Genomic DNA, 57,671 nt, shown 5'->3' with positions numbered 1-57,671 from the left:
CCGACATCGAGGTGGCCTCCGAGCCCTCGGGCCGCCCCGTCTTCGCGCTGTCGGGTGAGACGGCGGCGACCGTCGCGGGCCGCGGCATCCAGACCGTCCACCTGTCGCTCTCGCACGATGCGGGACTCGCGACGGCGTACGTCATCGCGGAGTCCGCGTCATGAGCCGGATGCCGCAGGGCGTGGCCCGTGAAGCGGTGATCGACGTCGGCGCCATCGAGCACAACGTCCGCCACCTCGCTCGGCTCACCGAGTCCGAGGTCATCGCCGTGGTCAAGGCCGACGGCTACGGTCACGGTGCGGAGCGCTCGGGTCGCGCGGCCCTCGCCGGGGGAGCGGCGCGCCTCGCGGTCGCCGACATCCCCGAGGCGCTGCAGCTGCGGGATGCCGGGATCGACGCGCCCGTGCTCGCCTGGCTCCACGCGCCGGGCGCCGATTTCGCCGCTGCCGCCGCTGCCCGCATCGAGCTCGGCGTTTCGAGCCTCGAGCAGCTCCGCGCCGCCGCACGGGCCGGATCGCCGGGTCGCCCCGTGACCGTCCAGCTCAAGGTCGAGACCGGCCTCGGCCGCAACGGCATCGCCCCCGCCGACTACGGGGTCGTGTTCGCTGAGGCCGCCCGGTTCGAGCGCGAGGGTCGCATCCGCGTGCTCGGCATCTTCAGTCACCTCTCCAACACCTCGGACGCCGATGACCGCACCGCGCTCTCGCGGTTCACGGTCGCGCAGGCGGCCGCGGAGGGAGCGGGCCTCCGCCCGCGGCTGCGTCACATCGCGGCCTCGCACGCCGCCATCGGCCTCCCCGAGGCTCGGCTCGGCTGCGTCCGCCTGGGCGTCGCGATCTACGGCCTGTCGCCGTTCGAGGATCGCTCCTCGGCCGACCTCGGCCTGCGTCCCGCCATGACGCTCCGCGCCTCGGTCGCCGCCGTCCGCCGCGTCCCCGCTGGTCAGGGCGTCTCGTACGGCTACCTGCACCGCACAGCGCACGAGTCGACCCTCGCGCTCATCTCGGTCGGATACGCCGACGGAGTGCCGCGCGCGGCATCCGGAGCGGGTCCCGTCTCGATCGGCGGGCGGACGTTCCCCGTCGCCGGCCGCATCGCGATGGACCAGTTCGTCGTCGACGCGGGCGACGAGCCCGTCGAGGTCGGCGACGAGGCCGTGCTCTTCGGCGACCCGGCGACCGGCGTCCCGTCCGCGACCGACTGGGCCGATGCGGCGCACACCATCAACTACGAGATCGTCACACGCATCGGACCGCGCGTGCCGCGGCGGGAGGTGCGGTCATGACCGGCATCGAGCAGTTCGAGGGGCGCCGCGAGATCGCCTCACCGGACGGCATGGAGGCGCTCGGCCGCGAGCTCGGCGCCGTCCTCACCGCCGGTGACCTCATCGTGCTGACCGGTCCGCTCGGGGCGGGCAAGACGACCCTGACCCGCGGGATCGGCGCGGGTCTCGGCATCCGCGGTCCCGTGCAGAGCCCCACGTTCGTCATCGCGCGCACGCACCCGTCCGAGGTGGGCGGCCCGCCCCTCGTGCACGTCGACGCCTACCGGCTCGGCTCGCCCGCCGAGCTCGACGACCTCGGCCTCGACCCCGACAACTCCGTCACGATCGTCGAATGGGGCCGCGGCATGGTCGATGGTCTCGTGGACTCCTGGTGGGAGCTCGAGATCGAGCGCGGCTGGAGCGGCACCGGCATCGACAACGCCTGCGGCACGACCGGCCACTACGCCGCGGAGCTCGAGGACGCCGCTCCCCGCATCGTCACCGTCACGCGACGCTCCTGACGCGGCGCGGCATCCGCTCGCCCGGATACCCTTGACCCTGTGATTCTCGGCATCGACACCTCCCTCGGCACGGCCGTCGCCGTCACCGACGCCGACGGTGCCGTTCGGGCCGATGCCGCCAGCGCCGACGCCCTCGGCCACGCCGAGATCATCGGCACGCTGCTCGAGACGGTGATGACGGATGCCGCGCACGGCCCCATCGGCGCGACCGGAGCTCCCGAGCCTGTAGCCCTGACCCACGTCGCCGCGGGCATGGGCCCCGGCCCGTTCACGGGGCTGCGAGTCGGGATCGCGGCGGCGCGCGCGTTCGCCCTGGGCCGCGGCATCCCGGTCGTCCCGGTGCGCAGCCACGACGCGGCCGCCCTCGCGGTGCTGCTCGCCGACCCGTTCGCCGACGTGCCCCGCTTCGCGGTCGTGACCGACGCGCGCCGCAAGGAGTTCGCGTTCACGGTCTACGGCGGGATCGACGACGACGGCCTGCCGGTGCGCATCACCGAGGCGACGCTCGTCAAGCGCGACGACATCGACGCGGCGCTCGCAGAGCACGGAGCCGAGCGGCGCGACACGACGGTCATCCCGGGCACGATGGTCGCCCTCGTCGCGGCGCGCGCCGTGGCCGCCGGCCGCGTCGAGGACCTCGGCGAGCCGCTGTACCTGCGCGCCCCCGACGTCACGATGCCCGGCCCGCGGAAGAAGGTCGGCCAGTGACCCTCCGCACCGCCACCGGCGACGACCTCGACGACATCATGCGCCTCGAGCGCGCCTCATTCCCGACCGACGCGTGGAGCGACGCGCTCATGGCCGGCGAGCTCGCCTCTCCCCACGGCCGCTACGTCGTCGACGTCGAGGCGGGTCGCCTCGTCGGCTACGGCGGTGTGCGGGCCGTGCAGGGCGCAGCGGATGCCGACATCCAGACCATCGCGATCGCCGCCGACGCGCGGGGTCACGGTCGAGGCCGCGCGCTCCTGCGCGAACTGCTGACGACCGCCCGCAGTCGCGGCGCCCGCGAGATGTTCCTCGAGGTCCGAGCCGACAACCCCGGCGCCACCGCGCTGTACCTGTCGGAGGGATTCGTCGAGGTCGGCCGCCGCCCCCGCTACTACCAGCCCGACGACGTCGACGCGGTCGTCATGCAGCTGAACCTCGTCGCCTGGGAGGCGCGCACGACGGCCGCCCCGACGGCCGAGAAGGGCTGGTGCTGACATGACGCGCGAACCCCTCGTGCTGGGTATCGAGACGAGCTGCGACGAGACCGGCATCGGCATCGTCCGCGGCCGCACCCTGCTGTCGAACACGATCGCGAGCTCGATGGACGAGCACGCCCGCTACGGCGGCGTCGTGCCCGAGGTCGCCGCCCGCGCGCACCTCGAGGCGCTGCAGCCTGCGATCGAGGCGGCGCTCGCCGAGGCGCAGGTCACCCTCGCCGACATCGACGCGGTCGCCGTCACGAGCGGCCCCGGCCTCGCCGGCGCCCTCATGGTCGGCGTCGGCGCCGCGAAGGCGCTCGCCGTCAGCATCGACAAGCCGCTCTACGCCGTGAACCACCTCGTCGGCCACATCGCCGCCGACATCCTCACCGGCGACGAGGTCGAGTACCCCACCGTCGCCCTGCTCGTCAGCGGCGGACACACCTCGCTCCTGCTCGTCCGCGACCTCGTCTCGGACGTCGAGCTCCTCGGCGAGACGATGGACGACGCCGCCGGCGAGGCCTTCGACAAGATCGCCCGCATCCTCGGCCTGCCGTATCCCGGCGGACCCGAGATCGACCGCGCCGCAGCATCCGGAGATCCGAACGCCATCCGGTTCCCGCGCGGCATGTCCCGCGCGTCCGACATGGCCGAGCATCGGTACGACTTCTCGTTCTCGGGTCTCAAGACCGCCGTCGCGCGGTGGGTCGAGCAGCACGAGGCGACGGGGGAACCCGTGTCGGTGCCGGACGTCGCGGCATCCTTCCGCGAAGCGGTCGTCGACGTCCTCGTCACCAAGGCCCTCGACGCCTGCGCCCGCCACGGAGTGCCGCGCCTGCTGCTGGGTGGCGGCGTCATCGCGAACAAGCGCCTGCGCGACGTCGCCCTCGAGCGCGCCGAGGCCGCTGGGGTCTCCGTCCGCATCCCGCCGCTCTCGCTCTGCACCGACAACGGCGCCATGATCGCCGCGCTCGCCTCGGAGCTCATCATGAGCGGCCGCCCCGCCTCGACCCTCGCCTTCGGTGCCGACTCCACCCTGCCGGTCACCACGATCCAGGTGGCGGCGTCGTCATGACCGACGAGCGGATGCCGCGCCCCACCGCTTCGACGCAGGGTCCCGCCTCCCCGTCTCAGGGGCCTGTGGTCGAGCCGGCGTCGGAGGACGTCGCGCCCGCACCGACCGACTCCGCCCTCCCCGGTGCCCACCGCGGCGGCTTCCGGCGCGAGCTGACGCAACCGCTCCCCGTCGCCCCGCCCCTGGCGGTGCACCCGGACCCGGCCGAGGACGCCTCGCCCGACGTGCGGTGGATCCCGCCGACGCCGGTGCTGCCGCGAAGTGCCGGATGGTCGGTGCTGTTCGGCGGGCTCGGCCTGATCCTCGCGTGCTTCGTCGGCTGGGGCTTCCCGGTCGGGGTGATCGGCGTCGTCCTCGCCGTCCTCGCGCTCCGCCGCCCGTGGGAGAAGCGCGAGACAGCTCTCTGGGGCCTGGGACTCAGCGTCGGGTCGCTCCTGTACAGCGCCGGCTGGCTGTGGTGGGCAGGGACCCAGGGCGCGCTCTTCGGCTGAGTCAGACCCGGTCGGCCAGAACCGCGACTCGCTTCGCCTTCGGACCCTCGCCGAGTCGCGTGAGGATGAGCGTCGCCGACGCGTCTCCGCGCAGCGTGAGCTTGCGGCGGAACTGCGCCGGATCGACATCCACGCCGCGCTTCTTGATCTCGACGGTGCCGATCCCGTTCGCCTGCAGGGCGGCGTTGATCGCCGGCACCTTCACCGGCAGGACCTCGCGCACGCGGAACGACTGCACGAACGGATTCGTCAGCGCGGCATCCGACGTCAGGTAGGCGATGCCGTCGGCGACCATGCCTGCGTGCAGGTCTCGCGCCACCTCGCCGATCAGGCGAGCGCGGATGACCGCGCCCTCCGGTTCGTGGAGGAACGCGCCGAGCTCGCGGACCGGCTCATCGGGGGAGTCGGCCGGGGCGGCGAGCTCCGCTGCCGAACCGCCGCGGATGACGAGAGCCGACCGCCGCACACCCTCGCGCCGCAGCGACCCCGACCAGAGCACGAGCTCGACGGTCGAGCCGTCGACGCTGATCCACTGCGCCTCCACCCCTTCGGGGATGAGGTCGCGGTCGAGTCCCGGTCCGAGCTTGATGCCCACCGGCATCCGCTCCGCCAGTGCGAAAGCCCACTCCAGCGACGGCGACCAGTCCTCCGGCCGGGTGCGCGAGGTCTCGGAGTGACCCGCGGTGCGGCGGGCCGGGTCGAGCCAGACGGCGTCCCAGCCGTCGAGGTCGGTCTCCTCGGCGAGGCCGCTCCGGATGGTGACCGCCTCGCCGAACGGTGCGAGGTTGTAAGCCGCCAGGGCTGCGGTGGTCTCATCCGCGTCGACGGCCAGGACGTCGAGCCCCAGGCCCGCCAGGCCGAGGGCATCGCCCCCGATGCCGCAGCCGAGGTCCGCGACGCGCTGCACCCCGGCATCCCGGAATCGCCCCGCGTGACGCGCGGCGACCTCGAGGCGTGTGGCCTGCTCGAGTCCCGCGCGGGTGAAGAGCATACGGTCCGCGAACGGGCCGAACTTCGCGGCGGCCCGCACCCGCAGGTGGGCCTGTCCGACGACGGCGGACACCAGGTCGGGGGAGTGGCCCGCGGCGCGCAGACGCGAGACGGCGGCGGCGACCTCGGTGGTGGATGCCAGGGGTCCGACCTCGTCGACCATGCGCAATCCCTGCGGTGTCAGGAGGGCGGTCAGCTCGGCCTGTTCCATCCGGCCAGCCTAGGCGCACCGGCATCCCGATCACTGTTGGCACTCGCGTTGCATGAGTGCCAGCCGCGCCCTAGACTTTCGTTAGCACTCTCGGTAAGCGAGTGCTGATGAGTCTTGAAGCAGGACCCCACCAGCAAGAAAGAGGTAGAACGTGTCGGTTTCCATCAAGCCGCTCGAAGACCGCATCGTCATCAAGCAGGTCGAGGCCGAGCAGACCACCGCAAGTGGCCTGGTCATCCCTGACACCGCCAAGGAGAAGCCCCAGGAGGGCGAGGTCGTGGCCGTGGGCCCCGGCCGCATCGACGACAACGGCAACCGCGTTCCGCTCGACGTCGCCGTCGGCGACCGCGTTCTGTACAGCAAGTACGGCGGCACCGAGGTCAAGTTCGGCGCCGACGAGTTCCTCGTGCTCTCGGCTCGCGACGTCCTCGCGGTCGTCGTCCGCTGACACGCAGCACCTTTCACAGGGCCCGGATGCTTCGGCATCCGGGCCCTGCGTCTTCCCCTGGCAGGATCCGCGCGAACGTCGGCAGTCACGGTGCTGACGGCGGTGTCATGACCGTCGTAGGCTCGTACTCATGACACCTGAGGATGCCGCCCGCGAGAAGTCCCTCGGCGGTGTCTTCGTCTTCTCGGCCTACGTTCTCTGGGGCTTCCTCCCGCTCTACTTCGTCAGCCTCGCCCCCACGACGCCGTGGGAGGTCGTCGGCTGGCGCATCGTGCTGAGCCTCGTCTTCTGCGTCGCGCTGATCGCCGTCACCCGCGGCTGGGGGCGGATGCGCGCCATCCTCCGGGACCGACGGCTCATGCTCTGGACGCTCGTCGCCGGCCTGCTCATCTACGTCAACTGGCAGGTGTTCCTCATCGGCACCCTGACCGGTCATGTCGTGGAGACGAGCCTCGGCTACTTCATCAACCCGATCGCCACCGTCCTCCTCGGCGTGCTCGTTCTGAAGGAGCGCCTGCGCCCCGCGCAGTGGGTCGCCGTCGGCATCGCCGTCGCGGCCGTCGTCGTCATCATCGTCGCGGTCGGAGACGTGCCGTGGATCGCCCTCGCCCTCGCGGCGAGTTTCGCGACGTACGGTCTCGTCAAGAAGCGGATCGGACCCTCGGTGGATGCCGTCAGCGGCCTCACACTCGAATCGTTCTGGCTCGTTCCCATCGCCGTCATCCAGCTCGTCGCGGTCGGAGTGACGTCGGGGCTCACGATGGGGCGCGAAGGCTCCGGCCACATGGTCCTCCTCCTGCTCGCCGGCGCCGTCACCGCCATCCCGCTGCTCTTCTTCTCCGCCGGTGCCAGGCGCACGTCGCTGACCGTGGTCGGCATCCTGCAGTTCATCGCGCCGGTCATGCAGTTCCTTACGGGCGTGCTCATCCTGCAGGAGCCCATGCCGTTCGAGCGGTGGATCGGATTCGGTCTCGTCTGGGTCGCCATCGCGGTGTTCGCGGTGGACTCGCTCCTGGCCTCCCGCCGCGAACGTGCCCGCGCGGTGACAGCCGTACCCGACCCGGTCTGACGCCGCCGGATGCCGCTTTCCCCGCCGTTATGGGAGCGTGCCCACCTCGTTGCACATCGTTAACGAACGGCAACATTGCGGAGACGGGCTCACCGCTAGGTTGATCACACCGGGCCGGGCCCGATTCGACCCGTGTCACCACAGCAAGGAGCACAATGTCCGTCTTCACCCGATCGCGCGTTGCGAAGGCCATGGGCGGCATCGCCCTCGCCAGCGCGACCGCCCTCGTCCTCGCCGGCTGTGCCGGCTCCCCGACCGCACCGGCATCCTCGGCCTCCAGCGGCCCCGCCGTCGAGCGCGACGAGCTCACGCTCAAGCTCGGGACGGTTCTGCCCCAGACGGGAAGCCTCGCCTTCCTCGGCCCGCCCGAAGAGGCCGGTGTGCTCCTCGCCGTCAACGAGATCAACGAGGCGAAGAAGGGCATCACGGTCGACCTCAGCGCCGGTGACTCGGGTGACACCGACAACAAGGCGTACGAGACCACCGTGCCCCGCCTCCAGAACGAGGGCGTCTCGGCGATGATCGGTGCCGCGGCATCCGGCGTCAGCAAGCTCTTCCTGGACAGCAACGTGTCCGAGGGCATCATCACCTTCTCGCCCGCCAACACGTCGCCCGACTTCACCGACTGGGACGACGACAACCTCTACTGGCGCACCGCGCCGAGCGACCTGCTCCAGGGCGAGGTCCTCGCGAACAAGATCGCCGAAGACGGCAAGAGCACGATCGGCATCATCTACATCAACGACGCGTACGGCACGGGCCTGCGCAACGTGGTCAAGGAGGTGTTCGAGGGCACCGGAGGCGAGGTGGTCGCGGAGGCCTCGTTCAACACCGGCGACACCTCGTTCGACGCCCAGGTCGCCACGGTGGCCGCGGAGAACCCCGACGCCATCGTCGCGATCACGTTCGACGAGTTCGCCACGATCGCGCCGCTGCTGGTCAACGCCGGTCAGGACGCGAAGAACTTCTACCTGGTCGACGGAAACCTCAAGCAGTGGGGCGACGACGTCAGCGTCTCGCTCGAGGGTGCTCAGGGCACGACCCCTGGACCCGTGCTCGAGGACGACTTCGTCGAGCGGCTGAACACCGCCTGGACCGCTGCGGGTAACAGCGAGCTCGAGGACCAGTCCTACGCGGCTGAGTCGTACGACGCCGCCGTCCTGCTGGCCCTCGGCGCGCTGGCGGCCAACGACGCCACCGGCCCGGCGATCGCCGGCAAGCTGCAGGAGGTCTCCGGCGGCAGCGGTGACGGCACCAAGTGCACGACGTTCGCGGAGTGCGCCGACATCATCCTCGGCGGCGGCGTTGCGGACTACGACGGCTACTCCGGTCCGATCACCTTCGACGAGAAGGGCGACCCGACCGAGGCCACCATCGGCATCTTCCAGTACGGCGCCGACAACACCCACACGCGCATCAACTGACACGCGTCACTGAAGGCGACCCCCGGGGATCACTCCCCGGGGGTCGCCTTCTTTCTGCGCGCGTAGCGGATGCCGCACAGGACGAAGCCCCCGTCAGCCGAAGCTGCGGGGGCGTCGTCGTGAGGTGATCAGTCAGTCGGTGCCGAGGGTGCCGAGGTAGAGGCCGATCACCTTCGGGTCGTTCAGGAGCTCGCGGCCCGTGCCCTCGTAGGCGTCACGACCCTGGTCGAGCACGTACCCGCGGTCGCAGATCTGCAGGCAGCGACGAGCGTTCTGCTCGACCATGATCGTGGTCACCCCGGCCTTGTTGATGTCCGAGACGCGGATGAAGGCGTCGTCCTGGCGGACGGGGGAGAGGCCGGCGCTCGGCTCGTCGAGGAGGAGGACCGACGGGTTCATCATGAGGGCCCGCGACATGGCGACCATCTGCCGTTCACCGCCCGAGAGAGAGCCGGCGCGCTGCTTCAGGCGCTTGCCCAGCTCGGCGAAGATCGACGTGACGAATTCGAGCCGCTCCTTGTAGGCGCTGGGGCGCTGGTACAGCCCCATCTGCAGGTTCTCCTCGATCGAGAGCGACGGGAAGACGTTGTTGGTCTGCGGGACGAACGCCACGCCTCGACGCACGAGGCTGTCGGACTTCAGCCCGATGATGCTCTCGCCGTCGACGTTGATCTCGCCGCCGCGCACCTTGACCATGCCGAAGATGGATTTGAGGAGTGTCGACTTGCCGGCGCCGTTCGGGCCGATGATGCCGATCAGCTCACCCTTGCGGGCGACCAGGTTCGCGTTGTTGATGATGTTGATGCCCGGCAGGTAGCCGGCCAGCAGATCGCGGACCTCGACGACGATCTCGCGATCGTCGACCGCGCCGACCTGAGGGGAGGTCGCTCCGGATGCCTCGGTCATTTGTCCTCTTTCTCGGCGTCCGCGATCGAGGACGCCTCCTCTTCTTCGATCTCCGCGAGCATCTCGCGAGCGGACTCGTCCAGCTCGCCCGGGACGCGGCCGGTCACGACGCCGAGATCGACATCCTGGTGACTGCCGAGGTAGGCGTCGATGACCGCCTTGTCCTGCATCACGGTGTCGGGCGGTCCTTCGGCCACGACCTTGCCCTCGGCCATCACGACGACCCAGTCGGCGATGTGACGGACCATGTGCATGTCGTGCTCGACGAAGAGCACGGTCATGCCGAGCTCCTTCAGGTCGAGGATGTGGTCGAGGAGCGACTGCGTCAGAGCCGGGTTCACACCGGCCATGGGCTCATCGAGCATGACCAGGTTCGGGTCGCTCATGAGCGCGCGCGCCATCTCGAGGAGCTTCCGCTGTCCGCCAGAGAGGCTCGCGGCGAAGTCCTTCTCCTTGGCGTCGAGCTTGAACCGCGCGAGGAGGCCGCGGGCCTTCTCCTCGATCTGCTTCTCCTGCGTGCGCCACAGCTTCGGCACGAAGCTCTGCCAGAACTTCTCGCCGCGCTGTCCGGGTGCGCCGAGTTTCATGTTCTCGAGCACGGTGAGCAGCGCGAGCGCCTTGGTGAGCTGGAAGGTGCGGACCTGGCCCATCCGGGCGACCTTGAAGGCCGGGATTCCGGCGAGGTTCTTGCCGTCGTACGACCAGCGCCCGCTGTTGGGCTTGTCGAAGCCGCAGAGGAGGTTGAACAGCGTGGTCTTGCCGGCGCCATTAGGCCCGATGAGTGCGGTGATCGCGTTGCGAGGGATCTCGAGGTGCTCGACATCCACTGCCGTCAGTCCGCCGAAGCGACGCTGGACGTCATCGATCACGAGGATCGGGTCGTTCTTCGCGACGCCGGGGACGTTGTCGCCTTTGGCGAGACCGGTGGTCTTCGGGCGACGGACCGACCCGGTCGGCGCTGCCGTCGCGGCCGGGTTGTCGGGGGTCAGATCACTTGACAAAGGTCATCTCCTTCTTGTTGCCGAGAAGGCCCTGCGGTCGGAAGATGACCAGCAGCATCAGCGCGACTCCGACGAGGATGAAGCGGAGCGTACCGGCCTGGATGCTCGTCATCGGCAGGAATCCCTGCGACGCGAGCTCGGGGAGCATGTTGCCGAGCAGCGCCATGACCATCCAGAAGAGGACGGCGCCGATCGACGGGCCGAAGATGGTCGCTGCGCCGCCGAGCAGCAGGATCGTCCAGAGGAAGAACGTGAGCGACGTCGTGTAGCTGGAGGGGACGACCGCCGAGGGCAGCACGAACACGATGCCGCCGAGGGCGCCGATCATGCCACCCACCACGAGCGCCTGCATCTTGTAGGCGAAGACGTTCTTGCCGAGAGCGCGGATCGCGTCCTCGTCCTCGCGGATGCCCTTGAGGACGCGACCCCAGGGGCTGCGCACCAGGGACCAGACCACGAACAGCGCGATCGCCAGCATCAGGAGTCCGAACACGCGCACCCACAGGCCGTCCGCGTTGAACGTCCACGGTCCGAAGCCGTACGTGCCGTCGGGGAACGGGTTCGCATCCCGGAATCCGCCGTGGTAGTTGCCGAGACCGTCGGCCGAGTTCGTGTACTCGTCGAACACCTGCGTGGTGAAGAGGAGTCGGACGATCTCCGCCGCCGCGATCGTCACGATCGCGAGGTAGTCGGCACGAAGACGCAGGGTCGGGATGCCGAGCACGAGAGCGAAGACGGCCGCGAGCAGGAGCCCGATGATCATCCCCAGCCACCACGGCAGACCGAAGCTGAGGACGGAGATCGCGTAGCCGTAGCCGCCGAGGGCCATGAAGCCCGCCATGCCGAAGTTCAGCAGGCCGGCGTAGCCGAAGTGCACGGCCAAGCCGGTCGCCGCGAGGGCGTACGCGATGGTGATGGGACTCAGCAGATAGCTGAGCGTGTTTCCGACGATGGCACCCCAGTCCACGGGCTACCCCAATCTCTCTTTACGGCCCAGCAGACCCTGTGGTCGCACGAGCAGGATGAGGATGAGTACGACGAGAGCGCCCGCGTACTTCAGGTCTGAGGGGATCCACAGCGTCGAGGTCTCGACGACGATGCCGACGATGAGGGATCCGAGGAGGGCGCCGAACGCGGTGCCGAGTCCGCCGAGCGTGATCGCCGCGAAGATCAGCAGCAGCATCTGCGTGCCCATGTCCCATTTGACGCCCGGGCGGAAGTAGGCCCAGAGCACACCCGAGAGGGCGGCGAGGACGCCGGCGAGGATCCAGACGATCCGCACGACGCGGTCGACATTGATGCCGGATGCGGCGGCGAGCTGCGGGTTGTCGGAGATCGCTCGCGTCGCCTTGCCGATGCGCGTTCCGAGGAGGAAGTACGCGACCGCGAGGATGACGAGGATGCTGACGCCCATGCTGATCAGGTCGATGTACGACACCGAGATCGGCCCGAGCTGGATCGGCGCCGGGCTGGCACCGGGCAGCTGGTACGTCGACCCGCCGATGGCGAACTGGTACGTGTACCGCAGGGCCAGTGAGAAGCCGATGCTGACGATCATCAGCTGGACCACCCCGAGCCCTCTTCGGCGGAGCGGGCGCCAGATGGCGGCATCCGAGGCGAGCCCCAGCGCCGCACCTCCCAGGAGCGCCGCGATGATGCCGAGCCAGAGCGGCAGCTGCCACATCGTGCTGAAGATCATCGCGATGAGCGCGCCCCAGGTGACGAGCTCACCGTGGGCGAAGTTCGAGAGCCCCGTCGTCCCGTAGATGAGCGCGGCGCCCATGGCTGCGAGGGCGAGGAGCAGGCCGAAGTTCAGGCCGTTGAAGAGGCGCGACGCGAGTTGATCGACGAACGACACCGTCTGCCGCTGGCCCTCCCCGAGGAAGAGGTTGACGATCTTCGAGCCGGTGAGCCCGAACTCGACCTCCTGCGACGCGGAGTCGCCCTCGACGATGACGCCCTCGGGGAGGGTCGACTCGTCGACGGTGAGGGTGTAGGTCGCCTTCTCGGGGACGTACAGCCGCCAACGGCCGTCGGTGGTCGTGATGGTGGATGCCTCGAATCCGTCGCCTTCGACGGAGAGGCCCACATCGGGAACGGGCTTGTCATCGAAGGTGATGACTCCCGCGAAGTAGAACGAAGTCTTCTCCTGGTCGTCTCCCGGGTTGTCGGGAGCCGCTGCGAAGGCCGCTGAGGGCATCGCGCAGAGGAGCACGATCGCCGCGAAGAGTAACGCGGCGAGGGCGGACACCCGATGTGTCATCCGCCCCGGGCGACGGACAGTGCGCGTCGTCGGGGTGATCGCCACTGGCACCTCCTGAGTTGAGTGGTCGAACGCGCCGAGGGGTACCAGTGTTCGGTGGCTTCGGCGACACCTGAACGTATTCGTTGATTGTTGCCTGCGTGTTTCGGTGGCGCAACTCGGACGCGCGGGCGAGGAATACAGGGCGCCCCCCGACGCTTAGAATCGTCGAGACCGAGAAGGAGCGCGCATGAGCGACCACAACGACCCGTTCGGATTCGTGGGACTGACGTACGACGACGTCCTGCTGCTGCCCGGCCACACGGACGTCATCCCGTCCGAGGCCGACACCTCATCCCGGGTCACGAGGCGCATCACCGTCGCGACTCCCCTTCTGTCCGCAGCGATGGACACCGTGACCGAGGCCCGCCTCGCCATCGCGATCGCACGCGAGGGCGGCATCGGCATCATCCACCGCAACCTCTCGATCGCCGATCAGGCGAAGATGGTCGACCAGGTCAAGCGCAGCGAGTCCGGGATGATCACGGACCCGATCACGACGACCCCGGACGCCACCATCGAAGAGGTCGACACCCTCTGCGGCCAGTACCGCATCTCGGGACTTCCCGTCATCGACGACGACGGAAAGCTCGTCGGCATCGTCACGAACCGAGACATGCGCTTCGTCTCCGGCTTCGAGCGTCAGACCACGAAGGTCCGCGACGTCATGACCGTGGACGGCCTCGTGACCGGTCGGGTCGGCATCGGCGCCAACGAGGTGATCGCGCTCTTCGCGCACCACCGGGTCGAGAAGCTGCCCCTCATCGACGACGACGGCAAGCTCGCGGGTCTCATCACCATCAAGGACTTCGACAAGAGCGAGAAGTATCCCCTCGCGACCAAGGACGACCAGGGTCGACTGCGCGTGGGAGCGGCGATCGGCTTCTTCGGGGACGCGTGGGAACGCGCGGAGGCGTTGCGGGATGCCGGTGTCGACGTCATCGTGGTCGACACGGCCAACGGCCAGTCCGCCGGTGTCATCGACATGGTGAAGCGGGTCAAGGCAGACGAGTCGTTCGCGCACATCGACGTGATCGGCGGCAACGTCGCCACTCGTGAAGGCGCGCAGGCTCTCATCGACGCCGGAGTGGATGCCGTCAAGGTCGGCGTCGGTCCGGGTTCCATCTGCACCACCCGAGTCGTCGCGGGCGTCGGCGTCCCCCAGGTCACCGCGATCTACGAGGCATCCCTCGCCGCGCGTGACGCGGGCGTCCCGATCATCGCGGACGGGGGACTCCAGTACTCCGGCGACATCGCGAAGGCCCTCGTCGCCGGTGCCGACACCGTGATGCTCGGCTCTCTCCTCGCGGGGACCGACGAGTCGCCGGGTGAAGTGGTCTTCCAGGGCGGCAAGCAGTTCAAGCTCTACCGGGGGATGGGATCGCTCGGGGCGCTCCAGACCCGCGGCAAGAAGACGTCGTACTCGAAGGACCGATATTTCCAGGCGGACGTCCCGAGCGACGACAAGCTGATCCCCGAAGGCATCGAGGGGCAGGTCGCGTACCGCGGACCCGTGTCCGCCGTCGCCTACCAGTTGGTCGGTGGGCTGCGGCAGTCGATGTTCTACGTCGGCGCTCGCACGGTGGAGGAGCTGAAGGCCCGGGGCAAGTTCGTCCGGATCACCTCGGCGGGCCTCAAGGAGTCCCACCCCCACGACGTCCAGATCGTCGTCGAAGCGCCGAATTACAAGCGCTGACAGGGATCCGGGGGCTCGACACGCCCGGGATGCGAGGCAGATTTGCCGAGTCCCCGATCCCCGCGTAACTTATTACTTGTTCGCCCCACAGGGAAGAGCGAGAGGCTGAAAAGCCCGCCGCCCCCTCAAGCTGGCGGACCACCCCCTCCAAGAAGAAACAGTTGCTCAGCGATTGGGTCTGACCTCAGGTCTAGGACGGGTCATCGGGACGTGCTCTCCGCCGTCATCCGAGCTCCATGATCTCTCGAGATCACCGGCGTGTCGGGTTTGACGGTTTCAGAGCGTCGTCCTAAGGTAGAGAAGTTGCCTCACTACGAAGCCCTGCGGGGTGGTGTGGGAGCATCCGATCCTTGAGAACTCAACAGCGTGCACTTGTCAAATGCCAAATAACCTCGATCTCAGCTTTGGCTGAGGTGAGATTCCTTTGGATCAAAGTCCGGCACTTCGGTGTCGGCAACGGATAGTCAGCAATGATTTATCTCTTTGGTCAGTTCAAACTCGCTGCTTCGGCCTATTCCGGTCGTTGTCAGTATTTTTCTTTTACGGAGAGTTTGATCCTGGCTCAGGATGAACGCTGGCGGCGTGCTTAACACATGCAAGTCGAACGGTGAAGCAGAGCTTGCTCTGTGGATCAGTGGCGAACGGGTGAGTAACACGTGAGCAACCTGCCCCTGACTCTGGGATAAGCGCTGGAAACGGCGTCTAATACTGGATATGAGCTGCGATCGCATGGTCAGCAGTTGGAAAGATTTTTCGGTCTGGGATGGGCTCACGGCCTATCAGCTTGTTGGTGAGGTAATGGCTCACCAAGGCGTCGACGGGTAGCCGGCCTGAGAGGGTGACCGGCCACACTGGGACTGAGACACGGCCCAGACTCCTACGGGAGGCAGCAGTGGGGAATATTGCACAATGGGCGAAAGCCTGATGCAGCAACGCCGCGTGAGGGATGACGGCCTTCGGGTTGTAAACCTCTTTTAGCAGGGAAGAAGCGAAAGTGACGGTACCTGCAGAAAAAGCGCCGGCTAACTACGTGCCAGCAGCCGCGGTAATACGTAGGGCGCAAGCGTTATCCGGAATTATTGGGCGTAAAGAGCTCGTAGGCGGTTTGTCGCGTCTGCTGTGAAATCCCGAGGCTCAACCTCGGGTCTGCAGTGGGTACGGGCAGACTAGAGTGCGGTAGGGGAGATTGGAATTCCTGGTGTAGCGGTGGAATGCGCAGATATCAGGAGGAACACCGATGGCGAAGGCAGATCTCTGGGCCGTTACTGACGCTGAGGAGCGAAAGGGTGGGGAGCAAACAGGCTTAGATACCCTGGTAGTCCACCCCGTAAACGTTGGGAACTAGTTGTGGGGTCCATTCCACGGATTCCGTGACGCAGCTAACGCATTAAGTTCCCCGCCTGGGGAGTACGGCCGCAAGGCTAAAACTCAAAGGAATTGACGGGGACCCGCACAAGCGGCGGAGCATGCGGATTAATTCGATGCAACGCGAAGAACCTTACCAAGGCTTGACATATACGAGAACGGGCCAGAAATGGTCAACTCTTTGGACACTCGTAAACAGGTGGTGCATGGTTGTCGTCAGCTCGTGTCGTGAGATGTTGGGTTAAGTCCCGCAACGAGCGCAACCCTCGTTCTATGTTGCCAGCACGTAATGGTGGGAACTCATGGGATACTGCCGGGGTCAACTCGGAGGAAGGTGGGGATGACGTCAAATCATCATGCCCCTTATGTCTTGGGCTTCACGCATGCTACAATGGCCGGTACAAAGGGCTGCAATACCGCGAGGTGGAGCGAATCCCAAAAAGCCGGTCCCAGTTCGGATTGAGGTCTGCAACTCGACCTCATGAAGTCGGAGTCGCTAGTAATCGCAGATCAGCAACGCTGCGGTGAATACGTTCCCGGGTCTTGTACACACCGCCCGTCAAGTCATGAAAGTCGGTAACACCTGAAGCCGGTGGCCCAACCCTTGTGGAGGGAGCCGTCGAAGGTGGGATCGGTAATTAGGACTAAGTCGTAACAAGGTAGCCGTACCGGAAGGTGCGGCTGGATCACCTCCTTTCTAAGGAGCACTGCACTCTTCGGAGTGACAGAGCCGGTTTCGAGACGAATGTTCTCGACCGGAGCTCATGGGTGGAACATTTGACGAGGCATCAGAGCTTGAGGGTTCTTCCTAGTACTTCACTTCGGTGGATGGAACGGGAGGGTCGGAGGGGTCTGGTGCATGCACGCTGTTGGGTCCTGAGGGACCGGATGGAAGTCCGAACCTCTGGGCCTTTTCTTGTGCCGGCGATTGCTGGTGCGGGGAAGGTACCGCCCGTACTTTGAGAACTACACAGTGGACGCGAGCATCTTGCGAGCTGATCTTTTGATCGGTTCGTGAAAGATGATCTTAAAGATCATTAGTCAATTTCGATTGACGATTCAACTCATGTGATTTCAAGTCTTTAAGAGCAAACGGTGGATGCCTTGGCATCTGGAGCCGAAGAAGGACGTAGCAATCTGCGATAAGCCTCGGGGAACTGATAAGCAAGTTTTGATCCGAGGATGTCCGAATGGGGAAACCCCGCTGGGCGGCGTGCCGACCTAGTGACTCCCGCCTGAATATATAGGGCGGGTAGAGGGAACGTGGGGAAGTGAAACATCTCAGTACCCACAGGAAGAGAAAGCAACCGCGATTCCGTTAGTAGTGGCGAGCGAAACCGGAACAGGCTAAACCGAGTACGTGTGATATCCGGCAGGAGTTGCGTATTCGGGGTTGTGGGACTTTTCAGATAGTTCTGCCGAACTGTCGGCGTTACAAGAAGGTATAGACGAACCGCATTGAAAGGCGGGTCATAGAGGGTGCCAACCCCGTAGTCGAAATGCTTCTCTTGACGCGAAGAGTATCCCAAGTAGCACGGGGCCCGAGAAATCCCGTGTGAATCTGTCAGGACCACCTGATAAGCCTAAATACTCCCAGATGACCGATAGCGGACAAGTACCGTGAGGGAAAGGTGAAAAGTACCCCGGGAGGGGAGTGAAATAGTACCTGAAACCGTTTGCTTACAAACCGTTGGAGCCTCCTTAGTAGGGGTGACAGCGTGCCTTTTGAAGAATGAGCCTGCGAGTTAGCGATATGTGGCGAGGTTAACCCGTGTGGGGTAGCCGTAGCGAAAGCGAGTCTGAATAGGGCGATTCAGTCGCATGTCCTAGACCCGAAGCGAAGTGATCTATCCATGGCCAGGTTGAAGCGACGGTAAGACGTCGTGGAGGACCGAACCCACTTAGGTTGAAAACTGAGGGGATGAGCTGTGGATAGGGGTGAAAGGCCAATCAAACTTCGTGATAGCTGGTTCTCTCCGAAATGCATTTAGGTGCAGCGTTGCGTGTTTCTTGCCGGAGGTAGAGCTACTGGATGGCCGATGGGCCCTACAAGGTTACTGACGTCAGCCAAACTCCGAATGCCGGTAAGTGAGAGCGCAGCAGTGAGACTGTGGGGGATAAGCTTCATAGTCGAGAGGGAAACAACCCAGACCACCAACTAAGGTCCCAAAGCGCGTGCTAAGTGGGAAAGGATGTGGAGTTGCTGTGACAACCAGGAGGTTGGCTTAGAAGCAGCCACCCTTGAAAGAGTGCGTAATAGCTCACTGGTCAAGTGATTCCGCGCCGACAATGTAACGGGGCTCAAGCACGCCACCGAAGTTGTGGCATTGACATTATTGGTAGGCCTTCGTGGTCCAGCCGTGTTGATGGGTAGGAGAGCGTCGTGTGGCCAGCGAAGCGGCGGTGTGAACCAGCCGTGGAGGCTACACGAGTGAGAATGCAGGCATGAGTAGCGAAAGACGTGTGAGAAACACGTCCTCCGAAAGACCAAGGGTTCCAGGGTCAAGCTAATCTTCCCTGGGTAAGTCGGGACCTAAGGCGAGGCCGACAGGCGTAGTCGATGGACAACGGGTTGATATTCCCGTACCGGCGAAGAACCGCCCAAGCTAATCCAGTGGTGCTAAGAGTCCTAACCCGGCTGAGTGGATCCCTTCGGGGTGAAGCCGGCCGGTCTAACGCTCGACCCCGTTCTGGTGCGGCTAGCGTATTAACAGGTGTGACGCAGGAAGGTAGCCCAACCCGGGCGATGGTTGTCCCGGGGCAAGTGCGTAGGCCGAGAGATAGGCAAATCCGTCTCTCACATAGGCTGAGACACGATGCGGATAAAAAGTGGGTGATCCTATGCTGCCAAGAAAAGCATCGACGCGAGGTTCTAGCTGCCCGTACCCCAAACCGACTCAGGTGGTCAGGTAGAGAATACCAAGGAGATCGAGAGAATCGTGGTTAAGGAACTCGGCAAAATGCCCCCGTAACTTCGGGAGAAGGGGGGCCTTCCGCTTATTAGGATTTACTCCGAAAGGGCGTGGAGGCCGCAGAGACTAGTGGGTAGCGACTGTTTACTAAAAACACAGGTCCGTGCCAAGTCGCAAGACGATGTATACGGACTGACGCCTGCCCGGTGCTGGAAGGTTAAGAGGACCGGTTAGCCGCAAGGCGAAGCTGAGAATTTAAGCCCCAGTAAACGGCGGTGGTAACTATAACCATCCTAAGGTAGCGAAATTCCTTGTCGGGTAAGTTCCGACCTGCACGAATGGCGTAACGACTTCCCAACTGTCTCAACCGCGAACTCGGCGAAATTGCATTACGAGTAAAGATGCTCGTTACGCGCAGCAGGACGGAAAGACCCCGTGACCTTTACTACAGCTTGGTATTGGTGTTCGGTGTGGCTTGTGTAGGATAGGTGGGAGACTTTGAAGCGGTGACGCCAGTTACCGTGGAGTCATTGTTGAAATACCACTCTGGTCACTCTGGATATCTAACTTCGAACCGTAATCCGGTTCAGGGACAGTGCCTGGTGGGTAGTTTAACTGGGGCGGTTGCCTCCCAAAAAGTAACGGAGGCGCCCAAAGGTTCCCTCAACCTGGTTGGCAATCAGGTGGCGAGTGTAAGTGCACAAGGGAGCTTGACTGTGAGACTGACAGGTCGAGCAGGGACGAAAGTCGGGACTAGTGATCCGGCAGTGGCTTGTGGAAGCGCTGTCGCTCAACGGATAAAAGGTACCTCGGGGATAACAGGCTGATCTTGCCCAAGAGTCCATATCGACGGCATGGTTTGGCACCTCGATGTCGGCTCGTCGCATCCTGGGGCTGGAGTAGGTCCCAAGGGTTGGGCTGTTCGCCCATTAAAGCGGTACGCGAGCTGGGTTTAGAACGTCGTGAGACAGTTCGGTCCCTATCCGCTGCGCGCGTAGGAAATTTGAGAGGATCTGACCCTAGTACGAGAGGACCGGGTTGGACGAACCTCTGGTGTGCCAGTTGTTCTGCCAAGAGCACCGCTGGTTAGCTACGTTCGGGATGGATAACCGCTGAAAGCATCTAAGCGGGAAGCCGGCCTCAAGATGAGATTTCCATACCTTCGGGTGAGAGGCTCCCAGCCAGACTACTGGGTTGATAGGCCGGATGTGGAAGCGTGGTAACACGTGAAGCTGACCGGTACTAATAAGCCGATGACTTGATAACACACCGTTTAGGTGCTTGCGTCCACTGAGTGGTTCTCGATGTACGGTCGAGAACCGCATAACGAATAATCGTTGTGCAGACTGAAACATCAATAGTGTTTCGGCGGCCATAGCGTGAGGGAAACGCCCGGTTACATTCCGAACCCGGAAGCTAAGCCTCACAGCGCCGATGGTACTGCAGGGGGGACCCTGTGGGAGAGTAGGACACCGCCGGACTTCTTTCGATCGAAAGCCCCGACCAATGCTGGTCGGGGCTTTCGTGGTTAACGCGCACTTCTGTTATCCCGTGAAGGGTCCTTTCCGATAAGCTGGTCGGCTCCGCTCTCGGAGCGGAAGGACCATCTCGTGTCGCACATCGACGTTCAGAACGTCTCGCTGTCTCTGCCCGACGGGCGCCCCCTTCTCGACGACGTCACCTTTCGTGTGCCGTCGGGGAAGACGACCGCTGTCATCGGCCAGAACGGTGCCGGCAAGACGACTCTGATGAGAATCGTCCGCGGTGAGGTGTCTCCGCACGCGGGTGTCGTCACGATCGACGGGGCGCTCGGCGTGATGGACCAGTTCATCGGACACGGAGCCGATGGCAGCACGGTTCACGACCTTCTGATCACCGTTGCGCCGTCTCGCGTCGCACAGGCGGCGCGAGAGCTCGAGGAGGCCGAGAACGCCGTCATCGAGGAGGACTCCCTCGACTCGCAGATGCGGTATGCCGGGGCCATCGCCGACTACGCGGATGCCGGTGGCTACGAGTACGAGACCGTGTGGGACACCTGCACGGTCGCGGCCCTCGGCATCCCGTTCGACCGCGCACGCTATCGCGACCTTTCGACTCTCTCGGGGGGAGAGCAGAAGCGCTTGGCGCTGGAGGCGCTGCTTCGCGGGACGGACCAGGTCCTGCTGCTCGACGAGCCCGACAACTATCTCGACGTGCCGGGCAAGCGGTGGCTGGAGGAGCGCCTGCGCGAGACGGCGAAGACCGTCCTTCTCATTTCGCACGATCGCGAACTTCTCGCCCGCGCGGCGGACCGGATCGTGACGCTCGAAGCCGGCCCGGCGGGGAGCACCGCCTGGGTCCACGGGGGTGGGTTCGGCACCTACTACCGCGCACGCGAAGAACGGATGTCGCGGCTCGACGAATTGCGACGGAGATGGGATGAACAGCACGTCGCCCTCAAGAGGTTCGTTGCAGACATGAAGGTGAAAGCGGCCGCGAGCGATGAGTTCGCCTCCCGCTACCGGGCCGCTCAGACGCGCCTACGCCGTTTCGAGGATGCCGGGCCGCCCGAAGCCCGACCTATCGAGCAGCGCCTCGATCTCCGGTTGCGGGGTGCTCGGACGGGCAAGAGGGCGGTCGTCGCCGAGGCCCTCGAGCTGAGCGGGCTCATGCGCCCCTTCGATCTGGAGGTCTGGTTCGGCGATCGAGTCGCCGTCCTCGGATCGAACGGCTCGGGCAAGTCGCACTTCCTCCGGTTGCTCGCCGGGGGCGGCACCGACCCCGACGCGCTGCTCGGCCATGTGACCGAAGCCGGAGCGGCGCTCGAACGCGTCGAGCACTCCGGACGAGTCAGTCTCGGCGCGCGCGTCGTTCCGGGATGGTTCGCTCAGACGCACCAGCATCCCGAATTCTCGGGGCGTACTCTGCTCGACATCCTCCACCGCGGCGACAGCGACCGGAGCGGGATGCCGCGCGACGCCGCCAGCTCGGTACTCGACCGCTATGGCCTCGTCGCTCAGGCCGAGCAGGTGTTCGACCGGCTGTCGGGTGGGCAGCAGGCCCGCTTCCAGATCCTGCTGCTGGAGCTGTCCGGAGCGACCCTGCTGCTGTTGGACGAGCCGACGGACAACCTCGACCTGGTGTCGGCGGAGGCTCTGGAAGGGGCGCTCGCGTCCTTCGAGGGGACGGTCCTCGCCGTGACGCACGACCGCTGGTTCGCGCGATCGTTCGACCGCTTCGTGGTCTTCGGCGCGGACGGCGAGGTGTACGAGTCGGACGCGCCGGTCTGGGACGAGCGACGCGTGAGCCGGGCCCGCTGACGGCGGGGCGGGGGAGAGGGCCTCGACGGTAGGCTGGCAGGGTGACCATGGAAATCGAGCTCGGCCGCGCCAAGCGTGCGCGCCGCGCGTATGCCTTCGACGACATCGCCGTGGTGCCTTCGCGCCGCACACGCAACCCCGAGGACGTCTCGACCTCCTGGTCGATCGACGCGTACAGCTTCGGCATCCCCGTGCTCGGTGCTCCGATGGACTCCGTCATGAGTCCCCGGACGGCCATCATGCTCGGCCAGCTGGGCGGTCTCGGCGTCCTGGACCTCGAAGGTCTGTGGACCCGGTACGACGACCCCGAGCCCCTGCTCGCCGAGATCGCGGCGCTTCCCGCCGACGGTGCGACGCGACGGATGCAGGAGCTCTACTCGGCACCCATCAAGCCCGAGCTCGTCCGTGACCGGCTCGCGGAGATCCGTGCGGCGGGGGTCACCGTCGCCGGCGCCCTGACTCCGCAGCGGACGCAAGAGCTCTACGAGACCGTGGTCGCGGCGGGTGTCGACCTCTTCGTGATCCGCGGCACGACCGTGTCCGCCGAGCATGTCTCGAGCGTCGACGAGCCCCTCAACCTCAAGAAGTTCATCTACGACCTCGACGTCCCCGTGATCGTCGGAGGCGCCGCGACCTACACCGCGGCTCTGCATCTCATGCGCACCGGCGCAGCCGGCGTCCTGGTCGGATTCGGCGGAGGTGCGGCATCCACCACCCGTGCGACGCTCGGCCTGCACGCGCCGATGGCGACGGCGGTGGCAGACGTCGCCGGCGCACGCCGCGATTACCTCGACGAGTCCGGCGGGCGTTACGTGCACGTCATCGCCGACGGGGGAGTGGGCACCTCGGGCGACATCGTGAAGGCCCTCGCCATGGGCGCGGATGCCGTCATGCTCGGTGTGGCCCTCGCCCGCGCCACCGATGCTCCGGGACGCGGCTTCCACTGGGGACCCGAAGCGCATCACGCGAAGCTCCCGCGGGGTCGTCGCGTCGAGGTCGGCCAGGTCTCCTCGCTCGAGGAGGTCCTGTACGGGCCGGCTCCGGTCGCCGACGGGACGGCCAACCTGATCGGTGCACTTCGCAAGTCCATGGCGACCACCGGGTACTCGGACCTCAAGGAGTTCCAGCGCGTCGAGGTCGTCGTCGCGCCGTACGCGTCGTCCCACTGATGACCGCCACCCCGTCCGTCGACGATCTTCCCGAGGTCTTCCCGCCCACGCTGCGGGAAGTCATGGTCCGCCCGTTCTGGATCGGGATGCTGGGGCTCGCCCTGCTCGTCGCCGGGATCTTCGCGTGGCTCGGGCAGTGGCAGCTGGGGAACGCGATCGACACCGACCCGCCACCGGCGGGCATGACGGAGCAGGTACGTCCCCTCGGCGAAGTAGTGAGACCCGGCGCATCGCTGCCCGAGCCGCTCGTCGGCCAGCGGGTCCAGGTCAGCGGCTCGTTCGTGGCGGGCGACTTCCGCGTCGTCACATCCCGCTTCGACGACGGAGAACCGGGCTACTGGGTGGCCGGCCAGCTCCGCGTCGATCCTTCGACGACGGGGACAGACGGGCCGACCTCCCTCGCGGTCGCCGTCGGGTTCACGCCGGACCGAGCCGCAGCAGACGAGGCCGTGTCGACGCTCAACGCGGCACCGCCCCGGAACGTCGACCTCAGCGGGCGACTCATCTCGGACGAGGGCGCGAAGGAGCCGCCCCGCGGCGGCGATCCGTTCGAGATCAGCGCCATGTCACCGGCCGCGCTCCTGTCCCAGTGGAGCGACACCGTCGAGCTGGACGTCTACCGCCCGTACCTCGTCTCGACCGACGCGTTCGGGGGGCTGCGCGGCATCCACTCGCCCGCGCCCACCGAGCTGTCCTCGGTCAACTGGCTCAACATCTTCTACGCCGTCGAGTGGGCGGTCTTTGCGGGCTTCGCGTTCTACATGTGGTACCGGCTGGCCCGCGATGCGTGGGAGAAGGAAGTCGAGGCCCTGATCGGCGAGGACGACCCTGAGGGCGACGAGGAGCCCTCGGCGCGCCCGTAGACTGGAAGCCATGCCCGTTCAGCCCAAACTCGCCTCTTTTCCGGCGATCCGCGGCGCCCTGAAGTTCTACCAGATCGCATCGATCATCACCGGCGTGGGCTTGCTCCTGCTGGTCGCCGAGATGATCCTTAAGTACACGCCGATCCACGTCGAGCTGTTCGCCGGCGGTTCCGGAGGGCTGCTGTGGTTCGCCACCGCGATCCCGAGCCCCGACTGCCAGTGGTTCTCCCTGTTCGTCCCCGGCAGCAGCACATGCGACATCGCCTCGACGGGCGACGGGGTGAACATATCCCTCGCGATTCTGATCGTGCACGGCTGGTTCTACGTCGTGTACCTCTTCGCGTGCTTCCGCGTCTGGAGTCTGATGCGATGGGGCTTCCCCCGCTTCATCGTCCTTGCGCTCGGCGGCATCGTGCCCCTCCTGTCCTTCTTCATGGAAGCGAAGGTCGCCCGCGAGGTCAGGGAGTACCTGACCGCGAGGGAAGCCGCCGCATCCGCCCCCATCGAAACCCCCACGGAGACCCGGTGACAGAGCAGACCGAAACCTCCCAGCGCCCCGTCCTGGTCGTCGACTTCGGCGCCCAGTACGCGCAGCTGATCGCCCGCCGCGTCCGCGAGGCAGGCGTCTATAGCGAGCTGGTCCCGCACACCGCGACCGCCGCGGAGATCGCCGAGAAGAACCCGGTCGGGATCATTCTCTCGGGCGGCCCGTCGTCGGTGTACGAAGAGGGCGCTCCGAAGCTCGATGCGGGCGTCTTCGAGCTCGGCGTCCCCACCCTCGGCATCTGCTACGGCTTCCAGGTGATGGCGAAGACCCTCGGCGGCGAGGTCGCGAACACCGGCCTCCGTGAGTACGGCGCGACGGATGCCACGATCGTCACCGACAACGTCCTGCTCGAGGGTCAGCCCGTCGACCAGAACGTCTGGATGAGCCACGGCGACCAGGTCAGTGCTGCTCCCGCCGGCTTCGAGGTGCTGGCGCGCACCGCCGCCACCCCGGTCGCCGCGTTCGCCGACGACGTCCGCAAGCTCTACGGCGTCCAGTGGCATCCCGAGGTCAAGCACTCCGACCACGGTCAGCGCGTGATCGAGAACTTCCTGCACAACGCGGCAGGCCTCCCCGCCGACTGGAACAGCGACAACGTGATCGCCGAGCAGGTCGAGAAGATCCGCGCGCAGGTCGGTTCGGGCCGCGTCATCTCAGCTCTCTCGGGTGGCGTCGACTCGGCGGTCTCTACGGCGCTCGTCCACAAGGCGGTCGGCGATCAGCTGACGGCCGTCTTCATCGACCACGGGCTCCTCCGCAAGGGAGAGCGCGAGCAGGTCGAGAACGACTACGTCGCCTCGACCGGCGTCCGCCTCATCACCGTCGACGCCCGCGAGACGTTCCTGGACGCCCTCGCGGGTGTCAGCGACCCGGAGCAGAAGCGGAAGATCATCGGTCGCGAGTTCATCCGCGCGTTCGAGAAGGTCCAGTCCGACCTCATCGCCGAAGCCGCGGCGGACGGCGATCCCATCGGGTTCCTCGTGCAGGGCACGCTGTACCCCGACGTCGTCGAGTCCGGCGGCGGCAGCGGGACGGCCAACATCAAGAGCCACCACAATGTCGGCGGTCTGCCTGAGGACCTGCAGTTCGAGCTCGTCGAGCCGCTGCGTACCCTCTTCAAGGACGAGGTCCGCGCCATCGGCCGCGAACTGGGCCTTCCCGAAGCCATCGTCGGTCGACAGCCGTTTCCGGGGCCCGGCCTCGGAATCCGCATCGTGGGCGAGGTCACCGCTGACCGTCTCGAGATCCTGCGTGACGCCGACGCCATCGCCCGTGCGGAGCTGACCAAGGCCGGCCTCGACGGTGAGATCTGGCAGTGCCCCGTCGTGCTGCTCGCGGACGTGCGTTCGGTCGGCGTTCAGGGCGACGGACGCACCTACGGCCACCCGATCGTCCTGCGTCCCGTCTCGAGCGAAGACGCGATGACGGCGGACTGGACCCGTCTGCCGTACGACGTGCTCTCCAAGATCAGCAACCGCATCACCAACGAGGTGCGCGAGGTCAACCGGGTCGTTCTCGACGTCACGTCGAAGCCCCCGGGGACCATCGAGTGGGAGTGAGTCGCGGGGGACACCCCCGTGACCATGCACTCCGCCTCCTCTTGACAGAGGACACACCGCGCCGCCAGAGTGAGCGCGGGACCCAGCCCCTTTCTGCACCACCGTCTGAGGAGGGGGTGAGTCGTTGATCGAGCGTTCGCGAACGCAGCCGTACGCGCAGTTCGTGCTGGCCGCGGCCAGCCTCATCGTCGTGCTCATCCTGGGCACCATCGACAGCGAGCGCGTCACTCCGCTGCTGCTCGCCGGGTTCGGCGTCATCGTGCTCAGCACGGCGGCCATGACCGCGATCTGGCTCGTGCAGCCGACTCGGCGCACCGTGTGGCTCGCCGCCGTGCCCCTGATCCAGATCGTCGCGTGCGTTCCGCTTCGGGATGCCGCCGTCGAGGCGCTCCCTTCCTCGTCGATGCTCATCATCTTCCCCCTGGGCTGGCTCGCCTTCGCTTTCCCGCCCGCAGCCGTGACGGCCGGAGTCCTGCTTACTGCGCTCGGCCCGCTCGTGCAGATCCTCGGGAGCGGTGGCTTCCGCGGCATCGGCGACGTCATGGCCGTCGCGGCGCTGCCGATCCTCTCCGCGCTCGTCGCCGTGACCGTCGCCCTCATCTCGCGGGACCTCGCCCGCATGCGAGCCCGGATGCAGAGCGTGTCGGACGACCTCGATCAGGCGCTCCGCTTGTCGGATCGCGACACCGCGATGTTGCGCGCGACGCTCGATGCCACCGACAACGCCGTCGCCGTCTTCGACCGTGACGGGCGCCCCATCCTCCTCAACGCCGTAGCGGCGGAGATCAGCGGTCGATCGGGGATCGACGAGGTCGACCGAGACGGCTTCGCCTCCCTCATCTGGCGAGCGGACCCGTCCATGTCGTCCGAGGCGACCGCCGCCGACTTCGTCGAGCGCGTGCGTTCGGGCGATTTCGCGGCGCCCCGCACCGTCGAATTCGGCGGAGATCCCCGCCGCGTGATGCAGGTCATCGTGCGACCGGTCGTCGCCGGGGGGGACGAAGTCGGGATCGTCATCGTCGGACAGGACGTCACAGATCTCGTGAGTGCCGTCGAGGTCCGTGATCGCTTCCTGAGCACCGTCGGGCACGAGTTCCGCACTCCGCTGACCGTGATCCTCGGCCACACCGACATCGCCCTCATGCACGGTTCCGCCGAGGCCGAGCGGTGGGAGGCCGTCGAGCGTTCCGCCGAGCGACTGCTTCGTCTCGTCGAACGCCTGATCGCCGCCGGACAGACCACACGCGATGTCGAAGCCCGCTCGGGAGCATCGCATGTCGGACCGGTCGTGAAGCACGCCGTGACAGAGGTCGCCGGCCGCGCCAAAGAGCGGGGAATCGGCATCCGGATCGGAACGATGCCCGAGCGCGCCGCTCGCATCGCCGTGCGCGACCTCGCATCGATCCTGGAGGAGCTCCTGCGCAATGCGGTCGAGTTCACGCCCGTCGGCGGCCCCGATGTCGTCGTGTCGGCGCAGGAGGACGGCCGCGACATCGTGGTCACGATCGCCGATCAGGGCATCGGCCTGACCGAACAAGAACGCGTTCTCGCATTCGAGCGCTTCTACCGGGCGCCGTACGCCCACGACGCAGCGATCCCCGGCACGGGCATCGGTCTCTCGAACGCCGCATCCCTCGCCGACGCGTACGGCGCGAGCGTCACTCTCGAGCCGAACGGCGCCCGCGGCACCGTTGCGGTCCTGCGCCTCCCGTCCTGAGTCCGGGCCGGCGCGGGGTGCGCGGGTCGGGCGCGGTCGGGCCCAGGCGCGGATGCGCGGGTCGGTCCCGGTCGGGCCGCCGCACGGTCGCCGAGACTGCACGCTCGCGCCGAGACCGCGGTGCGGGGCTGCTGTCTCGCGCGCCGCGTGCTGTCTCGCGCGACGCGGGGAGTCTCGCGCGACGCGGGGCCGGCGCCTCGCGGCGCGCGGGAGGCGCGCGCCGGCAGGCGGGCAGCGCCGGGCGGGCGAGCCCACTGGGCGCCGAGACTGCACGCGCGCGCCGAGACCGCGGCGCGGGGCCGCGGTCTTGAGCTCCACGTGCAGTCTCGCGGAGAGGGAGGTGCGCGCCGGAACGACGAAGGCCGCCCGGTCTCCCGGACGGCCTTCGTGTGAGCGGAACCTAGATCAGTCGTTGCCGCGCAGGATCGCGATCATGCGCAGGATCTCGACGTAGAGCCAGACGACCGTGACCATGATGCCGAAGGCGCCGACCCAGCCGAACTCGCGGGGAGCACCGTTGCGGGCACCCTGCTGCACGAGGTCGAAGTCCTGCACGAGGGAGTACGCCGCCATCAGGACCACGACGATTCCGATGACGAGTCCCAGGGGGATGCCGAAGATCTCGGCGCTGTAGAGGCCGAAGCGACCGTCGATGACGCCGGTCCACATGAGCACCAGGTTCACGAGGCCGAAAACCAGGTATCCGCCCAGGGCGATCATGAAGATCTTGTTCGCCCGCTTGCTGACCCGCACCTTTCCGTTGGCGAACAGCGCCAGTGTGACACCGACGACCGAGAGGGTCGCGATGGTCGCCTGGATGACGATGCCGCTCCACTGCACCTCGAAGAAGGCCGAGATACCGCCGACGAAGAGGCCTTCGGCTGCGGCGTAGGCCCAGATGAGGGCCGGGCGGACCTTCTTGCGCGACGTGAAGGTGATCACGAGGGCGAGGACGAACCCGACGAGGGCGCCGATGATCCACGGCATGATCGTGAGCCCGACGGGACGCGTCGCGTCGAGGGTGCCGCCGAGGGTCCAGAACCAGCCCACGAGGGCGGTGACGAGAAGGATGCCGAAGAGGCCGGCCGTCTTGAGGACGGTGTCCTCGACCGTCATACGGCCCGTGTCAGCGGACGACGCCGTCGGAGCCGCGTACATCCCCTCGAGCTGGGCGTTGGACGCCACGTCGGCGGCCTGGTGCGAGGCTGCCGCGTAGTTCGTCTGGGCTGCCGGGGGAGTCAGGCCGGGGCGCTGCTCCTGGAAGACCGGATTGTTGAAGGCAAAATTGCCGGACGCTGCCATTGTGTGTCTCACTCCAAAAGTCGACTCACAGCGCTGTGCTGTCGATCCAGCGTATCGGACGGGGAAAGCGCGGGTGGGGGCGGCCGCTGTGAGAGGACTATGAGGGTGCTACGCCGCCGCGCGCATCGGGTTTCCCCCGCCGACCGGTGGTTAGCCTGGGCGCATGTCGCGTCGTCGCCCGCTCGTCATCGGTCATCGTGGAGCCCCGGGGTACCGCCCCGAGCACTCCCTCGCCTCGTACGAGCTCGCCCTGGACCTCGGCGTCGATGCGGTGGAGCCCGACATCGTGTTCTCGCAGGACGGTGTCGCCGTCATCCGACACGAGAACGAGATCGGCTCCACGACCGATGTCGCCGATCGTCCCGAGTTCGCGTCGCGACGCGTCACGAAGGAGGTCGACGGTGCGAGCCACACCGGGTGGTTCGTCGAGGACTTCACCTGGGACGAGCTCGCCACGCTCCGGTGTCGGGAGAGGCTGCCGCTCCTCCGCCCTCGCAGCGCCGCATTCGACGGCCGGCATCCGATCATGCGCCTCCGGGAATTGCTCGACCTCGTCGCCGCAGCGGGGGAGCGGGAGGGGCGGGCCATCGGCATCGTCCTCGAGGTCAAGCACGCCACCTATTTCGCGTCGCAGGGATACGACGTCGCCGGGCTGCTCGCGGCCGAACTGCAGGAGGCAGCCTGGAACTCGGGGGCGCGACGACTCGTCATCGAGTCGTTCGAGCAGCGGATCCTGCAGCGGATGCGGGACCGCGGCATCCGGGCACGCTACGTCTACCTGCTCGAAGCCGAAGGCCGCGCCGTTGATCTCGTTGCGGCGCAGGGCCCCGACGCACCGACGTACGCGGATCAGTTGACGGCCGGCGGGCTGGACCGTGTCGCCCACGAGGTCGACGGGATCAGCCTCGACAAGCGGGTCATCCTCGAGGACCCGGGCGTCGTGGGGGATGCCCACCGGCGCGGGCTCGAGGTCTACACGTGGACCTGCAGACCCGAGAACGCGTTCCTCGCCCCCGAGTTCCAGCGAGGAACGGATGCCGCATCGTTCGGCGATTGGGAGGGCGAATGGCGGCGCATCGCGGACGCCGGTGTCGACGGGGTCTTCGTCGATCACCCCGACCTGGGGGTCGCGTTCTTCGGACACTCAGACACCGACCGGTAGAATGGATGCCGGTGCGTCAGCACCCCGTGTAACTACCTGATCCGTGGAGAGTCAAGGCGGCACGACGCCTCGTCTGCACGGAGGTCACACATGCCCCTCACCGACTCGACGCCGGTGCGCCCGGCCGAACGCGACAGTCCGATCCGCACGCTCGCTGCGAGCATCGGCATCGGCTACTTCGCCATCGCGCTGATCGCGCGACTGCCCTACGCCATGATCGTCGTCGGCGTCCTGACCATGGTCGTCGACGCCCGCGGGTCGCTCGCGGTCGGCGGACTCACCTCCGCCATGGTCGGGCTCGGCACGATCGCGACCGGTCCGCTCATCGGCGCCGCCGCCGATCGTTGGGGGCAGCGTCCCGTCCTGCTACTCGCCTCGCTGGTGCAGAGCATCGTGCTCGTCGCGCTCGTCGCCGTCGCGTACGGCGAGACACCGGACGGGCTCCTCCTGCTCGTGTCGGCGCTCGCGGGAGCCACCGCCCCGCAGGTGTCGCCGATGTCGCGTGCGCGTCTGGTCGGCGCCATCGGTCGTATGCGCGTCGACGCATCCGCGCGCGGACGGCTGCAGGAGTCGACGATGGGGTACGAGTCCGGTGTGGACGAGATCGTCTTCGTCTTCGGCCCCGTCCTCGTCGGCGTCATCGCGATCGCCGCCACCCCCGCCGCTCCGGTCCTCGCCGCGGCGGCCCTCACCATGGTCTTCGTCACCACGTTCGCGCTCCACCCGACAGCGCGCACCGCAGGTCACGCCATGGACGCCGGCGAACGCGAACCGGCGCGTCGGATCGCGCGCCCCGGCATCCTTCTCGCCGCCGGCGGCACCTTCGCGACCGGCCTCTTCTTCGGTGCCATGCTGACCTCGCTCACCGCTTTCGCCACGGAGGGCGGCTTCCCGGAGCAGACCGCCATCCTCTACGGGATCATGGGAATCGGGTCTGCGATCCTCGCCATGAGCGTCGGTCTTCTGCCGAGGCGGTTCGCCCTGCCGTGGCGGTGGATCGCATTCACGGTCGTTCTGCTCGTGGGCGCGGTACTCGCCGCCGGTGCAACCGGGGCGATCTCGATGGGGTGGGCGCTTGCCCTCGCCGGGTGCGGAATCGGTCCGACCCTCGCAACGCTGTACGCCCTCGCGGCCGCACGCTCGCCGCGAGGCCGCGAGGCGACCGTCATGGCGGTCCTCGGCTCGTCCGTCGTCGTCGGCCAGGCGCTCGCGAGCATGGTCGTGGGGTCGCTGGCCGAATCCGCCGGGGCGGCGACCGCCCTGTGGGCGCCCGTTGTCTCGGCCGCGCTGCTGCTGGTGTTCGGGCTGGCCAACCTCCGAGGCCACCGCGCCGTTCATCGACGGGACACAGCAACCCCCTAGGGTGAGCCCTATGACTACTGCCGGCATCGTCGCCGAGGGGGTGCGACGGTCCTTCGGGGACGTCCACGCCGTCCGCGGCGTCACCTTCCAGGCGCCCGAAGGCGCTGTCACGGGGCTCGTGGGACCCAACGGCGCGGGGAAGACGACGCTGCTGCTCATGTTGGCCTCGCTCCTCGCCCCCGACGCCGGCACCATCCGCATCGGAGGGGTCGACCCCGTCACCGAGCCGGCTGCGGCTCGCGCGAAGCTGGGCTGGATGCCCGACAGTCTGGGCGCGTGGCCGTCCCTGTCCGCTCGTGAGACGATCGCCGTCACCGGCCGTCTCACCGGACTGGGCAAGGATGCGGCGGCGGCCCGCGCGGCGGAGCTGCTCGCGACAGTGGGGCTCGAGACGCTGGGCGACGCGCCGGCGCGCGTTCTCTCGCGCGGGCAGAAGCAGCGGCTCGGGCTCGCGCGCGCGCTCGTCCACGACCCCCGCGTGCTCCTGCTCGACGAGCCGGCGTCCGGGCTGGACCCGCAGGCACGGATCGACCTCCGCCTGCTGCTGCGGTCGCTCGCCGCGGAGGGGCGTACGGTGCTCGTCTCCAGCCACATCCTCTCCGAACTCGAGGAAGTGGTCGACGACGCGGTCTTCATGGTGCAGGGCGAGACGGTCAGCTCGGAGCGGGTCGCTGAAGCCGCGGGGCGCGCCCGTACGTGGCGTGTCCGCCTCGCGGATCGGGATGCCGTCGCCGCTGCTCTCCCCGTCGCACAGGCGCTCGGGCTCGATGTCGCGACGATCCCCGTCGACCGCCGCGACGTCCTCCTGCGCTTCGAGGGGGAGGCCGCCGCTGCCGCAGGGCTCGCGGCCCTGGTGGCCGCAGGCCTGCCTGTGGCGGAGTTCTCGGCGGCCAGCGGCATCCTCGAACACACCTTCCTCGACCTCGAAGGGGGTGCGCGATGAACGCCTCGCGCCTGTGGACCATCGCCCGGCTCGACCTGACTCAGCGCATCCGCACCGTCGCCTGGTACGTGATGCTCGGCGTCTTCGCCCTCATTCTCGTCGGGACGACCGCCCTCTCGTTCCTCTCCTTCTCGGGCCAGGAGGACTCCGGCCCCGGGGTCTACTCCGTCGTGGTGCTGATCACTCTGCTCCTCGTCGTCCTCGTGTCGCCGACCCTCAGCGGGAACTCGATCAACGGTGACCGGGATGCCGCGACCCTCGCCGCGCTGCAGGTGACCCAGGCGACGACGACCGAGATCGTCCTCGGCAAGTTCCTCGCCGCCTGGCTGACCGGGCTCGCCTTCGCCGCCGTCGCGGTGCCCTTCCTCGTGATCGCGACTCTGGGGGGCGGAGTCGAGCCGCCGACGGTTCTCGCGTCGACGGCGATCCTCGTCCTCGAGACGGGCGTCGTCGCCGCCCTCGGGACCGCGATCAGCGGTGTGCTCTCCCGGCCGCTCTTCTCCGTGGCCGCAACCTATCTGGTCGTCGCGGCGCTGACGCTCGGCTCTCCGATCGCCTTCGGCCTGATCGGTTCGAGCATCACCTCGGAGCGTGTCGACCGGTATCAGGCGGCCGAGTACGACGTCGACGGGGCTCCGATCTGCAAGGACGGTGTGACCCGCTGCGCCTCGACGCCGGAGGACTGGGTCTGCAGCGAGTGGGAGACCACGGTCTCGCCCATCATGCGGTTCGACTACGTCTGGTGGATCCTCGCCGCGAACCCGTTCGTGATCCTCGCGGACGCCACACCGGGCGGATTCGACGATCAGGGCTATCCGGAGGATCTCTTCAGCGGGGTGAAGTCCACCGTCCGTCAGGCGCAGATCGCTCCGGAACTCGTCTCGTCGTACAGCGAATGCCAGGAGCCCGAAGCGGACGGACCGACCCCCGAGGACATCGTCGCCTCGACCGTGCCGAGCTGGTTCGTCGGCCTCGGCGGTCAGATCGTCCTCGCGGCGCTCCTGCTCTGGTGGGCGATCATGCGCACGCGCACGCCGGCCCGTCGGCTACCGCCGGGGACTCGCATCGCCTGAGCTGCGCCGGGTGAGGATCCTCTCATCTGCACAGATTCCTCTTGGGAGATCGAGAGGGGGTGCATAGCCTCCTATCAGCCTCGGCTGCGGCATCCGTCTCGGACGGTCTGCGCACCCCGCCGAGCGCTCTTCCCAGAAGGAAAGGCGGTCCCCCTTGCACCGACGCATCCTGGCGGTCGCGGGCGTCCTCGCGCTCTCGCTGCCCACGACCGCGGCTCTCGCCGCCACACCCGACGACGATCCCACGGCGCGCTTCGATCGCAGCGTCTCGACCGGCGCGCTCGACAGTGACGTCTCCGCGGCGGCGATCGACCCGGACCGGCAGGTCTCGGTCGTCCTCGAGATGGAAGGCGAGCCCGTCGCCGTCGTCGAGGCGGAGGAGGGGCGTTCCCTCAGCAAGAACGAGCGCACCACCGTCAAGAAGGACCTGAAGGCGGCGCAGGACAAGATCCGCTCCGGAATCACCCAGCGAGGCGGCAAGATCCGCGCGCAGATGCAGTCCGCCTACAACGGCATCCAGGCGACGATCCCCGCCGCGCAGCTCGACGACGTCGCCGCCCTCCCCGGTGTCGTGGCCGTGCACCCCGTCGTCCGGCACGAGCTCGACAACGCCGTCTCCGTGCCGTTCCTCGGGGTCCCCAAGGTGTGGGAGAGCACCGGCTACACCGGCCAGAACGTCAAGGTCGCGATCATCGACACCGGGATCGACTACACCCACGCCGGATTCGGCGGCCCCGGGACGATCGACGCGTACGAGGCTGCGGCCGCGGCATCCGATCAGCCCGCCGACCCCGCCCTGTTCGGCCCGAAGGCTCCCCGCATCAAGGGTGGCATCGACCTCGTCGGCGACGACTACGACCCGTCCGGCACCGGCGACGCCCTCATCCCGAAGCCCGACGCGAACCCCCTCGACTGCGAAGGCCACGGCTCGCACGTCGCCGGCACGACCGGCGGCTCGGGTGTCCGCGCAGACGGATCCACCTACACCGGCCCCTACGACGAGTCGACGCCATCGGTCGACTTCCGCGTCGGCCCCGGCGTCGCGCCCGAAGCCGACCTCTACGCTGTGCGCGTGTTCGGCTGCGACGGCTCCACCGAGATGACCATTCAGGCCATCGACTGGGCCGTCGACAACGGCATGGACGTCATCAACATGTCGCTGGGCTCCTCGTTCGGCACGGGCGACGACCCGAGCGCCGTCGCGGCGGCCAACGCCGTCGGTGCCGGTGTCGTCGTGGTGGCCTCGGCGGGCAACTCCGGTCCGAGCCCCTACCTGACCGGGTCTCCCGGCAGCGGTGACGGCGTCATCGCGGTCTCCGCGATCGACAGCACCGCCTCGTTCCCCGGCGCCATCCTGACGGTCGGCGGCAAGAAGGTCGAAGCGATCAACGCGAACGGCGCCTCGCTCGACGGCCTGGGCGAACTCACCGTCGTGCGACTGACGAACGACCCCGCGACGCCCGCCAACGAGGCGCTCGGATGTGCGGCATCCGATTACACCCGTGTCGGCGTCACCCCGGGCGGCAACCAGATCGCCGTCGCCGAGCGTGGCACCTGCGCACGTGCGGCCAAGGCGATCTTCGCCCAGCAGGCCGGTGCAGCAGCGGCGGTCATGGTCAACTCGACCAACGACCTGCCGCCGTATGAGGGTGCCATCACCGAGAACCCCGACGACGGAACGCCGTACGAGGTCACCATCCCGTTCTTCGGGGTGCGCTCGTCGGACGGCGCCGCATTCGTCGATGGTGCGACGGTGACGGTCGCGGCTCAGGAGATCGCGAACCCCGCCTTCCGCGGCTACGCCTCGTTCAGCTCGTCGGGACCGCGCAGTGGGGACAGCGCGATCAGCCCTGACGTCGCCGCGCCCGGCGTGTCGATCTCGTCCGTCGGTGTCGGCACCGGCAGCGACTCGGCCGTCCTCTCGGGCACGTCGATGGCCGCGCCGCACGTTGCCGGCGTTGCCGCCCTCACGGTGCAGGCGCACCCGACCTGGGACACCGAGCAGATCTCGGCGGCCCTCGTCTCGACGGCGGACCCGGACGCGGTCGCGGGCATCGACCCGACTCGCGGCGGAGTCGGCCTCGTCGACACGGCCCAGGCGGTCGCCACGACGGTCACCGCGACCGGGGACGTGTTCCGCACCGAGAGCGGCCGCATGCGCGAAGCGGCTCTGAGCTTCGGCTTCGACGAGTCGACCGGCAAGCTCGACAGCACGAAGACGGTCACCGTGCGCAACGACGGCAAGAAGGCGGTCACGTTCCGCGTATCGACCGCACCGTCGGCGCAGTCGCTGAAGGCCAAGGTCACGACGAACACCAAGACGATCACCGTCCGCCCCGGGCGGACCGCGACCTTCCGGGTGTCGGTCTCGATCGCGGCATCGTCGATCCCGAGCTCGCTCTCGGCTGACGACCAGTTCTCGTTCTACGAGGTCTCGGGCAACGTCGTCCTGACGTCGAAGGGCTCGACGCTGCGGGTTCCTTACCTGCTCGTCCCGCGCTCCAACAGCGACGTGACGGTCAAGGGAGCGCTCAGTTCGCGCGGACGTGTCACCGACGGTGACCGCACGCTCGAACTGAACAACCGCAAGGGCGCTCTGGACGCGGCGGCGGACGTCTACACGTGGGGTCTGTCGGACAAGAAGGATGCCCCGAAGTCCCTCACCGACACCGGGTACGACCTGCGCGCCGCCGGCGTGCAGTCGTTCGCGACGACCGGAGGCGACCACCTGGCCGTCTTCGCCGTCAACACCTGGTCGCGGTGGTCGAATGCAGCCTCCAACGAGTTCGACGTCGTGATCGACTCGAACCGTGACGGCACCCCCGACTGGGTCGTGTTCTCGTACGACTCGGGTGCCGTTCGCTCGGGTTCGGTCGACGGTGTCGCCGAGGTCTTCCTCCAGAACGTGAAGACCAAGGAGCTCATCCCGAGCGGATTCCTCGCCCAGGCGCCGACGGACAGCAGCACCATCCTGCTGCCGGTGAACCTCGCTGACCTCGGCATCACGGGACCGTTCGACTACACCGTGCAGTCGTTCAGCGGCACGACCGACGGAAGCGACGCTTTCGACGGAAAGGCCACCTACGACCCGAGCAAGCCCGCCTTCGGCAACGGCCAGTACGAGGTCGTACCCAAGGGTGGCAAGGCGTCGGTGACGGTGCGGACCAGTGCCGGGGCCTACGCCGCGCAGAAGCCGCTCGGTGCGATGGTCGTCGTCGTCGACAACGAGTCGGGCGCTGACGAGGCGCTGCTGGTCAAGACCAACTAACGCTCACGGAACCGAAGGGGGCGGTGCGTCGAGGACGCGCCGCCCCTTCGGCATCCGTCATCAGCGTTCGCAGAGGCGCGGCTCATCTCCGGTGCCGAAGCGGTAGTCGAAGGTCTGGTCGTCCACGCGGACGACGACGCGGTACCCCTCGACGATCGCCTGCGTGTACGCCATTCCGGGAGCGGGGCAGCCGAGGGACCCGTCCGAGAACTCGACGCGCTCGGAGGAGACCAGGGCCGGATCGCCCGAGACTCCGCGCGCGGAGAGATCCGCTGTCAAGGCGGCCCACTTCGCCGGAGGCAGGTCCGAGGCGGACCCGGTAGGTCCGAGAGGGGCGGGGCTGGCAGTGAGGAACGGGGGTCGGCTCGCGGCCGGGCTCTCGCCGGGAGTGGGCATGGCGGCTCCTTCCGTCGCGCAGGCGGTGAGGGTGAGGCCGGCCCACATGACGACCGCCGCGGCGGACATGAGACGTGTGCGCATGTGGGCACCTCCTTCAGAAAGGCTACGCGCGTCGCGCGCGCCGGGGCAGGGGGTGGTGCGCGTAGCCTGAGCCGATGATCCCTTCGGCTGCTCGAACTGCCTTGGACGTCGTCGACTGGCGCCGGCGCGTCTTCGCCCTCTACGACGTCGTACGGGCCACGCCAGATCCCGAGGCTGCGCACCAGCTGTGGCGGAGCAGGCGGAACGAACTGCTGGCGCACCACCCCGCGACGCCGATCCTCCCCGAGGATCGAACGGGCTTCGACGGGGTGCCGGTCGCTCCGTACGACCCGAGCTGGCGGTTCGAGGTGCCGCTGCAGCCCACGGAACCCGGCGGGTTCGAGTTCGCGACCGGGACCGACGGGGTGGTCCCCTTCGAGCGGGTCGCCGTCGTCGAATTGCCCGATGTCGGCTCACTCGATGTGTGGCGCCTGACGACGTACGGCGGCGGGCTCTTCATCCCGTTGCGGGACGCACTGGCGGGGCGGCCGGACGGGACCTACGGTGGCGGCAGATATCTGATCGACACGATCAAGGGCGCCGACCTGGGAATGGATGCCGGAGCCGGCACGATCGTGCTCGACCTGAACTTCGCGTACAACCCGTCGTGCGCCTACGACCCGGCCTGGGCCTGCCCGCTCGCGCAGCCCGGAAACGTGCTGGCCGCGGAGGTTCCGGTCGGCGAACGCTACGCAGTCGTCTGATCCCGAGCGCTCCGGCGTCGGGCGCGCCACGCTGCCCACGCGCCGGTCGACCACAGGGCGACGATCACGAGCAGCGGTTGGAAGAGCAGTCGGATGCCGCGGGCGAGGTCGGTGTCGAGTCCGAACGCGTCGGTGCCCCGCACGAACTGCTCGATGTTCCCGGGGAAGATGGCGACGAAGAACGCCGCGACGGTCCATCCGACGGCGACGCGGTGACGGCCGACGAGCAGCGCGAGCCCGAGCGCGATCTCGACGACTCCGGAGGCGACGACGACGAGGTCGGTGGGGAGCGGCAGCCACCGCGGGACCTGGGCGACGAACTCCTCGCGTGCGAAGGTCAGGTGAGCGATGCCGGTGAACACCAGCCCGGCGCCGAGGAGCAGACGGGCGATCGTTCGCGGCGCGTTCACGGCTCGAGCGTACCGAAGCCCGGTGCGTCGGGCTCGCCGGCTGCAGTGGACGCGACGGCGGGAGTCGAACCCGCTGCACATCCGGTATGACCCGGTGCCCGGGACCACCCGGACCGTCGCGATGTTGTCACGCTAACCCGGACGGCGGACGTCGCCGCAGGGAATGACCGCAGATGACGCGGCGTGTCGGCATGTGACGGTGATCACTGATCCTTCTTGTCGTTGCCGTTGCCGTTGCCGTTGCCGTTGCCGCTATTGCCATTGCCATTGCCGCTATTGCCGTTGCCGTTGTTCGTGGTGCCGTGGACGGCGGAGTTCTCGTTCGCTCGCTCCTTGGCCCTCTGGTTCGCGTTCTCCTGAGCGGGCTGGCCCGGGGCTTCAGGCTCGGCATCCACGGGTGCGGGGTCGGCTTCGCGCAGCGTCGATTCCTCCCCGGTCTCGTCGGTCGACGTGTCGACGGTCACGACGGCCTGCTCCCCGTCGTCGACGACGAGCTCCGCGGGGGCGGGCGACGTCGGTTCGCTGATGGTCTGTTCCGGCGCCGGACCGCCACCGGGGGTGCCGTCGGCCCACCATGAGCTGAGGAGGACGATGTGGATCGCGGCGATGACACCCACGGCGCCGGCGACGATCCATCCGCGCGAGCGGCGGGTGCGCCTCTGCGACCGGGTCGCCCGGCCGGAGGCTCCGCGTGTAATGACGTCGGGTGTCGACGCGCTCACCGCCCGCGTCACGGGCTCGGCGCTCGCCGGGGCGATCTCGAACGCCTGCGTCTCCTGGTCGAGGGTCGACGCGGTGGGACGCGGCACACGGACGAGGTGCGTCGGAAGGGACCGCGCACGCAGCGCGACGTCTCCGGCGGTAGGGCGGTCGCCGGGATCCCGCGCGATCATGTCGCCCAACAGCGAGGACCACTCCGGGCCGAGCCATGCGGGGATCTCCGGCGTCTCGACCAGGCGCGCCATGACGCGGCCGATGCCTGACGCCTCGGGGAAGGCGCGATCGCCCGTGATCGTTTCGAGGGCGAGGAGCCCGAGCGCGTAGACATCCGCGGGCGGACCCGCGAGCTCGCCGCGCACCTGCTCGGGGGCGAGGTACGCCGCGGTGCCGATGACCGTCCCCGGCGTCGTGTGGCGGGTGCTGTCGGCGAGGTAAGCGACCCCGAAGTCGGCGAGCTTCGCCCAGAATCGGCGGCCGGGGAGTGTGGAGGGCGCGAGGAGCACGTTCGACGGCTTCACGTCCCGGTGCACGATCCCGGAGCGATGAACGACATCGAGTCCCGAGGCGAGCTCCCCGATGAGGCCGGCCGTCTCGTCGGCATCCAGCGGTCCGCTCTGTAGAGCGGCGGCGAGCGACTCGCCCTCGATGAACTCCATCACCAGGTACTCGGGTTGCCCCGGAACGATCTTGGCGTCGTAGAGCGTAACCAGAGAAGGGTGGTTCAGGGAGGCGAGCAATGACATCTCGGTCCGCGCGCGGGGGAGGATCGCCGGATTCTCGGACTCGGCACGCATGATCTTGATCGCGACCGTACGGCCGAGGACGACGTCCTCGGCGCGGAAGACCCGCGCCATTCCGCCTTGCCCGACACAGGGGCCGAGGACGTACCGTCCGTCGAGCATGCCCGACGTGACGGGCTCGTCGGACGGTTCGGTCACGGCCACTCCTGCGGATGTCCCGGACACGCGTGTCCGCCCTTACGCCGCTCGGGTAAAGCGACACCACGAATGTAGAGGGTCGATCGCGTCAGGTCCGGCGGGTTGACTCGTGCGTGGATTGATGTAAGCGGCCCGCTGCGAGAGATCGCTGCGCCGCACGCAGAAGACCTGCGACTCCGGCGATGGCCACGAGCCCGCCGATCACGAGCAGGCCGATCGCGACGGCGGGCCCGATCTGCGCATCCGCCACCGTGTCGATCAGCGTGGTGGTCGCGCGGGTCGAGGAGGTGACGCCGTACCCCGCGGCGGCGATCGCTGCGAATGTGAGGCCCCACACGATGGCTGCCCAGCGGGTCCGTGGTCCGTCGGTGCGACGAGCGGATGCCGCGGGTTCGTCGATGGTCGGAGGCTCCAGGTCGTCGAGCGGGGTCGTGGGTGCGTCGGTCATGACGGGTTCCCTTCGTGGTTAGGAACGTAGTCCAGACTGACTTCGATGTAGCCCGCGTCCTGCTCGAGAAGTACCTTCTGCGTTGTTTCGGGGGACGTGGTGTCGCCCAGCGCGACGGTATAGCGCGTTCGCCCGCCCGAGAGGGGCGTGGCGACAGCGCCGGTGATGTCTTCGAGGGACAAGTAGCCGTCCGGGACGGACACGCCCACGGACGCATCAGTTGTCACGACTTCGAGATCCATGCGGACGTCATCAGCCATCATCACGATCGTGACTCCCGTTCGCTTCTGCACGTGCATGTCCCGCGGGCTGCCTCCGATGTTCGCGAGGTAGATCGACAGATCCCCCCATGGCTGGAAGAACGAAGTTGCGCCGATCTCGTCGTTCGCGATGCCCAAGCTTCCGACGTGCAGTTCCCGCCCGACGGTGACTCCCGTGGCCGCGGCGCCTCCGAGGAGTGTGACCGCGGTGACGAAGGCGAGGAAGCCGCTGCGGCGTCGCAGAGCGCCGGAGGCCGTCATGGCGCCGGCGAGGACCAGGGCCGCCGCGAACAGTCCGGCGGCGATCGGGTCGCCCCCCGCCGTCGACAGTGCGACGATCGTCCCCGCGATCACCGCGATGCCGACGGCGAGCGCAACGAACGCGAGCGGGGCTCGGGGTGCGATCGCGTGCCGCTCCCGCCGCTTCGCGGCCGCCTCCGCCGCGAAAGCCGCGGCGGACTCCTGGCGCTCGCGGCGCAGCTGGTCACGGGCGGCGCGCGCGGCATCCTGCTGTTCCCGGCGCCACGCCTGATCCTGTTCCTTCCAGGCGGCGTGCTGCTCGCGCCACCGGGCGAGGTCGTCCGCGGTCGCGGCGCCGGCGGGTGTCTCGGGCTCGGCCGGGGCGTCCCGGTCCGGAGGTGGATCGGAGACGGCCCACTCGGGGGCATCCGGCTCGGCGGGGCCGGCGGTCGCTGCCTGAACGCGCCGCGGGCGCCACGGTGCGGCGACCAGCACGGCGACGACCGAGAACACGATCGCCGCAGCGGCGAGGAGGAGGACCACGACCCCGACATCCCCGAGGTAGGCCCCACCGAGGACGACCAGGCTCGGGATGCCCAGGATGAGCGGAAGCGGTGCAGGGACGAAGGATGCCGCGATGAACAGGACTGCTCCGACCTGACCGGCGTGGAATCGGCGGTGCCAGGCCTCTTGGGCCGGGATCCGGCCCGTGGTGTCGGGGAGGAACGCCCACGCCGCCCCGTAGACCAGCGCCACCGGGAACCCGATGATCGCGAGGACCACGAGGATGCCGCGCACGATCAGCGGATCGACCCCCCACCGTGCGGCCGCCCCGGCAGCCACCCCTCCGAACCAGCCGTCCATGCGCATGACGCCGAGGGTCGAGGTCCACTCGAAGAAGCGGTCGCCCCCACCGGGCACGGAGGAAGGCTGATCGACGGGCGGTGCGCTGGTCTGCGGCGAAGGCATGTTCCGAGCATGGTCGGGGCGGCGTCGGGCTGCCATCAGGGGTCACCCTGATCCGTCCCTGATACCTCTTCCGGAGGATGTCCCGGGGTGAGGCGCGGTGGTTTGATGTGGACATGTCCTCCCTTGCGACCGCGCCGGATGCCGCGGCCCGCCCGGTCCGTCCGATGCGCAGGCCCGCCCGCCCGCCGCTCGCACGGCCGCGGACGATGGCGGTGACCGGTGTCACCGCAGGCCTTGCCGACCACCTCGGCGTCTCCGCGACCCGCGTGCGGGTGCTGCTGGCGGTCGCCACCCTCGTCGGGGGCGCGGGCGCCGTGTTCTACGTCTGGTGCTGGACGTTCATGCCCATGAAGCCTGGCGAAGAGACACCGACGCGGCGCGTTCCCGTGGCGTGGCTGCTGATCGGCGGCGCAGGAGTCGCTGTCTCGGGGGTGCTCGCCGCGGCGCAGCAGGACGCGGTCGTCCGCATCGAGCTTCCGTCCGCAGGAGCGCTCGGATACACCTGGGTGTTCTGGTCGACCGAGCCCTGGGTCGCCGCGGCGACGATCCTCGCGACTGCGGCGGGCGTGTGGGCCGGCGCCATCGACCGCGTCGACCCTGCGCGCGGTCCTCGCCACGCGATGGTGGTCCGCGTCCTCGCCGCCGCCGCGCTCGCGATCGTCTTCCTGACCGTCCTTCCGCTCGCCGACGTGCGCGGTGCCCGCGCGGTCCTGGGCGAGCTCGCTCTGCCCCTGGTCGGTGCGGTGATCATCGCGGCATCCGCTCTCCTTCAGGCCTGGCGCCGCCTCGTCGACGATCGCATCGGCCGCGTGCGCGAGGAGCAGCGGGCGGCCATGGCGGCCCACCTGCACGACTCGGTCCTGCAGACGCTCGCACTCATCCAGAACCGATCGGAGGCGTCGAGCGAGGTGTCGCGCATCGCTCGAGCCCAGGAGCGCGAGCTGCGCGCCTGGCTCTACGACGGGGATTCGCCCGCCGACAGCGACCTCGCGACCGACTTGCGGGACTACGCGGGAGCCCTCGAGCTCGACTACCCGGTCCGCATCGAGGTCGTCTCGACCGGCACGTCCACCGAGCGGGCGAGCGGCGAGCTGGCGGCCGCGGCGCGAGAGGCGATGCTCAACGCCGCGCGGCACGCGGGCGGCGAGATCTCGGTGTACATCGAGGGAGCGGCATCCGCTGTCGACGTCTTCATCCGCGACCGCGGCGCCGGGTTCGACGCGGCAGCAGTCCCGGCGGATCGCTGGGGCGTGCGCGAGTCGATCATCGGGCGGATGCGGCGAACCGGCGGGACCGCGGTCATCCGCTCGGTTCCCGACGTCACGGGCACCGAGGTGCGGCTGAGCCTGCCGACGGGAGGCCGGCGTGAGTGACGCATCGCGCGGCGGCGAACCCGTCCGGGTCGTCATCGTCGACGACCACTCGATCTTCCGGTCCGGGCTCCGGGCCGACCTCGACTCCTCCGTCCGCGTCGTCGGCGAGGCGGCGGATGTCGACGGTGCCGTGGCGGTCATCGCTGCGGAGCGGCCCGATGTCGTCCTGCTCGACGTGCATCTGCCCGGCGCAGAGGGCGCCGCCCATTCGCTGGGCGGCGAGGCGGTCATCCTCGGCTCGGCGGAGACGTCCACGCGCTTCCTCGCGCTGAGCGTGTCGGATGCCGCCGCGGACGTCGTCAGGGTCATCCGCGCCGGCGCGCGCGGCTACATCACGAAGGGGTCCTCGGGAGCGGACGTGAGTCGCGCCGTGCACGCGGTCGCGAGCGGGGATGCCGTGTTCTCACCGCGGCTGGCGGGTTTCGTCCTCGATGCCTTCGGTGCCGCGGCGGGGGAGACGGCCTCGGTCGACGACGAACTCGACCGCCTGTCCGGGCGCGAGCAGGAGGTCATGCGGCTCATCGCCCGGGGGTACGCCTACAAAGAGGTGGCGCGGGAGCTGTTCATCTCGGTGAAGACCGTCGAGACCCACGTGTCGTCGGTGCTGCGGAAGCTGCAGCTGTCGTCCCGTCATGAGCTGACGGCATGGGCGTCGGAGCGGCGCCTGCTGTGACAGGGCCGGAGGCGCGGGCCGCGGCATCCCGAAAAAAGAATTCTATGTATACATATACTCCGTATGTGATTTCGCGATTCCGGAACCGGGTCTCGACCATCGCGGTCGTCGCCGTCTGGTGCGCCCTCGTCGTACCCGCAGTCCTCTGGGCCCTGGGGGAGGGGACCGCGCTTGCGATGTCCTTCGCCATCGCGAGCGCCGTCACGTGGATCGCGGGCGGACGCGCGGCGGGGCTCTGGTGGCGTTCGTCGATCAGGCGCCGTCTGCCGGTCGAGCCTGCGGCGAGGGGAGCCGAGCGGATCGCCCTGCTCGTGTGCATCTGCGACGACCTCGACGAGGCGGCGATCATCCGCAGTTCCCGCCAGGACGTCCCGGTCGGCGTCGTGCTGCTGGACGACTCGGCGGACGCCGGCGTAAGGGTACGCGTCGATGCGCTCGCCGCGTCGCGCGGCTGGCGGGTGATCCGCCGTGAACACAGGTCCGGCTTCAAGGCCGGCAACCTGAACGCCGGGATCGCACGGCTCCGCGGCCGCTACGATGCCTACCTCATCTGCGACAGCGACGTCGTCCTGGACGCCGGAGTCGCGCGGGTCTGCGGGGCGGAGCTCGCCGACCCGACGGTCGCCGTCGCCCAGGCCTCGCCCTCGGCATCCATCGGCAGGACCCGCTTCGCGCGCTACTTCGGGCCTCTGCTGGCCACCCACCTCGGTGTCACCCGTCGGGGGCGTGCAGCGCACGGGGTGACCGCCTTCCTCGGACGCGGCGCACTGATTCGTGCCGCGGCCGTCGACGACGTCGGCGGGTTCCCCGAGGCGGTCGCCGAAGACCTCGCCATGACCGTGCGACTGCGGCGGCGGGGGTGGCGGGTCGTCGATGCCGACGTCGCTTTCACCGAGGACTACCCGATCGACTACGCGGCCTTCCGGGTGCAGATGCGCAAAACCGCCGAGGGGGCCGTCGAGTTCCTGCGCCGCCTCGGGCGGATGCGCGGGCTCCGCGTTCGCGAAGCGCTCGACCTCGCGCTCGAGACGGCTCTCGTCCCGGTGACCGCCCTCGCCGGGGCTGCGACGCTCGTCACGGGAGCGGCGCTCGCCGGCACCGGTACGCCGCCCCCGGTCTGGGTCATGATCGTGTCCGCGCTCGCCGCGGCGGCACCGCTCCTGCCCGAGGCGGTGCGTCGGGCAGGGTCGCAGCGACTCGCCGCGGGAATCGCCTTCGCCCTCGCCGCGGGACTGCTCTACGCCTCCACGACGTTCGTCGTCCTCGCCGCCGTCGTCCGCACGGGGCTCGGCCGGCGGGCGACGTTCTGGGTGACGCCCAAGACCACGTCCCGGCGCGGAGCGGCCGAGACGGCAGCGGTCCTGCGGGACGAGATGCTCCTGGTCCCGCTTCTCGCCGTCGGCGCCGTCCTCGTCTCCGGCTCGCCGCTGGCAGCGGGCGGCCCGCTCGGTCCCGCTGCGCTGGCGGCACTGTTCACCGTCGGCATGCTGCGGCGCCGGTCTCGCACCGATCGGGTGCTCGTGCCGATTCCGTCCGGGCGACACGCGACGGCGATGCCGCACCGCACGCCCGCGGCGACCATCCCGCACCGCTCGCGGACGCTGGCCGGCTGACCGCCCGTACGCCGAGCGTCGCGCGGTTGCAAGGGGGAGTCGCGGATGCCGCGCGCCCGGGTACCTTGCCTGCATGCCCCGCACCACCCCACGACTGACGGCGGCGCAGCTGGCGCTCGGCCTGCGCCGAGCCGGCGGGGACATCTTCACTCCGCGGCGCCTGATCCTCGCCCTCAAAACCGCCATCGCGGCGGGGATCGCCTGGTTCTTCGCTCCGTTCGTGCCGTTCGCCGACGCCGAGTACTCGTACTACGCACCCCTCGGCGTTCTCGTGAGCATGTACCCGACGGTCGCCGACTCTGCGCGCGCCGGCGTCCAGTCGCTCATCGGTCTGGCCTGCGGCATCGCGATCGGGTTCGGCGGACTCGCCCTCGTCGCCGCGGGAGCGCCCGGGATCGTCGCCCTCGCGCTCGTGGTGCTCGTCGGAGTGACGCTCGGCGGCATCCGAGCCCTCGGTGTCGGACGCGACTGGGTGGCCCTCGCCGGACTGTTCGTGCTGCTGCTGAGCAAGAACGATCCCGACGGCTTCTCGTCGTCGTACCTCGCCACGATGGCCTTCGGTGTGCTCGTCGGCGTCGTCGCGAACTTCGTGCTCGTCCCGCCTCTGTATCTGCAGTCCGCGCGCGACCGCCTGTCCGAGTTACGCGCCGCCGTCGCCTCCGCGCTCGACCGCGCAGCTGATTCGGCGGGGAAGGCAGAGCCCGACCTCCCCAGCCTCCGGGAGGACGGCGACGCGCTCGCCGAGCTGGTCGTCGCCGTGGCCGCCGATGTGGACGAGGCATCCCGGTCCGAAAGAGCGAACATCCGCGCGCGGGGTGTCGGCGGAGTCCACGATGAGAACGCGCAGCGATGGTGGGGACTGGAGCGGGCGGCGTATCTCACCCGCGATCTGCTCGACGTCCTCGGGCAGCATGAGCGTCTCGACGAGCGGCACGGCGATCCTGCTCTGCTCGACGCCGCGATGCGGCGGGTCGCGGAGCTCATGGCCACTCCGCCCGCCGACGACGAGATGACGACGAGGGTGGATGCCGCATGGCAGGCCATCGACGCTTACGCAGGATCCCTCCCCGCCCCCGATGACACCTCCGACGCCCACGATCAGCCGGGGCTGTGGCTCGCTGCGACACTCGGACGCATCACCGACATCTCGCGGCGGGTCTCCGACGCGCTGGCCTGAGCACGCGGCAAGCGGATGCCGGGCGTCGGTGTCGGCGGTCGAACGTAGACTCGTGGGGACATGAGCGACTCCATCAAGCCCGTCATCGTCGGCGCCGGAGCGCCCCGCTCCGCGGGCGATTCCCGCCCCGACGAGGACCTCCTCGCCGGCCTGAACCCGCCGCAGCGAGAGGCCGTCACCCACCGCGGGCCGGCGCTGCTGATCGTCGCGGGCGCGGGCTCGGGCAAGACGAGCGTGCTCACGCGGCGCATCGCCTCTCTGCTGCGCACGCGCGAGGCGTACACGAGTCAGATCCTCGCGATCACATTCACCAACAAGGCCGCCGGCGAGATGCGCGAACGCGTACGCCAGCTCGTCGGCGACAGTGCGCAGGGCATGTGGATCTCGACCTTCCACTCCGCGTGCGTGCGCATCCTGCGCCGCGAGGCCGACCAGTTCGGCTTCACGAAGAGCTTCACGATCTACGACTCCGGTGACTCCCGCGCGCTCATCAAGCGCCTGGTCAAGGAGCACGAGGGCGACTCGTTCGGCTTCACCCCCGCCGCCGTGCAGGGGCGCATCTCCAAGCTGAAGAACGAGCTGGCCGATGCCGAGTCCTATGCGCGGCAGGCGAACATGAGCGACCCCGCCGAGCGCGTCTTCGTCGAGATCTTCACGGACTACCAGCGCTCGCTCCAGAAGGCCAACGCCTTCGACTTCGACGATCTCATCGCGCAGACCGTCTATCTCTTCCGTGCCTTCCCGCACGTCGCGGACGTGTATCGCAAACGGTTCCGGCACGTCCTCGTCGACGAGTACCAGGACACCAACCACGCCCAGTACGCCCTCATCCACGAGCTGACCCGGCCCGTCGTCGGCAAAGCAGGCGATGCGTTCTCGAGCGGCGGCATGATGATCTTCGAGCCCGACGAGGCCCCCGAGATCGAGGGCGCATCGCTCACCGTCGTCGGCGACTCGGATCAGTCGATCTACGCCTTCCGCGGCGCCGACATCCGCAACATCAGCGAGTTCGAGCGCGACTTCCCGGGTGCCAAGGTCGTGCTCCTCGAGCAGAACTACCGCTCGACGCAGAACATCCTGTCGGCCGCGAACGCCGTCATCGGCCACAACTTCGACCGCAAGGACAAGAAGCTCTGGACCGACGTCGGCGACGGTGACCCGATCATCGGGTTCACCGGGTACTCGCAGCACGACGAGGCGCAGTTCGTCGCCGACGAGGTCGAGGCCCTGCATCGCAAGGGCGTCGATTACTCGCAGGTGGCCGTGTTCTATCGGACGAACTCCCAGTCCCGTGCGCTGGAAGAGATCTTCATCCGCTCCGCCGTCCCGTACAAGATCATGGGCGGCACGAAGTTCTATGACCGCGCCGAGATCAAGGACGCCATGGCGTACCTCATCGCGGTGGCGAACCCCGCCGACGAGATGGCGGTGCGCCGCATCCTGAACCGGCCGCGACGCGGCATCGGCGACGTCACCGAGACCGCGATCGCCCGGTACGCGGCATCCGAGGGCATCACGTTCCGCGACGCCCTCGCGAACGCGTCGGCGCTCGGCGTCGGGGCGAAGGTGCAGAACGCGATCGCCGAGCTGGATGCCGTCCTCGTCGAGGCATCCGAGATCATGCTCCCGAGCTCGGGCGAGATCGCGCCGTCGACGTCGGTGACCGAGGGACTTCGCGTCCTGCTCAACAAGTCCGGCTACTACGACGCGCTGCGGATGTCGAAAGACCCGCAGGACGAAGCGCGCGTCGAGAACCTCGACGAACTCGTCGCTGTGACGCGAGAGTTCGCCCGTAACAACCCCGACGGGACGCTGCTCGACTTCCTGACCGAGGTGACGCTGGTGTCGGATGCCGATGACCTCGACGATGCCAGTGGTTCGGTCTCGCTCATGACGATGCACACGGCCAAGGGCCTCGAGTTCGACGCCGTCTTCGTGACCGGTGTCGAAGAGGACCTCATTCCGCACCGCATCTCGGCGGGGGAGCCCGGCGGCCCTCAGGAGGAGCGGCGCCTGTTCTACGTCGCCCTCACGCGTGCTCGCAAGCGGCTGCACCTGTCGCTCGCGATGACCCGCGCGCAGTTCGGCGAGGTGTCGGCGGCCATGCCCAGCCGGTTCCTGCAGGAGATCCCGCACGAGCTGATCGACTGGCGGCAGTCGCCGGGCGACGTGAACTCGCGCGGCGGCATGCAGTCCCGAGCTCTGAACGGACGGCCCGGAGGCGGCTCCCGGTTCGGCGGATCCGGATCGAGCCGGTACGGTGACGACCTCGTGCCGCTCCCGAAGCGGGAGAAGTCCGACGCGCTCGCGAAGTTCGCCAACCGCATCCCGGCCAAGGTCCGCGACAACGGCGACATGGAGCTCGCGGCGGGCGACCGCATCCGTCACGACGACTTCGGCGAGGGCAAGGTCGACATGGTCACAGGCGAGGGCGCAAAGCGGGTTGCCCACGTCCGGTTCGACACCGCAGGCCCGAAGAAGCTCCTCATAAAGGTCGCGCCGATCGTCAAGCTCTGAGTGAACAGCCGCGTATTTCCGGTGTGTCAGACTGTGCCTAGCGATTCGCTGGGAATTCGCTGATAGCGCGCGACGGGGGTCGCGGGACTGGGGAAATACATGGGCGCATCGCTGCGCCGTCGTTCGGTTGCGCTCGCAGCCGGCGCGGCACTTCTGACGGGCACGATCTGGGCGCTGCCGCAGGCAGCCATCGCTGACGACGCGAATCCGACCGGGTCGATCACCGGCACGGTGACGGGCGATCAGATCGCGGTCGGCGACAGTCTCGCGACCGCATGGCTCGACGCAGGATCGCACTACGAGGTCTACTACGGATCGATCAGCGCGAACGGCACGTACTCGATCACGGGACTCCCGGCGGGCACGTACCACGTCGGTTTCAACGAGCTCGGCTACGACGACGGGGAGACCGTCACCAGCTGGATCGAGTGGTACCACGACTCGTTGACGCTGGAGGACGGCACGCCTCTGGAAGTGGGAGACGGGCCCGTCACCGGTATCGGCGCCGACCTCGACACGATCGGGGGAGTTGCCAGCAACCCCGTCATCTCCGGTACCGCGACCGTCGGCAGCAAGCTCACCGTGTCCCGGGGCGCATGGCCGGCCGGCGCTGAGCTCCAGTACGAGTGGTATGCGGGCGAGGAACTCCTGCAGGAGGGCACCTCCGCCTCCCTCGTCCTCGGTGCGAACGCCGTGGGCAAGCGGGTCTCGGTCGACGTCTACGCCTACCTCTATCCGACGGGCACGCCGTCGAATGACACCATCCAGTTCAAGCGCACTCTCGAGACGGCACCCGTCAAGGCCGCCGCGCTCCAGGCGAGCACGCCGTCGGTGAGCGGAACGGCGACGGTGGGCGCCACGCTCACGGTCAAGGCAGGCACATGGGCGAAGGGGGCATCCCTCTCGTACGAGTGGTACGCCTCGGGAAAGAAGATCAACGGCGCGACGAAGTCGACGTACAAGATCTCGTCCTCGCTCGTCGGCAAGAACATCACCGTGACGGTCACCGGCAAGAAGGCCGGCCACGTCACGACCTCGAAGGGGTCGAAGGCGACGGCGAAGGTTGCACTTTCGGCGACGCCCACGATCTCGGGAAGCGCCAAGGTCGGTCAGAAGTTGACCGCGAAGCCCGGTCGTTGGACCTCCGGCACCCGCCTGTCGTACCAGTGGTACGCGAACGGCAAGGCGATCTCGAAGGCGACGAAGTCGACCTTCACCGTGCCCTCCAACCTCAAGGGCAAGAAGATCACGGTCAGGGTCACCGGCACGAAGTCCGGCTACGCGACGGTGAGCACCACCTCGCGCGCCACCGGTGCGGTAGCGGCGAAGTCGACAGCCAAGCCGGCTGGTAGCCAGGTGGCCAAGCCCTCGAGTAAGACCTCATGCCCGAAGAGCCACCCCATCAAGGGGAACCAGACGACTCGTCACACGAAGGACTGGATCTACCACGTGCCGGGTGGGCAGTACTACAACGCCACCCATCCCGAGCAGTGCTTCGCCACAGCAGCCGCGGCACAGAAGGCTGGGTACCGCGCGTCCAAGCGCTGACGGGAAGCGGGTCGCGCAGGGCGTGAACTCTGCGCGACCCGCATCGCATCGCGCGTACGCTGAGCACATGGCTCTGTTCTCCCGCCGTCCGAAGAAGAACTCCGACGGGTCCGATGAGGTTCCCGTCGACGCGCAGGCGGACCTCGCCGACGTTCAGCAGGACGTGAGCGCGGCAGTCGCCGCGGAACAGGCGGATGCCGAAGACGTGCCGTTCGTGCCGATCTCGATGTCGACCTACGGTCAGCCGGTGCAGCGCCCCGAGCAGCAGCGTCTGCCGCAGGTCGAGGAGACCGCCCCCGAGCGGACCGAGGGGCGCCCGGGCATGCCCGACAACACCCTCCTGCTCACCGCACTCGCCGAGGCGCCCGAAGAGCCCGACAACGCCGCGATCCTGGGCGTGACACGCCAGGCGCTGCAGGGCACCCTCTACCTGCGCATCATGGGCGACGCCCAGGCGCAGGTCGCCGCGGGCGAGCCCCTGCGACTCGCGATCTCGATCATGAACGACAAGAAGTTCCTGCTCGCGTACACGGGAGCCGCCGCGATCCAGGCGGGTCTCGGCGACGACCCCGAGGGGGCGAACACGTCCATCCTCGGCCAGCCGGCCCAGAACGTGCTCCGGAACGTCGTCGACGCGGGCTACGACGGGATCGTCTTCGACCACGCCGGTCCTGGCCGTCGCATCGTCCTGCCGACGGGACTCATCTCGCGCGCCCTCGACCAGGCCGACCCCGAATTCACGATCAAGAACCTGCTCGCAGGTCCGCGGACCCCCGAGACGGCCCGCGCCGTCGTCGACGCGCTGGTCGCCCGCGGCGGGTGGATCGCCGCCGGCAGTCGACCGGACGGCAGCATGGGCGTCGCCGAAGCGCGATCCGCCGAAGGCACCCGGTATCTGCAGGTCTTCTCCCACCCCCTCGAGATCCTCACCCTTCGCCGCGAGGATCAGCCCATGCCGCTGACCGCAGAGCAGCTGGGTCAAGCCCTCAAGAGCGAGCCGGAGCTGAGCGGCTTCCTCGTCGACGCCGCCGGACCCTGGATCCGGCTCGAGCGCGAGGAGCTCGATGCGCTCGTCACGATCGCCGACGCGGCGGAAGCGGTCGACGGCGCAACCGAATCCGACGAGGACTGAACCGGCGGGGCAAGCCCCTGGCCGCGCCGGAGGCCCCCACCTAGGGTGGGCGCATGGCGTCGGAGCGGATCACCCTGCAGCTTCCGGAAGGCAGAGAGCTCTCGCTCTCGAGCCCCAACCGGATCGTCTTCCCCGAACCGGGGATCACGAAGCACGAACTCGCCGAGTACGTGATCTCGGTCGCCGACCCATTCCTGCGCGCCAACGGCCACCGGCCCGTGTCGCTGGAGCGGTTCCCAGCGACGGTCGACGGCGAGAGCTTCTTCTCGAAGAACCCGCCGAAGGGCGCGCCCGAGTACGTCGACCAGGTGATGTGCACGTACAACAGTGGTCGGCGGCATCCGCAGGTCGTCCTCAACGAGACGGCTGCCATCGTCTGGGCGGTCCAGATGAACACGGTCGTCTTCCATCCGTGGGCCTCTCTCGCTGCGGACACCGACAATCCCGTCGAATTGCGCATCGACCTCGACCCTCAGCCCGGCACGGACTTCGCCGACGCCGCCGCCGTCGCGCCGGTCCTTCGAGAGGTGCTGCGTGAGGCCGGCCTCGAGTCCTGGCTCAAAACGAGCGGCAATCGCGGCATCCACCTCTTCTGCCCGATCGAGCCCACGCACGAGTTCCTCGACGTCCGTCATGCGGTGATCGCCGCGGGCCGCGAACTGGAGCGACGGATGCCGGAGAAGGTCACCACCAACTGGTGGAAGGAGGAGCGCGGCGAGCGCATCTTCATCGACTTCAATCAGGCCAACCGCGACCGGACGATGGCCGGCGCCTACAGCCCGCGGGCCCTCCCCGGCGCCACGGTCGCCACCCCGATCACGTGGGATGAGCTCGCCGACGGCGTCGACCCCGCCGCGTTCACGGTGCGGACGGTGCCCGACCGACTCGCGGCGATCGGCGATCCGTGGCAGGACCTGCAGGCGTCCCCGGGGCGCATCGACACCCTGCTGGAGTGGTGGCAGCGCGACCTCGAGGCGGGCCTCGGCGAACTGCCGTTCCCGCCGGAGTTCCCGAAGATGCCGGGGGAACCGCCGCGCGTGCAGCCCTCGCGGGCGAAGAAGGACTGACCGGCGGTCAGTTCGCGGTGACGGTGTCGACCTTCTCCTCGACGGGTGGCCGGCGTCGCGCCCACCGTGCGGGGGTGTTCGGGCCGTCCCACACCTGGATGATGCCCCACGCCGCCGCGGTGAGAGGGACCGCGAGGATCGCCCCCACGATTCCGCCGAGGACCGTGCCGATCGTCAGGGCGATCAGCACGGCGAACGCATGCAGCTTCATCGACCGGCCCATGAGGAACGGCTGCAGGAAGTTGCCCTCGAGCTGGTTGACCGCGACGACGATCACGACCACCCAGATCGCCGCGACCAGACCGTTGGTCACGAGGGCGACGAGCGCCGCCAGGATCCCGGCGACCGTTGCTCCCACGATCGGGATGAACGCCAGCACGAACACGAGCGCACCGAGCGGGAGGGCGAGCGGGATCTGCAGGAAGAGCAGACCGATCGTGATGCCGATCGCGTCCACCGCGGCAACGGCCGCCGTGCCGCGGAGGTACGCCCCGAAGGTATGGACCGCCTTGTGGCCCACGCGCACGGCGCGGTCGTAGTCGGATCCGCGGAACGGACGGATGAGGAACTCCCACAGCCTCGGGCCGTCCTTCAGGAAGAAGAACAGCGTCACGATCATGAGGACGAGTCCGGTGAGGAAGTTCGCGACAGCGCTCACTCCGGCCAGTGCGCCGGAACCGAACTGCGCGCTGGTGAGGAAGTCGGTCGCGGTGCCGACCCACTCGTCGATCTGCTTCTGGTCGATGTCGAAGGGCAGCGTCTCGGCCCACGCGAGCACGCTCTGGAACCCGTCCTGCGCCTTCTTGGACAGGTCGTCGAACTGATCGCGGACGGCGTTGACCACGAGCCAGCCGATCCCGCCGAGCACGACGACGAACGCGAGCAGCGTGAGGATGGTCGCGAACACCGACGGGATGCCGATGCGCCGCAGCCAGGCCATGAGGGGCGCCGCCGCCGACGCCACGATGAGGGCGAGAAGGACGGGGATGACGACGACGGTGAGCTGCAGCATCCCGAGGATGAGCGCAGTCGCGATGACCCCGACGATGATCACCTGCAGGGACCGGGTCGCGAGGGTGCCGAAGCCGTCCGACCACATGCTCGCGGGTTTGCCGGCCGCCGCCGTGCGGACGGGCCGTCCGTCGTCGAGACGCACCGAGCGGGGGGATGACGAGAAGAGGCCCATGCTGCGACCCTACCGATCCGCCTTCTCGTGCGAGGGCCCTTGACTCAGTCGAGCACGTCAGCCAGGTCGTAGGCCGACACGGTCTCGAGCTGGTCGAATCGGCAGGAGGCGGCATCCCGATCGGGACGCCACCGCTGGAACTGCACGGTGTGGCGGAACCGGTCGCCCTCGAGCTGGTCGTACGCGACTTCGAGCACGCGTTCGGGACGGAGTCGCACGAAGGACGTGTCCTTCGAGGCCGCGAAGCGCGACCGGTCGGACTCGCCCGTCACCGCCTCGCCGTCCTCGTCGCGGACGACGAGCGGCGCGAGCTCGTCGATCAGTTCGAGCCGACGCGCATTGCTCCACGCGGCGACGCCGCCGACCTGGCGGAGGGTGCCCTCGCCGTCGTAGATGCCGACGAGGAGCGACCCGACACCCTGACCGCTTTTGTGGATGCGGTAGCCCACCGCTATGACATCGGCGGTCCGCGCGTGCTTGATCTTGAACATCGTGCGCTTGTTCGGCGCGTACGGAAGGGCGAGCGGCTTCGCCACGACGCCGTCGAGCCCGGCGCCCTCGAACTCGGCGAGCCAGGTCTCGGCGAGAGCGGGGTCCGTCGTCGTCCGGGTCACGTGGATCGGATGCGGCACGTCGCGCAGCAGGTCGTCGAGTTCCGCGCGCCGCGTCGAGAACGGCTCGTCGCGGAGGTCGCGGTCGCCGCGGGCCAACAGGTCGAAGGCGACGAACATGGCCGGTGTGGTCTCGCTGAGCACCGCGACGCGGGATGCCGCGGGGTGGATGCGCTGCGACAGTTGCTCCCAGTGCAGGCGCTGGGACCCCGGCTCGCCGTCGGCGACGACGATCTCACCGTCGAGCAGGCACGGCTCGGGCACGAGACGCGAGATCGCCTCGACGAGCTCGGGGAAGTACCGCGTGAGGGGCTTCGATCCGCGGGATCCGATCTCCACCTCCGAGCCGTCCCACCCGATCAGGGCACGGAACCCATCCCACTTCGGTTCGTAGAGCAGGCCGCCGGTGGTCCCCGCCGGATCGGGGACGGCGGGGACGGATTTCGCGAGCATCGGCGCGGGGATCTCGTACATGCGCTCATCCTGCCCGCCCGGCATCCATGCGGGAACGGGGTTGCGCGCCGCGATCAGGCGAAGGCGCTGACGCCCGTGATGTCGCGACCGAGCAGCAACGCCTGCACCGACTCGGTGCCCTCGTACGTGTGAATCGCCTCGATGTCGGCCATGTGCTGCATGACGCCGTTCTCGAGCAGGATGCCGTTTCCGCCCAGCAGGTCACGCGCCGTCGCGGCGACGCGACGCGCGGCGCGCGTGTTGTGGAACTTCGCGAGCGACGCCTGCGTCGGGCGCAGCCCGCCGGATGCCTCGAGGTCGGCCAGGCGACGGCAGTACAGCTGCATCGCAGTGAGGTCCTCGAGCATGTGCGCCAGGCGCTCCTGCACCATCTGGAAGCGGGCGAGGGGCTTGCCGAACTGCACGCGCTGCTGCGCGTACTGCAGTGCCGCCTCGTAGCAGGCGGTCGCGTGGCCGAGCGCCGACCACGCGACACCGGAACGGGTCGCGTAAAGGACGGTCGAAGCATCCTTGAACGTCCGGGTGCCGGGGAGGACCGCCTCGGCGGGGACTCGGACGTCGTCGAGCGCGATGTGCGCCTGGTGGATGCCGCGCAGCGACGCCTTTCCGGCGATGACGGTGCCGGTGTAGCCGGGCCGGTCCTGCTCCACGAGGAAGCAGCGGACGTTGCCGTGGTGATCGTCGCCCTCGTCGTCGATGCGGGCCCAGACGAAGGTGATGCCGCCGGATGCGCCGTTGCCGATCCACTTCTTCGCGCCGCGGAGCACCCACTCGTCGCCGTCGCGGCGGGCGACCGTCTCGAGCGAGACCGAGTCTGAGCCGTGGTCGGGCTCGGTGAGCGCGAAGGCGGCCGGTACCTCGAAGCGGGCCACCGGGGTCAGCCAGCGCTCCTGCTGCGCGTCGCTGCCGAACAGGGCGAGGGTGCGCAGGGCGAGACCGCCCTGGACGGCGAGGACCGTGCCGAGTGAGCCGTCCCCGCGCGAGATCTCCATGTTCACGAGGCCCGCAGCCAGCGGCGAGAAGCGCGTCAGCCGCGGGTGGTCGATGCCGTCGTTCAGCAGGTCGAGTTCGCCGAAGCGCCGGGCGATATCGAGCGGGTACTCGGCGGTGTCCCACGCGTCCCGCATCCGGTCGCCGACCTCGTCCACGAAGCCCTGCGTCCGCTCCCACACGTCGCGGTCCGCGTCGGGGATGTCGGCGAAGACGGCGTAGTAATCGGTGTCGAGGCGGCCGAGCACGTCGTAGCGGCCGGACGCGCCGCCGGGCAGGTCAGTGGTCATCGCGCCAGGATACGCCCGGCTGAGATTCAGTTCCACTCCGCGTGGAACGCCGTGCCAGGTCAGTCGCGCAGAGCGCCGAGCCGACGGGCGACCTCGGCGGGCGGCATCCGCCGGGGGAAGGTCGCCACGACGATGTCGTCGTCCGCCGCGGGTTCCGGATCGGGGTGCACGCCGAAGCGGCGCAGCAGCTCGTCGTAGGCGGTCTCGAGGACGGCGGCGGGAACCCGCGTGGAACCGCGCAGCAGGCGGCGCAGGACGTGATTGTGCACGGCGGTCACGGCGGCGGCGAACGCCACCGCGTCGACGGGATCGAGCCCCGGGACCGAGCGGCGCAGGTACTCGTCGAAGACGCGCTCGTAGCGGAAGACCGTGACGATCTCGCGGTCGCGCAGCGACGGCACCTGCCGGACCACGGCGTACCGGCGGCGAGCGACCTCGGGATCCGACGCGAAGTGCCGGAAGATCTGCACCGACGCCTCGCACACCGCCGCCCAGGGGTTCTCGTGCGTCTCGGAGAGGTAGGCGCGCAGTCGGTCGAGCAACAGCTCGTGATCGGCGAAGACGACGTCGTCCTTGCCGCCGAACTGGCGGAAGAACGTCGAGCGGGACACCCCTGCGGACTGGGCGATCTGCTCGACCGAGGTCTGCTCGTAGCCGTGCTCCGCGAACAGCGCGAGCGCGGCGGCCACCACTGTGCTGCCCGTGGGACGGAGGTCGTCGGCCAT

At 68.4% G+C, this 57,671-nt stretch carries 46 protein-coding genes, 1 tRNA gene and 3 rRNA genes (1 of these 50 running past the window's edge); 34 read left to right on the top strand and 16 right to left on the bottom strand.

Features of this window, described 5'->3' with window-relative positions; translation table 11 throughout:
* The 7 genes in view from QE428_RS02515 to QE428_RS02485 are tightly spaced (at most 39 nt apart) and all read left to right on the top strand, a layout consistent with a single transcriptional unit that may run on beyond the window.
* Positions 1-164, top strand: the 3' portion of a protein-coding gene (locus QE428_RS02515) for a holo-ACP synthase (protein ID WP_091356546.1). 193 nt of this gene lie to the left of the window's left edge; 164 of the gene's 357 nt are visible here — the last part of the coding sequence; its start codon lies beyond the left edge, outside the window; it ends in the stop codon at positions 162-164.
* The gene (gene alr / locus QE428_RS02510) at positions 161-1,285 is read left to right on the top strand and encodes an alanine racemase (protein ID WP_307462668.1); all 1,125 of its coding nucleotides are present in this window, start codon (positions 161-163) and stop codon (positions 1,283-1,285) included. Before QE428_RS02515 ends, alr begins: the two co-directional genes overlap by 4 nt.
* The gene (tsaE, locus tag QE428_RS02505; RefSeq protein WP_307462666.1) at positions 1,282-1,785 is read left to right on the top strand and encodes a tRNA (adenosine(37)-N6)-threonylcarbamoyltransferase complex ATPase subunit type 1 TsaE; all 504 of its coding nucleotides are present in this window, start codon (positions 1,282-1,284) and stop codon (positions 1,783-1,785) included. The genes alr and tsaE overlap by 4 nt, the downstream gene beginning before the upstream one ends.
* Before the next feature lie 39 nt (positions 1,786-1,824).
* Positions 1,825-2,493 carry a tRNA (adenosine(37)-N6)-threonylcarbamoyltransferase complex dimerization subunit type 1 TsaB gene (tsaB, locus tag QE428_RS02500; RefSeq protein ID WP_307462664.1) on the top strand — a complete coding sequence of 223 codons (669 nt, stop codon included), beginning with the start codon at positions 1,825-1,827 and terminating at the stop codon, positions 2,491-2,493.
* The gene (gene rimI / locus QE428_RS02495) at positions 2,490-2,987 is read left to right on the top strand and encodes a ribosomal protein S18-alanine N-acetyltransferase (RefSeq protein ID WP_307462662.1); all 498 of its coding nucleotides are present in this window, start codon (positions 2,490-2,492) and stop codon (positions 2,985-2,987) included. Before tsaB ends, rimI begins: the two co-directional genes overlap by 4 nt.
* Position 2,988: 1 nt before the next feature.
* Positions 2,989-4,047, top strand: a complete 1,059-nt coding sequence (gene tsaD, locus QE428_RS02490; RefSeq protein ID WP_133399296.1) for a tRNA (adenosine(37)-N6)-threonylcarbamoyltransferase complex transferase subunit TsaD — start codon at positions 2,989-2,991, stop codon at positions 4,045-4,047.
* Complete coding sequence (locus QE428_RS02485) at positions 4,044-4,538, top strand: hypothetical protein (protein ID WP_091356525.1); 495 nt, start codon at positions 4,044-4,046, stop codon at positions 4,536-4,538. The genes tsaD and QE428_RS02485 overlap by 4 nt, the downstream gene beginning before the upstream one ends.
* Before the next feature lies 1 nt (position 4,539).
* Here the strand turns inward: QE428_RS02485 and QE428_RS02480 are convergent, their stop codons facing one another.
* Positions 4,540-5,739 carry an SAM-dependent methyltransferase gene (locus QE428_RS02480; RefSeq protein WP_307462659.1) on the bottom strand — a complete coding sequence of 400 codons (1,200 nt, stop codon included), beginning with the start codon at positions 5,737-5,739 and terminating at the stop codon, positions 4,540-4,542.
* A 151-nt stretch (positions 5,740-5,890) separates the two neighbouring features.
* Here QE428_RS02480 and groES point away from each other — a divergent pair, with 151 nt between their 5' ends.
* The 3 genes from groES to QE428_RS02465 all read left to right on the top strand — a co-directional run bounded on the left by groES (position 5,891) and on the right by QE428_RS02465 (position 8,680).
* Positions 5,891-6,187: a co-chaperone GroES gene (gene groES / locus QE428_RS02475; RefSeq protein WP_017203655.1), complete on the top strand. Its 297-nt coding sequence runs from the start codon at positions 5,891-5,893 to the stop codon at positions 6,185-6,187.
* Between the two features lie 130 nt (positions 6,188-6,317).
* Entirely contained in the window at positions 6,318-7,256 is a 939-nt protein-coding gene (rarD, locus tag QE428_RS02470; protein ID WP_091356517.1) for an EamA family transporter RarD, read from the top strand.
* Between the two features lie 155 nt (positions 7,257-7,411).
* On the top strand, positions 7,412-8,680 hold the full coding sequence (locus QE428_RS02465; RefSeq protein ID WP_307462655.1) for an ABC transporter substrate-binding protein: 1,269 nt from the start codon (positions 7,412-7,414) through the stop codon (positions 8,678-8,680).
* Between the two features lie 132 nt (positions 8,681-8,812).
* Here QE428_RS02465 and QE428_RS02460 read toward each other — a convergent pair whose 3' ends face one another.
* The 4 genes from QE428_RS02460 to QE428_RS02445 are packed head-to-tail and all read right to left on the bottom strand — an operon-like array spanning position 8,813 to position 12,850.
* The gene (locus tag QE428_RS02460; protein ID WP_091356510.1) at positions 8,813-9,586 is read right to left on the bottom strand and encodes an ABC transporter ATP-binding protein; all 774 of its coding nucleotides are present in this window, start codon (positions 9,584-9,586) and stop codon (positions 8,813-8,815) included.
* Entirely contained in the window at positions 9,583-10,587 is a 1,005-nt protein-coding gene (locus QE428_RS02455; RefSeq protein ID WP_307462652.1) for an ABC transporter ATP-binding protein, read from the bottom strand. The genes QE428_RS02460 and QE428_RS02455 overlap by 4 nt, the downstream gene beginning before the upstream one ends.
* A complete protein-coding gene (locus QE428_RS02450) occupies positions 10,577-11,554 on the bottom strand; it encodes a branched-chain amino acid ABC transporter permease (RefSeq protein WP_091356507.1) in 978 nt (325 codons plus the stop codon). The genes QE428_RS02455 and QE428_RS02450 overlap by 11 nt, the downstream gene beginning before the upstream one ends.
* Positions 11,555-11,557: 3 nt before the next feature.
* Complete coding sequence (locus QE428_RS02445) at positions 11,558-12,850, bottom strand: branched-chain amino acid ABC transporter permease (protein WP_373457711.1); 1,293 nt, start codon at positions 12,848-12,850, stop codon at positions 11,558-11,560.
* A 229-nt stretch (positions 12,851-13,079) separates the two neighbouring features.
* Here QE428_RS02445 and guaB point away from each other — a divergent pair, with 229 nt between their 5' ends.
* The 10 genes from guaB (at position 13,080) to QE428_RS02395 (ending at position 28,016) form a co-directional block, all read left to right on the top strand.
* Complete coding sequence (guaB, locus tag QE428_RS02440) at positions 13,080-14,585, top strand: IMP dehydrogenase (RefSeq protein WP_307462650.1); 1,506 nt, start codon at positions 13,080-13,082, stop codon at positions 14,583-14,585.
* Between the two features lie 539 nt (positions 14,586-15,124).
* Positions 15,125-16,647 (top strand): 16S ribosomal RNA (locus QE428_RS02435).
* A gap of 375 nt (positions 16,648-17,022) precedes the next feature.
* Positions 17,023-20,128 (top strand): 23S ribosomal RNA (locus QE428_RS02430).
* A gap of 98 nt (positions 20,129-20,226) precedes the next feature.
* Positions 20,227-20,343 (top strand): 5S ribosomal RNA (gene rrf / locus QE428_RS02425).
* The 16S, 23S and 5S rRNA genes sit together here, the layout of an rRNA operon.
* Positions 20,344-20,472: 129 nt before the next feature.
* Positions 20,473-22,161, top strand: coding sequence for an ABC-F family ATP-binding cassette domain-containing protein (locus QE428_RS02420; protein ID WP_307462648.1), 1,689 nt, complete (start codon positions 20,473-20,475; stop codon positions 22,159-22,161).
* Between the two features lie 47 nt (positions 22,162-22,208).
* Positions 22,209-23,330, top strand: coding sequence for a GuaB3 family IMP dehydrogenase-related protein (locus QE428_RS02415; RefSeq protein WP_065569716.1), 1,122 nt, complete (start codon positions 22,209-22,211; stop codon positions 23,328-23,330).
* Positions 23,330-24,193 (top strand): SURF1 family protein, encoded by an 864-nt coding sequence (locus tag QE428_RS02410; RefSeq protein ID WP_307462646.1) that lies wholly within the window; start codon positions 23,330-23,332, stop codon positions 24,191-24,193. The genes QE428_RS02415 and QE428_RS02410 overlap by 1 nt, the downstream gene beginning before the upstream one ends.
* Positions 24,194-24,203: 10 nt before the next feature.
* Positions 24,204-24,722 (top strand): DUF3817 domain-containing protein, encoded by a 519-nt coding sequence (locus tag QE428_RS02405; protein ID WP_091356496.1) that lies wholly within the window; start codon positions 24,204-24,206, stop codon positions 24,720-24,722.
* Positions 24,719-26,299, top strand: a complete 1,581-nt coding sequence (gene guaA, locus QE428_RS02400) for a glutamine-hydrolyzing GMP synthase (protein ID WP_091356492.1) — start codon at positions 24,719-24,721, stop codon at positions 26,297-26,299. Before QE428_RS02405 ends, guaA begins: the two co-directional genes overlap by 4 nt.
* 124 nt (positions 26,300-26,423) lie before the next feature.
* Positions 26,424-28,016, top strand: a complete 1,593-nt coding sequence (locus tag QE428_RS02395) for a PAS domain-containing sensor histidine kinase (protein WP_307462642.1) — start codon at positions 26,424-26,426, stop codon at positions 28,014-28,016.
* A 405-nt stretch (positions 28,017-28,421) separates the two neighbouring features.
* On the opposite strand, the gene QE428_RS02390 is transcribed toward QE428_RS02395, so the two are convergent.
* Positions 28,422-29,318, bottom strand: coding sequence for a Bax inhibitor-1/YccA family protein (locus tag QE428_RS02390; protein ID WP_307470596.1), 897 nt, complete (start codon positions 29,316-29,318; stop codon positions 28,422-28,424).
* Between the two features lie 163 nt (positions 29,319-29,481).
* Between QE428_RS02390 and QE428_RS02385 the strand changes: the two genes are divergently transcribed.
* The 5 genes from QE428_RS02385 (at position 29,482) to QE428_RS02365 (ending at position 37,126) form a co-directional block, all read left to right on the top strand.
* Positions 29,482-30,480 (top strand): glycerophosphodiester phosphodiesterase family protein, encoded by a 999-nt coding sequence (locus tag QE428_RS02385; protein ID WP_307462639.1) that lies wholly within the window; start codon positions 29,482-29,484, stop codon positions 30,478-30,480.
* A 90-nt stretch (positions 30,481-30,570) separates the two neighbouring features.
* Complete coding sequence (locus QE428_RS02380) at positions 30,571-31,842, top strand: MFS transporter (protein WP_307462637.1); 1,272 nt, start codon at positions 30,571-30,573, stop codon at positions 31,840-31,842.
* A gap of 10 nt (positions 31,843-31,852) precedes the next feature.
* Entirely contained in the window at positions 31,853-32,785 is a 933-nt protein-coding gene (locus QE428_RS02375) for an ABC transporter ATP-binding protein (RefSeq protein ID WP_091356474.1), read from the top strand.
* On the top strand, positions 32,782-33,858 hold the full coding sequence (locus tag QE428_RS02370) for an ABC transporter permease (RefSeq protein ID WP_307462634.1): 1,077 nt from the start codon (positions 32,782-32,784) through the stop codon (positions 33,856-33,858). The genes QE428_RS02375 and QE428_RS02370 overlap by 4 nt, the downstream gene beginning before the upstream one ends.
* Before the next feature lie 154 nt (positions 33,859-34,012).
* A complete protein-coding gene (locus QE428_RS02365) occupies positions 34,013-37,126 on the top strand; it encodes a S8 family serine peptidase (protein WP_307462632.1) in 3,114 nt (1,037 codons plus the stop codon).
* A gap of 60 nt (positions 37,127-37,186) precedes the next feature.
* Here QE428_RS02365 and QE428_RS02360 read toward each other — a convergent pair whose 3' ends face one another.
* The gene (locus tag QE428_RS02360; protein ID WP_133400341.1) at positions 37,187-37,606 is read right to left on the bottom strand and encodes a hypothetical protein; all 420 of its coding nucleotides are present in this window, start codon (positions 37,604-37,606) and stop codon (positions 37,187-37,189) included.
* Positions 37,607-37,680: 74 nt separating this feature from the next.
* Between QE428_RS02360 and QE428_RS02355 the strand changes: the two genes are divergently transcribed.
* Positions 37,681-38,310: a DUF1684 domain-containing protein gene (locus tag QE428_RS02355; RefSeq protein ID WP_307462630.1), complete on the top strand. Its 630-nt coding sequence runs from the start codon at positions 37,681-37,683 to the stop codon at positions 38,308-38,310.
* Here QE428_RS02355 and QE428_RS02350 read toward each other — a convergent pair.
* From QE428_RS02350 to QE428_RS02330, 5 genes are all read right to left on the bottom strand, one after another.
* The gene (locus QE428_RS02350; protein WP_307462628.1) at positions 38,295-38,720 is read right to left on the bottom strand and encodes a DoxX family membrane protein; all 426 of its coding nucleotides are present in this window, start codon (positions 38,718-38,720) and stop codon (positions 38,295-38,297) included. The genes QE428_RS02355 and QE428_RS02350 overlap by 16 nt on opposite strands.
* Positions 38,721-38,766: 46 nt before the next feature.
* Positions 38,767-38,841, bottom strand: a tRNA-OTHER gene (locus QE428_RS02345).
* An 82-nt stretch (positions 38,842-38,923) separates the two neighbouring features.
* Entirely contained in the window at positions 38,924-40,378 is a 1,455-nt protein-coding gene (locus QE428_RS02340; protein WP_307462626.1) for a serine/threonine-protein kinase, read from the bottom strand.
* An 88-nt stretch (positions 40,379-40,466) separates the two neighbouring features.
* The gene (locus QE428_RS02335; protein WP_133400337.1) at positions 40,467-40,826 is read right to left on the bottom strand and encodes a hypothetical protein; all 360 of its coding nucleotides are present in this window, start codon (positions 40,824-40,826) and stop codon (positions 40,467-40,469) included.
* On the bottom strand, positions 40,823-42,295 hold the full coding sequence (locus QE428_RS02330; RefSeq protein ID WP_307462623.1) for a PspC domain-containing protein: 1,473 nt from the start codon (positions 42,293-42,295) through the stop codon (positions 40,823-40,825). Before QE428_RS02330 ends, QE428_RS02335 begins: the two co-directional genes overlap by 4 nt.
* A 113-nt stretch (positions 42,296-42,408) precedes the next feature.
* Between QE428_RS02330 and QE428_RS02325 the strand changes: the two genes are divergently transcribed.
* The 8 genes from QE428_RS02325 to ligD all read left to right on the top strand — a co-directional run bounded on the left by QE428_RS02325 (position 42,409) and on the right by ligD (position 53,395).
* Positions 42,409-43,668: an ATP-binding protein gene (locus QE428_RS02325; RefSeq protein ID WP_307462621.1), complete on the top strand. Its 1,260-nt coding sequence runs from the start codon at positions 42,409-42,411 to the stop codon at positions 43,666-43,668.
* A complete protein-coding gene (locus QE428_RS02320; RefSeq protein WP_307462619.1) occupies positions 43,661-44,341 on the top strand; it encodes a response regulator transcription factor in 681 nt (226 codons plus the stop codon). The genes QE428_RS02325 and QE428_RS02320 overlap by 8 nt, the downstream gene beginning before the upstream one ends.
* A 65-nt stretch (positions 44,342-44,406) precedes the next feature.
* Positions 44,407-45,954 carry a glycosyltransferase family 2 protein gene (locus QE428_RS02315; protein ID WP_307462617.1) on the top strand — a complete coding sequence of 516 codons (1,548 nt, stop codon included), beginning with the start codon at positions 44,407-44,409 and terminating at the stop codon, positions 45,952-45,954.
* A 73-nt stretch (positions 45,955-46,027) separates the two neighbouring features.
* Positions 46,028-47,131 carry an aromatic acid exporter family protein gene (locus QE428_RS02310; RefSeq protein ID WP_307462615.1) on the top strand — a complete coding sequence of 368 codons (1,104 nt, stop codon included), beginning with the start codon at positions 46,028-46,030 and terminating at the stop codon, positions 47,129-47,131.
* Between the two features lie 60 nt (positions 47,132-47,191).
* Positions 47,192-49,648: an ATP-dependent helicase gene (locus tag QE428_RS02305; RefSeq protein WP_307462612.1), complete on the top strand. Its 2,457-nt coding sequence runs from the start codon at positions 47,192-47,194 to the stop codon at positions 49,646-49,648.
* A gap of 99 nt (positions 49,649-49,747) precedes the next feature.
* Entirely contained in the window at positions 49,748-51,196 is a 1,449-nt protein-coding gene (locus tag QE428_RS02300; protein ID WP_307462610.1) for a hypothetical protein, read from the top strand.
* Between the two features lie 67 nt (positions 51,197-51,263).
* Positions 51,264-52,328, top strand: a complete 1,065-nt coding sequence (locus tag QE428_RS02295; protein ID WP_307462608.1) for a hypothetical protein — start codon at positions 51,264-51,266, stop codon at positions 52,326-52,328.
* Positions 52,329-52,381: 53 nt separating this feature from the next.
* Positions 52,382-53,395 (top strand): non-homologous end-joining DNA ligase, encoded by a 1,014-nt coding sequence (gene ligD, locus QE428_RS02290; RefSeq protein ID WP_091356425.1) that lies wholly within the window; start codon positions 52,382-52,384, stop codon positions 53,393-53,395.
* A gap of 7 nt (positions 53,396-53,402) precedes the next feature.
* On the opposite strand, the gene QE428_RS02285 is transcribed toward ligD, so the two are convergent.
* The 4 genes from QE428_RS02285 to QE428_RS02270 are packed head-to-tail and all read right to left on the bottom strand — an operon-like array spanning position 53,403 to position 57,671.
* Positions 53,403-54,581, bottom strand: coding sequence for an AI-2E family transporter (locus QE428_RS02285; protein WP_091356421.1), 1,179 nt, complete (start codon positions 54,579-54,581; stop codon positions 53,403-53,405).
* A gap of 44 nt (positions 54,582-54,625) precedes the next feature.
* Positions 54,626-55,666: an ATP-dependent DNA ligase gene (locus QE428_RS02280; RefSeq protein WP_307462606.1), complete on the bottom strand. Its 1,041-nt coding sequence runs from the start codon at positions 55,664-55,666 to the stop codon at positions 54,626-54,628.
* Between the two features lie 53 nt (positions 55,667-55,719).
* Positions 55,720-56,946: an acyl-CoA dehydrogenase family protein gene (locus QE428_RS02275; RefSeq protein ID WP_307462604.1), complete on the bottom strand. Its 1,227-nt coding sequence runs from the start codon at positions 56,944-56,946 to the stop codon at positions 55,720-55,722.
* 59 nt (positions 56,947-57,005) lie between these two features.
* Positions 57,006-57,671 carry a TetR/AcrR family transcriptional regulator gene (locus QE428_RS02270; RefSeq protein ID WP_133400322.1) on the bottom strand — a complete coding sequence of 222 codons (666 nt, stop codon included), beginning with the start codon at positions 57,669-57,671 and terminating at the stop codon, positions 57,006-57,008.

The sequence above is a fragment of the Microbacterium sp. SORGH_AS_0505 genome, assembly GCF_030818715.1.
GTDB lineage: Bacteria > Actinomycetota > Actinomycetes > Actinomycetales > Microbacteriaceae > Microbacterium.
The sequence above is the reverse complement of the archived record's forward strand: the minus strand, read 5'-3'. Positions and strand labels throughout refer to the sequence as shown.

What these genes read in the sequence shown, in the direction of transcription:
- alr (WP_307462668.1), top strand. Translation starts at nt 161, where the DNA reads ATGAGCCGGATGCCGCAGGGCGTGGCCCGTGAAGCGGTGATCGACGTC.
- tsaE (WP_307462666.1), top strand. Translation starts at nt 1,282, where the DNA reads ATGACCGGCATCGAGCAGTTCGAGGGGCGCCGCGAGATCGCCTCACCG.
- tsaD (WP_133399296.1), top strand. Translation starts at nt 2,989, where the DNA reads ATGACGCGCGAACCCCTCGTGCTGGGTATCGAGACGAGCTGCGACGAG.
- QE428_RS02485 (WP_091356525.1), top strand. Translation starts at nt 4,044, where the DNA reads ATGACCGACGAGCGGATGCCGCGCCCCACCGCTTCGACGCAGGGTCCC.
- QE428_RS02480 (WP_307462659.1), bottom strand. Translation starts at nt 5,739, where the DNA reads ATGGAACAGGCCGAGCTGACCGCCCTCCTGACACCGCAGGGATTGCGC.
- rarD (WP_091356517.1), top strand. Translation starts at nt 6,318, where the DNA reads ATGACACCTGAGGATGCCGCCCGCGAGAAGTCCCTCGGCGGTGTCTTC.
- QE428_RS02465 (WP_307462655.1), top strand. Translation starts at nt 7,412, where the DNA reads ATGTCCGTCTTCACCCGATCGCGCGTTGCGAAGGCCATGGGCGGCATC.
- QE428_RS02460 (WP_091356510.1), bottom strand. Translation starts at nt 9,586, where the DNA reads ATGACCGAGGCATCCGGAGCGACCTCCCCTCAGGTCGGCGCGGTCGAC.
- QE428_RS02445 (WP_373457711.1), bottom strand. Translation starts at nt 12,850, where the DNA reads ATGACACATCGGGTGTCCGCCCTCGCCGCGTTACTCTTCGCGGCGATC.
- guaB (WP_307462650.1), top strand. Translation starts at nt 13,080, where the DNA reads ATGAGCGACCACAACGACCCGTTCGGATTCGTGGGACTGACGTACGAC.
- QE428_RS02415 (WP_065569716.1), top strand. Translation starts at nt 22,209, where the DNA reads ATGGAAATCGAGCTCGGCCGCGCCAAGCGTGCGCGCCGCGCGTATGCC.
- QE428_RS02410 (WP_307462646.1), top strand. Translation starts at nt 23,330, where the DNA reads ATGACCGCCACCCCGTCCGTCGACGATCTTCCCGAGGTCTTCCCGCCC.
- QE428_RS02405 (WP_091356496.1), top strand. Translation starts at nt 24,204, where the DNA reads ATGCCCGTTCAGCCCAAACTCGCCTCTTTTCCGGCGATCCGCGGCGCC.
- QE428_RS02390 (WP_307470596.1), bottom strand. Translation starts at nt 29,318, where the DNA reads ATGGCAGCGTCCGGCAATTTTGCCTTCAACAATCCGGTCTTCCAGGAG.
- QE428_RS02385 (WP_307462639.1), top strand. Translation starts at nt 29,482, where the DNA reads ATGTCGCGTCGTCGCCCGCTCGTCATCGGTCATCGTGGAGCCCCGGGG.
- QE428_RS02380 (WP_307462637.1), top strand. Translation starts at nt 30,571, where the DNA reads ATGCCCCTCACCGACTCGACGCCGGTGCGCCCGGCCGAACGCGACAGT.
- QE428_RS02375 (WP_091356474.1), top strand. Translation starts at nt 31,853, where the DNA reads ATGACTACTGCCGGCATCGTCGCCGAGGGGGTGCGACGGTCCTTCGGG.
- QE428_RS02370 (WP_307462634.1), top strand. Translation starts at nt 32,782, where the DNA reads ATGAACGCCTCGCGCCTGTGGACCATCGCCCGGCTCGACCTGACTCAG.
- QE428_RS02360 (WP_133400341.1), bottom strand. Translation starts at nt 37,606, where the DNA reads ATGCGCACACGTCTCATGTCCGCCGCGGCGGTCGTCATGTGGGCCGGC.
- QE428_RS02355 (WP_307462630.1), top strand. Translation starts at nt 37,681, where the DNA reads ATGATCCCTTCGGCTGCTCGAACTGCCTTGGACGTCGTCGACTGGCGC.
- QE428_RS02335 (WP_133400337.1), bottom strand. Translation starts at nt 40,826, where the DNA reads ATGACCGACGCACCCACGACCCCGCTCGACGACCTGGAGCCTCCGACC.
- QE428_RS02330 (WP_307462623.1), bottom strand. Translation starts at nt 42,295, where the DNA reads ATGCCTTCGCCGCAGACCAGCGCACCGCCCGTCGATCAGCCTTCCTCC.
- QE428_RS02325 (WP_307462621.1), top strand. Translation starts at nt 42,409, where the DNA reads ATGTCCTCCCTTGCGACCGCGCCGGATGCCGCGGCCCGCCCGGTCCGT.
- QE428_RS02310 (WP_307462615.1), top strand. Translation starts at nt 46,028, where the DNA reads ATGCCCCGCACCACCCCACGACTGACGGCGGCGCAGCTGGCGCTCGGC.
- QE428_RS02305 (WP_307462612.1), top strand. Translation starts at nt 47,192, where the DNA reads ATGAGCGACTCCATCAAGCCCGTCATCGTCGGCGCCGGAGCGCCCCGC.
- QE428_RS02300 (WP_307462610.1), top strand. Translation starts at nt 49,748, where the DNA reads ATGGGCGCATCGCTGCGCCGTCGTTCGGTTGCGCTCGCAGCCGGCGCG.
- QE428_RS02295 (WP_307462608.1), top strand. Translation starts at nt 51,264, where the DNA reads ATGGCTCTGTTCTCCCGCCGTCCGAAGAAGAACTCCGACGGGTCCGAT.
- ligD (WP_091356425.1), top strand. Translation starts at nt 52,382, where the DNA reads ATGGCGTCGGAGCGGATCACCCTGCAGCTTCCGGAAGGCAGAGAGCTC.
- QE428_RS02285 (WP_091356421.1), bottom strand. Translation starts at nt 54,581, where the DNA reads ATGGGCCTCTTCTCGTCATCCCCCCGCTCGGTGCGTCTCGACGACGGA.
- QE428_RS02280 (WP_307462606.1), bottom strand. Translation starts at nt 55,666, where the DNA reads ATGTACGAGATCCCCGCGCCGATGCTCGCGAAATCCGTCCCCGCCGTC.
- QE428_RS02275 (WP_307462604.1), bottom strand. Translation starts at nt 56,946, where the DNA reads ATGACCACTGACCTGCCCGGCGGCGCGTCCGGCCGCTACGACGTGCTC.
- QE428_RS02270 (WP_133400322.1), bottom strand. Translation starts at nt 57,671, where the DNA reads ATGGCCGACGACCTCCGTCCCACGGGCAGCACAGTGGTGGCCGCCGCG.